Source organism: Mesorhizobium sp. M8A.F.Ca.ET.181.01.1.1, from assembly GCF_004792025.1.
Lineage (GTDB): Bacteria > Pseudomonadota > Alphaproteobacteria > Rhizobiales > Rhizobiaceae > Mesorhizobium.
The window spans coordinates 162,849-220,519 of the sequence record NZ_SRTV01000005.1; the positions used below are offsets into that span (position 1 = coordinate 162,849).

Here is a 57,671-nt window from a genome sequence, read left to right on the forward strand (position 1 = left end):
GCACGACGCTCTTGCATTTCCTTCAGAAGCCGTAACCTCGAAGACTGAACCCAGTTCACGCGGTCAGACGCGACATCCATGCGACCGTCTCCTCGAAATCTGACGCGTCATCTTCGCTCTGGCGCAGAAACTCCCTCAGTTCGTCGATTGACGCGACGGCCCGGTCAGTCAGGGGATCTCCACCTGGCTTGTATTCGCCAACATTGATCAAGAACTCGGTCTCGGCATAGCGCGATAGGAGCTCGCGGAAAATGGATGCTGCCTTGCGATGTGTCCCCGAAACGACTGCATCCATGACGCGGCTGCGACTCTGCAGCACATCAATAGCGGGGAAATGCGATCGCGCCGCAATAGCGCGTGAGAGGATGACATGGCCATCGAGAATACCACGCGATTCCTCGGCGATTGGATCACCCGTGCCATCACCCTCTACAAGCACCGTATAGAAGGCCGTGATTGAGCCCCGCTCACCCATGCCGGCGCGCTCGAGCAGGCCTGGCAGCATGCCAAAAACGGAAGGAGGAAAGCCCCGTCGCGTCGGCGGCTCACCCGCAGCAAGGCCTATTTCGCGCATAGCGCGGCAGAAGCGCGTCAGCGAATCCAGCATGAGAGCAACGCGTAGGCCCTGATCGCGAAAATATTCCGCGAGCGCAGTCGCCATTGGAGCGCATTGCGCACGCTCCACCGCCGAGCGGTCGGAGGTTTCAACCACGACGACCGTACGGAGAAGGCCCTCTTCACCAAGATTCCTTTCGATGAATTCACGAACTTCCCGTCCACGTTCGCCTATGAGCGCCACTATGACGACGTCAGCGGCGGCACCCTTTACGATCTGTGACAACAGCGTCGACTTGCCACCACCTGGCTCGCCATAAATCCCGATCCGCTGGCCCTCGCCGCACGTCAGCAGACCATCGAGGACACGGACCCCAAGCGGGAATGGCCGCTCAATCATGCGCCTCGTCATCGGATTGGGGGCTCTGCCATGCAGGGGCCGAGTTTCGACGGTCTTGATTTCGCCTTTGCCGTCCAATGGGCGGCAACGACTGTCGATCACGCGACCGAGCAAATCGCCGCCGACGGGCACCTCACGCATTCGGCCAGTGGCCACGACCTCTGCGCGGCTGGATAGGCCCACCAAGTCCCCGATCGGTGTCAGCAATACACCATCACCCGACAGGCCGATCACCTCGGCCTCGAGCGACAGCCCGGTTCGCGGGTCCTCTAGGAGGCAAAGTTCCCCAATACGAGTATCTGGCAAGACGGCATGAACCAGTGTGCCGATAGCCCGCGTGATCCGACCGCGCACCGCACGCGTGTCAATTCGCTTGGCCGCAGCCCTCAAAGACGAGATTGCTGGAACGAGAGCTCGAGTGTCGGCGTCAGCGTTATGTTCTGGGACGGGCTTTCTCATAGCTCGCCTTTTTCACATAGCGTCCCGAAACCAAGGCGCAGCGCGCGCATCTGGGCGTCAAGTCCCAGGTCGACATTGCCGTACTCGCTCCACAGCACGCACCGTTGCGGCGACAACGTCGGGTCGGGCTCGATCCGCACCCTTGGTCGACCATCCTGGCCGTCGCATCGAGCAAACTCTCGTGCAAGCATGTCGACTTGCATGGGAGAAACATGAAGGCAAACTTCGGCGCCGCTGTATTGACACTCTATGGCGTGACGAACAGCCCTCACCAGTAGCTCGCCCGGATCGAAAGCGCCGATAAGATCGCTCAATATTTCCATCACGAGCTGCGGCAATTCCTGCTCCAGAGCCGCCTTTCGTCGCGCGATTTCGGAGATTGTCTCCGCAATCAACCCTGCCATCTCCTCGGTGCCTGCATTCGAGCCCTCCATGTGGCCGCGCGCCCACGCCCGCTGGTAAACCGCGCGTGCCCAGTTTCGAACGCGCTGCCGATGCCGTTCTGCCGCGGCAAGGGCTTGCGCGGCGCTGTGCCAGGTTTCGAGCTCGCTCGCGGGTATCAGTGGTCCGACTGGACGCATCTGCGGCGCTATTGGCCCCTCGGAAAGTTCGACTGTCATTTCACCGGGGTCTCTGTCTCAAAATGAGCTACTACAAGTGAAAGCAATTGGCCGGCGGCGGTCCAATGCTCATGTGCTGGAGTCTCCGCGGCAGTCCCCTCGGGCAATCGAAGAAGCACGCGGTTACGCTCGGTCGCTGAACTGTCCTGGAGCCAAGCTCCAAGACATGCGTGTCCATCGTATTCGATTTGCTGAGCGAGTTTTTCTGGGTCCGAGATCAGTCTTTTGTCAACAGCATGCAGCAGGTGTCGGATTCCGAATGCGTGTGCATCCACGCCGATGCGTTTAACAAGGATGGCAAGCTCAGGCTGAGAGACAAACGCGACCAGCGAACGGGCATGCCAGATACTACCAGCAAGAAGGGCCGCTCGATATGGATCATGCCCGCGTAGAAGGTCCGGCCTGCAGCCGATGTGGTTCAGATCCACGTCATCGTTGCCCAGCAATTCTGCCAGCCTTGGATGCAGTCTGGAACACTTCTGCAACTTCACTAACGTTTCGGCCGATAACGCTGGATCAAGACGCGCCGCAAGACGGGTTGGATGGGCCGAAGCCGCAAGCTCGCTCGCGCCCGGAAAGTGCGGACCATCAGGTCGGGCGGTCTGTATAGGCATTGGCAATGAGATGTCACCCACGTCCAATTGCAGGCATTCTTTTGCGAATGGCCTCGACAGCAGAAGCATCCCGGCGCCCCTCGACCTTGGAAACGCCGGTTGATTGCTTGCGCCGACGCGTAACAACGCCGATCAAGAGATAACAGGCCACGGCGAATACGGCTGCGGCAAAACCTGTTACGGTCGCCAGAAGTGGCGCAGGAAGAGGTAGTGATGCTTGTGGCAAAACAGCAGTCGGATCGGGCCGTTGCTCGTGTGCGGACCGTTCTACCGGCACCAAAACCACTTCCACCTTATCGTAGGACAGGCCTTCGATGCTGTCGGCTACAAGCATCTTTATCTTTGGCAGCAGAGCCGCGACATTTGTTTTTGCGTCGTGCCTGATAAACACCGAGGCCGAGGATGGCGTGGCACCGGCTCGCACAAGGTCGTTATGCGGCAGCACGACGTGAACACGTACAGAAAAAACGCCATCGATATCGCTGATCGTCCGCGACAACTCTTCGCTCAGGGCATACACGTAACGGGCACGCTCTTCGGTCGGCGAGGCAATCAGGCCTGATCCTTGGAATATCTCACCGAGGTTCTTGAAGGATTGGCGCGGCAGCCCCTTGGCGTTCAGAAGGTTGATTGAGAAGGCGAGCAGCTTTTCGTCAACCTGGATCGTGCTGGTTCCATCCTTGGCGACCACCCGGATCGCGGCGACCCCGTTGTCTTCAAGAAGTGCGAGCATTTCATTTGCCTCACGCTCTTGCAATTGCGTGTAGAGGTCGGCTTTGCAAGCAGTGAGGGCGACGAGAACTGGCAGCATGACAAGTCTAACCGACCGCCACCCTGACAGGCCACGCATGATTTCGCCCTCGGCCAAGCCAATCATGCGCGCGGTTCAGCCTTCCTTCAAAAGTTTATTCACGGATGATGTGACGCCGCTGACGCCTTTGGAGATAAGCGCCACCTGGGTGACGCCGTTGTAAACATCCCGAAGACCAGCCATCATCGTTTCGAAGTCTTGCCCTTGTTGGGGAATGCCCGAGATTCCGGTTCCCGCCTCACCTGGAACGGGAAGCTTCTGCGCCGGTCCCGGTAGAGCGCCCTTCGAAAGGGCTATGTCATGGTCGAGCGCGGGGAAGGAAACAGTGTTGTGTGGATATAGGGAGGAAATCGTCTGCAACACGCGATCGCCCATGCCGCTCGTCGGCGCAGCCGCGCGCTGAACATCCATCGCCGCAGCAACTGGCGCCGCACTCGCTGGCCCCGCGGCGGCATCGTTTTTCAGCGAGTCGGCTGCATGCCCTAAGGCGCGCTCAAACTGGGCCTGCTCGACAATCGACGGTGATCCGACCCTGGGGAGGCCAGCCGTTAGAGTGGCAGAGATCGACGTGACAGGCATCATCATGTAAGGACTCGGTTGCTCTCTCTGACCGGGCGAGCCCCGCCCATTCATCACCCGGTGTCGGCGCAACACTCCTAGGGGGGCAAGCTGACAACAAGCTGACTAACGGCGGCGTCATTTCGACAATCTAAAATCTCTTCGGCAATTTAGTCACTTGTGATGATTTCAGCGTTTGGTTTATCAGTGCGACATGCCGAGAACGCTTATCCAACCCGTCACCCTGCATGTTTTGAGACTTCTTTGTGCCGGGTTTTTTCTGTCCACCGGGATTCACCCGGCGCATGCAGTCCCGCTGTCCCTTCCGGCGACACCCTATAGATACACGGTTCTGGATCAGGAGCTCGCTGCAGCGTTGCAGGAATTCGGCAACAACCTGAATATCAGGGTCAACATCAGTCCTGCGGTGAAGGGGCGAATTCGCGGACGTATGCCTGATTTGCCACCGCGCGCGTTCCTCGACCGCTTGACGAACCTTTACGGTCTACAATGGTACTATGACGGCCTTGTGCTCTATGTGTCTGCTGCACAAGAATCGCAAACTCGAATGCTTTTGATGACGTCGATTCGCTTCGATGCGTTCAAGGGGGCTCTCGACAAGCTTGATATCTCCGACGAGCGCTATGTGGTCAAACCCGTGCCAGGCAATGGCCTCGTCTTCGTTTCCGGTCCACCGCGCTTCGTCGCACTCGTGGAGCAGACCTTTAACGGCTTGGTGGCGCAGGCGCAGGCGCAGACTCACATAGCGGCAACGCCAAAGGAATCAGTGCTGATCTTGTTTCGCGGCTCCTCCACTACGGTCGTTCGCGACGGACGACCGGATGCTTCTTATTCTTCTGACATCCCACAACAGGATAGCGTTGGCGGGAAGCCTGAGCTGGGCAAGAAATGAACATTGAGGATTTCCCGCAGCTCTGAAGAACATGACTGCGGCTACCCCTTTGTGAACTCTTCGCAAACTCGTCAGTTTCTCGAAAGCTAATCCGCTCATGATGAGTCCCGGCAGCTCTCGCGGTGACTCCGGCCATTGTGTTGGACCGAACCTTGGAGCCGGCCCGGAACACAGCAATTGAAGGCAGGGCAGGCGCATTCGTGACCTGCCGACGCTTGGAATTGTCGAATTTTGTGAAACGCAAGGGATCTTCTGTCGGGGTCTCTTGTGGGGATTTCAACGTCACGTCTGAGGATGCATAATGTCGGCCAGTAATCTTTCAACTTTCTACCGCTCAAATTCGCTACAGTCCGCAAGGGGTTGGCCGGGCCTGAAAGTTTCCCATTTTGCGACCCAGCATCAGCAAAGTGCATCGTGCTTCGAAGCGATGCTGTCCACTTGTGTGCTGGCAGACAAGCCCGGCTCTTTCGCGCAAGGGGATCTGCCAGCGTCGAATCTTGATTCGACAATGGATAAATTGCGGCAGGACCCTTTGGGCCATCTGGCACCGGATGTCTTGACATTGAATGGCTTGGAGCAACACCCACTGGATCTGCTGCCGCCAAATATGAGGGCGGCTCTCAAGGAGGACCAATCGCAACGCTCCAAGGCGACTGAAGCCCAACATCTGCTCGGCGTCACTCCGAAGATCGAGCCGGCTCCCAGGCCGAGCCCCGGAATCACGTGGAACGGTGGGTCGCTGACCACGGCTGAGTTGCAGATTGTTGCGGTACTCAACCGTCACAAGGACCAATGCCCGCTTACTTGGAAGTCGTTGACCGACAAAGCCAATGATCCCTCTACGCCACCGGATCTGAAAGCGGCGATCCAGGGACTGCAGCAGGATTCGGGACTTTTTTATGCGATTGGCTCGCAGGGCGACGGCCGCTGTGGAGGCAAGATCAACGCCAAGGACTTGGCCGGATTTTCAAACCACCACCCACAAGTTGCTGCATTTCAGGAAGCCCAAGCGCGAAGCTACGAGCAGAACTACATACCATCCGACGGCAGCGGAGGTTTGCAGCCTTCGGTCATGACCTTGAGCGATGCCTTGCGGGAGTTTTACCGGTACTCCGAAAATCTGTCCAAGGACCTGAGTCTGGATGAGTTCAAGAAAATGGTCGGCGGCGAATCGAAAAACGGCAAATTTCCGCCCCAGGTCATTGCGGCGGCGCAATATTTCCTCGATCACCCCGATGCTTGGAACCAGTTGTGCGGTGGCTCGAAAGGGAAGATGCACAAAGAGGATTTCCTGCAAGTCGCCTCATCGTCGATGAGCCTCACGCAAACTGAGCTGAATACGGTCGAGATGATCAAGGACCATCAGGACACGTTCTTTGGAAGCGGTGTTCTGACTCGCGACAAACTGGCGAAAATGAAAGACGACAAGAGCCTTGATCCGAAAGTGCGGGAAGCAGCCTCTCAGCTCCTTTCAGATCCTCTTCTGTTTGGCCTCCTGAACAATTCGATCACGGGCTATAAGACCCATCATAAATTCTTCGACTTTGGCGGCGGGCATACGGTTGATTCCGGCAATATCAGCAAAAAAGACTTTGCCCATTTTTGCACAAACATGTCGTCTGCGAACCGCAACGTTCAGCAGCCAATCACCCACGGCGCCCAAACCGCAGAAGAGCAGAATGCCGTCGCGGACATGAAGATGGGCCTGATGGACCAGCCTGACATTAAGTCAGCCAAAAAGAACGGCGGGGCCGTCATGCACGTCGTCGACTCCGTGCTCAAAATCGAGACGAAAGTGCTCGACTTGGCGGCAACGGCGGTGGGACTGCTCAGCTTCATTCCGGGCCTCGGACAAGTAGCCGATCTTGCCTCGATGGTTCTCGAGGCTGAGTCGCAAGCAGCCAATCTCCTGCGTACGGCCATTAACGGAGGCGATATGAAGCGAGCGCTGGAGGAAGCTGGCCTCAATATGGCCGCGCAGGCGATCGGCCTTATCGCAGGCCCCGAGGTCAAGCTGGCCATTCGAAATGGGCTCGTAAAGCACCTGATGGAAGAGGCCTTGGCGGCAGGCATTGATCTTTCGGTCTCGACGGCGCAGGACTACGCAGAAGGCTATGTGAATAACCTCAAAGCGCGCCTTGCAGGCGGCCCTGAGCAAAGCCTAGGCCTTCCGAGCATGCCATCATTCCAGAGTGTGGCAAGCAATGTGCCCTTCGTCGGCATTGCCTTATCCTAGCCGTCGCCTTGCGCGGAAGCTTTGGCTCGCGCGCTGACATAAGGGTCATTGTGGCACAAGCAGGGGTTCATCCGCATCAACGCAGCGGTGTTCCTGACGCCATCTGGATCGGACTGTGAGGGGATGTCCGAAGTCTGTGAAGGCTTCGGTATATGACGACTTCAGAGTTACGCTGAGCCCAGCCATCTCGAGCCGGTGCGCCGGGTCGAGGTTTTCACGGGCGCCGGCCGGCAGCGGGAATGGTCTCCGGAAGGCACGGCGCGGATGGTGGCGGAGCGGCGCAGCCGAAGGAACGGCTGTCGCGCGCCCAGGGCGGCCTCCCGAACAGCAGACGATGATCTCCTGCCTTGGGCCTATATCCTTGTGCCCACGCTCAAGGCAGTCGGCTGAAAACAGCGCTGATTTAAAACAGCATTATCCTGCACTGCACCCTCGATCCTTGCGCTCACCGATCGCTCGTCGACACGCACGCGGTCAAGTCGTTATCGGCGCTATGCCGATGGGCTTCGAGAGCAAGGTGGACGCTGAGCGGTGCGTCAGCCTCAGGGCGCGGCTGGCCAGCTTTGGGTCTCACGCTCTATGACGGCAACACCCGGCTGATCAACTTGGCCTGTTCGCGGGCTCCCGGCAGCGGCGCGGAAGCCACGGTCCGCCTTCCTCGGCTTCAGGCCAAAGATACCGCAGCATGCTCCAGAGCTATGTCTGCCGCCTCCGCCCCATCGTCGCTGGTCATGTGGAAAGGACAAGCAGGCTACGCACCCCATAATCCCGTCGGGCAGGATTCGACAGTCGACGGCGAGACATTCGCCAAACCTCACCCTTGATTCTCAGCAACGTTAAAAAAAATTCACATAATGTTCGTGAGTGTAGTCTCCTGTCAGGTGGTACATTAGCCCCAATATCTGGCGTCTTAGTCGTAGAAAGGACTGTGATCCATCTTCCATTAGCATCCATACCAGCGGATTTACAGCAAATGACGAGAGAGGTCTCATGCGGATTGATGGGGATAGAAGGGCTAGCGGCTTGCTGCATCCCGTCCGGGTTGATGCCAACCAATGTTGACACTGGTAAATCGCCTAAGGACGGCAGCGCATCTTGATCGCCTTCGAATCCTGGGCCTTTGCGCGCATGCGGATCTAACCGTCGGCGAGCTGGCCGATATTACCAGTCTGCCTCGCGAGCAGGTTCGACGCCACGTTCGGCGGCTGGGCAGAGCCAACTTTCTTTGCTGCAACGAACAACGTCCGCAGTCTTCGTACCATATGCAAGCAGGAGGCAAGGATGGCGGGCTGGCTCAATTGGTGGTCGATCTCCTGCCCCACGATGATGGCCATCATAAAAGAGACCTACAACGCCTGGAAGCAATACAAGACGCGCGGTTGAAGGGACCGCCTGCTTGATCGTGAAATAGATCAGTCCAAATGGAGCGCGACTACCATGGATAACTCCGCCGGCGGCGCCATCGCGCAGCCCGACACTTACGGGCGGCCTCACTTAGCCGCCGTCGACTCCCGCGTTCACGAACTGCTTCTAAGACAGGAGCGTCAGGAGCGGACAACTCTCAAACTGATCGCCTCCGAGAACTTTGCCTCCTCGGCGGTGTTGGAAGCGACCGGGTCGATTTTCACCAACAAGTATGCCGAGGGATACCCCGGTGCGCGCTACTACGCCGGAAACGAGATCGTCGATGAGCTTGAGACCCTCGCGATCGAGCGCCTGAAAGCGCTATTTGGCAGTGAACACGCCAACGTCCAGCCTTATTCAGGCTCGCCAGCCAACCAGGCTGTCTATCGCGCGCTTTTGAGCCCCCGTGACAAAGTCATGGGCTTGCCTTTACCCGAAGGCGGCCATCTGACTCACGGTTGGTCCGTCAATTTTTCCGGCAGCGATTATCAGCGCGTCCCGTACAGGCTGCACGAAAAGACACAGCAAATTGACTATGACCACTTGCGCGAGACCGCCAAGCGGGAACGCCCGAAGCTAATTTGGGTCGGCGGAACTGCTTATCCGCGTATTTTTGACTACGCGGCAATGGCCGAAATTGCTTCGGAGGTGAACTCGTATCTGGTGGCTGACATCGCCCACATCTGCGGCCTGGTTGTCGCAGGAGTGCATCCGAACCCCGTGTCCCATTGCGATGTGGTCACCAGCACCTCTCACAAGTCGATCCGCGGTCCCCGGGGTGGCTTCATTTTATCAAGGAATGAAGACCGTTATCAGCCCCTCCATCATCCGAAGAGCAAACACAATCTGCGCCGTGTTCCCTCTTCTGCAAGGCGGACCGCATATGAATACTATCGCCGCGCTTGCCGTCGCTTTGCAGGAAGCAGCGAACTCGTCCTTTCGTGTCTACGGTCAGCAGATCGTCCACAACGCCAAGGCTCTGGCCCAGGCGCTTCTGGAGCGAGGTTATGAACTCGTCACTGGGGGCACTGACAATCACATGCTGATCCTTGATCTTCGGGACCGGCCGCTGTCAGGCAAAGCCTATGCGGAGCGCTTATCGCGTGCAGGCATCATTGCGAATTTCAATATGGTCCCGGGCGACCGGCGGCATCCGGCGCTGACAAGCGGCATCCGCTTAGGGACACCAGCGGTGACGTCCATGGGCATGCGCGAAACGGAGATGGTGCAGATCGCCGCTTTCATCGACTCGGTCTGCCGCCAGCCCGATGACCAGGAAGTTCATGCGAGCGTACGAAGAGACGTTGCCGACTTCTGCACTGCGTTCGATGTTCCCGGCATCCGCGACCGATAAGCCACCCCAATCCAGAAACTCCTCACTAACTCCAGCACTTGAAGCGAGGGCATTTTTATGACCAGGCAGTTCGTGTTCTCTTCCGAATCCGTCGGCGCGGGACACCCCGACAAGATGGCAGACAACATCTCCGATGCCATTCTCGATGCGGTCCTGCGCACCGATCCGAAGGCGCGCGTCGCCTGTGAAGTGTTGGTGAAGACGGGGATGGTCGTTGTGGCTGGCGAGATCACCAGCCATGCCCACATCGATTACAGCCAAGTCGCCCGCGATACGATACTCGATATTGGCTACGACGATGATGCGATTGGCTTTGATGGTCGACGTTGCGCCGTCGTTCTGGCCCTCACCGAGCAGTCGCCCGACATAAGCCAGGGCGTTGATGAAGGACGAGGGCAGGATCTCGGGCAAGGGGCAGGGGATCAGGGCATCATGTTTGGATTCGCATGCAACGAGACGGATACATTGATGCCCCTGCCGATCCAACTCGCTCACCATTTGACGAAAAGACAGGCCGAGGTCCGGAAAGCGGGACAGCTTGGCTGGCTGCGTCCGGACGTGAAATCTCAAGTGTCGGTACGCTACGAAGGGCTCCGCCCGGTGGCGCTGGATACCATAGTCCTGTCAACGCAGCATGACGAAGCGGTCTCACAAGCCACGGTCCGCGAAGGCGTCATTGAGGAGATCATAAAACCGGTCCTGCCGGCCCACCTGGATACTTCGGGGATCAGATTTCTGGTCAACCCAACAGGGCGGTTCGTGGTCGGTGGGCCTGCCGGCGACTGCGGCCTCACAGGACGGAAGATCATCGTCGATTCCTACGGTGGGACCGGGCGTCACGGCGGCGGTGCCTTTTCGGGCAAGGACCCATCCAAGGTTGACCGCTCGGCGGCCTATGCCGCCCGGTATGTCGCGAAGAACATCGTTGCCAGCGGCCTTGCAGAGGTCTGCGAGGTTCAGCTTGCCTACGCGATCGGCGTGGCCAGTCCGGTTTCTGTCATGGTCAATACCTTCGGAACCGCAAGGATCGAGGAAAAAAGGATCGAGCGCCTTGTTCTCGAGGTTTTCAATCTCCGACCGAAAGGCATCATCAAGATGCTTGATCTCTTACGGCCGATATACCGCAAGACGGCGACATACGGACACTTCGGGCGTGAAGAGCCTGAGTTCACTTGGGAGAAGACGGACAAAGCTGACGATTTGCTGCGTGAAGCCGGACCGGCAGCTGCGTGAGGGCGGCTGGATCAAGCGCATGCGGCAACCCATTTCAACTCGCGAGACCACGCCCGGCCGGCGTGGCAAGAAGCCGGCTCGGGTTTTGGCGGAGATTTTGATGCCGGATTATGACGTGCTTTGCATCGGCAATGCCATTGTCGACATCATCGCCCAGTGCGACGAGGAATTCCTCGAGACCAACGGCATCATCAAGGGCGCGATGAACCTCATCGACACACAACGCGCCGAACTGCTCTACAGCCGCATGGGTCCGGCGATCGAAGCGTCCGGCGGCAGCGCCGGCAACACGGCGGCCGGCGTCGCCAGCTTTGGCGGCCGCGCGGCCTTCTTCGGCAAGGTCTCCAACGATGCGCTGGGCGAAATCTACGCCCACGACATCCATGCGCAGGGCGTCGCCTTCGGCACCACGCCGCTCAAGGGTGAGCCGCCGACGGCGCGCTCGATGATCTTCGTCACGCCCGACGGCGAGCGCTCGATGAACACCTATCTCGGCGCCTGCGTCGAGCTTGGCCCTGAGGATGTCGAAGCCGACAAGGCGTCCGGCGCCAAGGTCACCTATTTCGAAGGCTATCTGTGGGACCCGCCGCGCGCCAAGGAGGCAATCCGCCAGACGGCGAAGCTGGCGCACGCGGCAGGCCGAGAAGTGTCGATGACGCTATCGGATTCGTTCTGCGTCGACCGCTACCGCGACGAATTCCTCGACCTGATGCGCTCGGGCACGGTCGACATCGTCTTTGCCAACAGCCACGAGATCAAGTCGCTCTACCAGACATCGTCGTTCGACGAGGCGCTGGCCCAGATCCGCAAGGATTGCCGGATCGCCGCCGTCACCCGCTCGGAAAAAGGCTCGGTGATCGTGCGCGGCGACGAGACCGTGGTGATCAAGGCGACCGCCATCAAGGAACTGGTCGACACGACGGGCGCCGGCGATCTCTATGCCGCCGGCTTCCTGCATGGCTACACGCAAGGCCGCGACCTGCAGACTTGCGGCGACCTTGGCTCACTGGCAGCCGGATTGGTGATCCAGCAGATCGGCCCCAGGCCCCGTCAGAATTTGCGCCGCGAGGCCGAGCAGGCGGGGCTGACCATTCCGGACGTTCAAACGAGTTAGTGGCCTACCTTCCCGTTGTGCAGGCTATCTCGCCAGAAGCGCAATCACGGAATAGGGAAATCCTGATGTCGAACATGATGAAGGCGCTTGTGAAGGCCAAGGCCGAACCGGGCATCTGGATGGAAGAGGTGCCGGTGCCGGAAATCGGCCCCAACGACGTGCTGATCAAGATCAAGAAGACGGCGATCTGCGGCACCGACGTGCACATCTACAATTGGGACCAGTGGGCGCAGAAGACGGTGCCGGTGCCGATGGTGACGGGCCATGAATTCGTCGGCACCGTTGCCGATTTCGGCGCAGCGGTCACCGAATACAAGGTCGGCCAGCGTGTATTGGGCGAAGGCCACATCGTCTGCGGCCATTGCCGCAACTGTCGCGCCGGGCGAGGGCATCTGTGCCGCAACACACTCGGCGTCGGCGTCAACCGTCCAGGCGCCTTCGGCGAGTATCTGGCGATCCCGCAGCACAATGTCGTGCCGATCCCCGACGATGTGCCCGATGAGATTGCCGCGATCTTCGATCCCTTGGGCAATGCCGTCCACACCGCATTGTCCTTCGATCTGGTCGGCGAGGACGTGCTGGTGACTGGCGCCGGGCCGATCGGCATCATGGGCGCGCTCGTCGCCCAATGCGTCGGCGCGCGCAAAGTGGTCATCACTGACATCAACCCGGTGCGGCTGGCGCTAGCCAAGAAACTCGGCGTCCAGCATGTCGTCGACGCCTCGAAGGAGAAGCTGCGCGACGTCATGCCGGTGCTCGGCATGACCGAGGGGTTCGACGTCGGGCTCGAAATGTCAGGCGCCGCCCCCGCTTTCCGCGACATGATCGACACCATGAACAATGGCGGCAAGATCGCCATTCTGGGCATCGCGCCGACCGGCTTCGAGATCGACTGGAACAAGGTCATCTTCAAGATGCTGCATCTCAAAGGCATCTACGGCCGCGAGATGTTCGAAACCTGGTACAAGATGATCGCGCTTGTGCAGGGTCCGCTGGATGTCTCCGGCCTGATCACCCACCGCATCGGCATCGACGATTTTCAGATCGGTTTCGATGCGATGAAGAGCGGCAGTTCCGGCAAGGTGGTGATGGACTGGTAGGGATTGCCTTGGCCGCTATTCAGGAAAAGCTGACGACAGCACCTCTGGTCCGCCGGACATTTTCCAACTAGGGGAACATGGCTGGGTGGAGAGCTATGGCTCCGCTACGTGCGCTCGCTAATCATACACGGCGACGTATCGCGGCCCACCCGGTGACGGTCGATGGGGCAATTCGCTTCAGTCGATGACGGAAACCCGGTGAACCGATGCTGAGGCCCCGACGCGATCGTCTATTTCCTATGATCTGCGATTGAGGTCGAGGTGTTGCCGCTTTCAGCGGGTAAAATGCGATAGACGACTTCCGGTACCCTTCCGGTCAGCGAAAAGGAAGGCAACGAGCCGCATTGCCTCAAGCAAAATGTTACCAATAGTGTCCTGTTCCAAAGGGGATGGACAGGTCGTGCCATTCCGGTTCGGGGGAAGGATGGCGCGGCTCAGCATGGCGACACGGTGAAGCGGCGATCGTGGAGCTTTATTGCGGCGTTGACAAGCGGCGCATTCTGGATGAGTTCGAGGCGGTAACCGGCTATTATTCGCAAGCGCGCGATCCGTCTTATGAACCGTCGTGAGCAGAGGCCGTCTGCGGGCAAGAGCCGCAGCCGCTGTTACGGCAGCGATGTCCGCGACGCGCTCATCGTGTTGTGGGAGGATTCGGAGCGGCTGGGTCCGCATCGACGCTCGCGGCGGCCAGCGCCGCCGGGCAGGAATGAGTTCGCAGTTCGCCGCTCGGTGCCAGCCCGCACCTTCGGCGATTGGAAAGATCCGCCGCCCGGCTTTGTTGAGCGCATTCGGGCACGTCTTCGTCAGGGAGCTTCGTGCAGACGATGGTGCTGACCGGATTGCCGCCGGCTGGACCGATTGCATTCCGCTCCGCACGCGCGACAGCGGCAATGTGATCATGGCGATCAAGCAGGCCCGCTCCCGGTTTCGCTGACCCTGTGCTGCTGTTTGCCGGCATCCGCCCGCACAGGAAGAGCTTGTAAAAGCGGTCGGTGCGGAAATCGAGGAGCCGTTGGTCGTCGATCTTCAGCCTGAACGCGGTCGTTTGCTGGTGCCGCAAATCGGCTGTTGCATGTACATCCCTGTCAGACGTCAGTTTTCCTCGCCTATTTTGGTGTCGAGCGCGAAGTGCTCCAACCAGATTGCAAGGCTTTTTGGAAATGAGAGCGGCTTTGCGCAGGGCGCTCCGTTGTTGAGCATTCAAGCTACCAAGCCAATGACGCGCAGGTTCCACCAGGCTCGCCAGCCTTGAAGGACAGCGAAAAAAGCAGAGCACGACAGACACAACAGTGCATCAGGACGCCGCAGTCGTTGAAGATGGTGCGCTGCATCCATACCGTGGATGCATTCGATCCAAATAATCGATTTGTTCAATCAGTTTCTCGAAAGCTAACCCTACCCTCTGTGGGAATCGGGCTCTGAGCCGCGACGCTGCCTTGCGAGCGCAGGGGCTGCACGTAGGAGAGATGATGCAACGAGAAATCGCACGCGGGTTGCTGGCCTCGTGGGTTCGCCGACCGGCGTATTTGAGCCCGTCAGTTGGTCCTCACCCGCGCCTATTGCCACCGAGCGACTTGCATGTCCCTCCGACTCGGACCAGTTCCGAGAGCTGCGACGAGTTGCGCGCCGTGTGCTCCGATCAGATGGCCGCCGGTGACGCGTTCGATGGGCCGTCCCTCTTCGAGAGGAGATGAAATGCGAACGCTGCTCGTGGATCATCATGCGGATCTTGCGCGCGCCATGCGACTTGCGCTCGGGGATGGCGGCTTCGTCGTTGATGTCGTTGGTACTCTGGAACTGGCTTCGAGTGCATTTTCTTGCGCCAGCTATGAAATTCTCCTGCTGGAATTGGCTCTGCCAGATGGCGATGGCTTGGGTTGGCTGAGGCAGTTGAGGACCCACGGGCATTCAGTTCCTGCCGTCATTATGAGCAGCCTTAACGATCTCGATAAGCGAATTGCGATCTTCAACGGTGGTGCGGACGACTTTCTGCTCAAACCCATCTCTACCGATGAGCTTATTGCCAGAATGAGAGCCATTCTGCGCCGGGCGACACAGATGACCGACCTGAGGCTCGTATTTGGCAATCTCGACTTTGATCCGGTCGCCCGCCAGGTTTTCGTTGATGGGCACCCAATGATGATCGCACGTCGCGAACTCTGTATTCTAGAGCACCTGCTTAACCGGGCAGGCCGCATCGTGCCCCGTGCGCAATTGGAAGATCACCTCTATTCATTCAACGACGACGTGTCTGCCAACGCGCTTGAAGTCGGAATTTATCGTTTACGGGGACATCTGACCAGATCAGGTGCAACGCCACGGATCAAGACCATCCGAGGCATTGGTTACATCCTAGAATTGACTGACGCCTCGTCCGCATAGTTTGTCGAATCGAAAGAAGATCTATTTTGCTGATCCTTCAACATCCTTGCCATGCGCTCAATTGGCGGGCGATCGCCAACAAGGTTACAAGACCTGCAGTTCCCCGTTACCTGGGCCATCTCCTCTGCGCGCTTATTGTGACTTTCCCACTTGGTGTCGCGGCGCAAAACAAGCAGGACAAAGGCCCGCCGCATGCGGCTTCGAATAGCATCAACGCCACGCTGACCCTTTCCTCTTCGCTCGGGGAGACCGTTCATCTGCCCGCGCCAGCCACGACCATCTTTGTTGCTGACCCCACGATCGCGGATTTTCAGGCGCCATCGAGCAAAACAATCTTCGTCTTTGGCAAGAAATCGGGGCGGACCAGCCTATTCGCCTTGGATGGCAATGGCGAGCCTCTCGCCGAATTGCGTATCGTTGTCACGCAACCGATCGGGGATTTACGCGCCATGTTGCGGGAGCAGGTCGGCGACTATCCCATCCGCGTCAACTATACGCCGCGCGGCGCAATCCTTAGCGGGACGGCGCCCGACGCAGAGGTCGCCGACACCGCAAAAAGAGTCACTGAGCAATATCTGGGCGACGGAGCGCAAGTCGTCAACAACATCAAGGTCGCTGGATCCCTGCAAGTTAACCTCAGCGTGCGCGTAGCCGAAGTCTCACGCAGCGCCATGAAGTCACTCGGCGTCAACTTGTCCGCCTTCGGTCAAATCGGCAATTTCAAAGTGGGCGTTCTAAGCGGAAGCGCTGCAAGCGCTGGGTCTGGTTCAACCCAGGGTGGCGGTACAGCAGAAATCGGATTCGACAACGGTGCCGTCAACGTCAGCGCGGTTCTCGACGCGCTCGCCAAGGAGCATATAGCTTCCGTCCTGGCTGAGCCGAACCTCACCGCTATGTCGGGTGAAAAGGCCAGCTTTCTCGCGGGCGGCGAATTTCCCATTCCTGTCCTGCAGGAAAACAGGCAGGTATCGGTTGAATTCCGTCACTTCGGCGTCAGTCTGGAATTTGTGCCGACAGTTCTCAGCAACAATCAAATCAACATTCACGTAACGCCCGAAGTCAGTGAACTGTCGACGCAAGGTGCCGTGCAAATCAACGGAATTTCCGTGCCGGCAGTTTCCACGCGCCGAGCCGATACGGTCGTCGAACTCGCCAGCGGCCAGAGCTTCGCAATCGGCGGTCTAATCAGGCGGAACGTCAACAATGATGTCAGGGCCTTTCCCTGGCTCGGAGAACTGCCGATCCTGGGACCGCTTTTTCGCTCGACCTCGTTTCAAAAAGAGGAGTCAGAACTGGTCATTCTAGTTACGCCTTACATTGTAAGACCAGGCTCCAACCCAAACCAGATGAGCGCACCGACCGAGCGGGCGGCACCGGCTTTGAACGGAGGGGGCGCTCCGACGAATTCCGTGACAAGTCCCCCGCGAGACCGCGCTGCTATCCGTGCGGGCGCGCCAAGCGCCCAGGGCGGTCTCGGCTTCATCATCGAATAGTGTCATCCAAAGATGTTGCGTTTTATAATCCTCTTTGTCGCTCTGGCACCAAGCGTAAGTGGCTGCACAAGCACTACGCCAGTTGATGTCGAACCATCGGCACCAATGCTTGTCCGAGAGGAGACCACCGTCCTGACGTTGCAAAGCCTGCGCGCTTCCGAACGGCAGCGTTTGCGTGTTTTCCTAGACAAGGCCAGTCGCGGCCGGTTCGATGCCATCCACCTCCTCATCAGCGGTTCGCCCCAGCTCAGCGCAGGGGTAGCCCATCAGGCCAGGCAGTTGGCAATCGAAGAAGACAACATTCAATTGCGCGATCAACACGACGCCGGCTCAGTGCGAATTGAGGCGATTGTCTATCACGCCCGTCCGCCGGTCTGTCCCTCATATGGTGCCTTACCCAATGAAGAATCCTTCAAACAGCCGCTTGGTTGTTCGACAGGACATAACCTGGCCGTGATGGTCAACGATCCGCGCGATCTGCTCGACAATCAGGCCGTCAAGGCCGGCGATGGCGATCGTGCTTCTGTACCAGTTGCAACTTACAGAACATTCGGGACGGATAAAGGTGGCTGATACCGCCCTTATCTCGGCAGCACTCCTACCGGAGATTGAAAGCTTCCAATCGCGTCCTGATCTAAAATAAAAGGAACCGCTGGATGCAATATAGGCGCTATATCGAGGGCCTTAGGGCCGTTGCTGTACTTCCGGTCGTACTCTTTCATTTCGGAATTTCGGCGATCCCGGGTGGCTTTAGCGGGGTCGATATCTTCTTCGTCATCTCCGGCTACCTAACCAGCGGAAGCCTCCTGGATGACCTTGAACGCGGCCAATTTTCCATCGTCAACTTCTACTGGCGCCGTGCCCGGCGCATTCTGCCGGCGCTCGTCTTTGTGATGCTTCTCACCTGCATTGCAGCATTGTTCATTCTTCTGCCACCGGATCTGCGCGGATTCAGTCTTAGCATCATAGCTACCTCGACCTTCTGGTCGAACGTTTTCTTCTGGAAAACGTCAAGTTACTTCTCTATCGATGCCGCGCTTCTACCACTGTTGCACACTTGGCCGCTTTCCGTAGCGGAGCAGTACTACATCTTCGCACCAATCCTGATGTTCCTAATCTATCGCTACATCGGGAAGCGCTGGCTGACGACACTTCTTCCGATAATTCTCTGCAGCTTCGTAGTGGCGGTGATGGCGACATCGCTGGCACCCACCGCCGGATTCTATCTGCTGCCGACCCGAATCTGGGAACTCATGTTGGGCGCCCTGCTCATGCTCAAATGCCCCTCGCCGCTGGGCAACCGATTCCTGATGGAGTCGGTGGGGGTGGCCGGATTTGGCCTTCTCGCCATCGGGTTCTTCGCGATTTCGGCGAGTGATCCGTTCCCAGGCTACAACGCCTTGTATCCATGCATCGGAACGGCCCTTCTGATCTATGTTGGCCAAAATACCCCCTCGACGGTCGCCACCCGCATGCTCGAAGTCCGGCCGCTGGTCTGGATTGGGCTCATCTCGTATTCGTTGTATCTTGTTCACTGGCCTCTCAATGCGTTCGCGCACTATCTTTCGTTCCAAAAACTCGATCCGTTGATGACCGGTGCGATGTTGGTGGCAAGCCTCGCATTGGCTGCATTCTCCTGGAAGTTTGTAGAGCAGCCGTTTCGACAGAAGAGGGCCTTCACCTCCCCGGGGCCTATCTTCGCCTTTTCAGCGCTCGCGATCGTTGTCCTTTGTGCCGGCGGAGCGGCGGGGGCGCTCGGCAATGGCTTTCCGCAACGGTTTCCGGACTATGTCCAGCGGCGCATTTCCGTCGGGGACTGGAGGAATGGCATCTGTTTCAACGAGGGCACCAGCCGGATCGAAAGCTGGAATATGGAGGATTGCACGCGCACCAGCGGTTTTCCAACAACGGTTTTTTTGTGGGGCGACTCCTTCGCCGCGCACTATGTTTCCGGCTTGGGTGCTAACATAAATCGATTGCAGGCGAACATCGTTGAATATACGTACGCCAGCTGCGCGCCGATACTCTATTACTACCCTTACGATCGTCTTGATTGTGTCCGGTTCAATCGCAAGGCCTTGGACGTCATCTTGGAAGCGGACATCAAGACGGTTATCCTCAGCGGTAGATGGAGTGACTATGAGGTCAGAGGTTTCGACGGTCTTCAGCAAACAATCGCTACGCTTCGTGCCCTGGGCGTGCGCGTGTTTGTCATCGGCCAGTCTCCGCAGTTCCCAACTGACGTCCGGAAAATTGCGTTCTTCGCCAAGCGCCAAAATCTGGACGATACGTCCTGGCCGATCGCGATGGACCCCGACATCAACGAACGTGTGCGCTCATTTACCAAAGGCGCCACATTCATCGATCCGCTGAAATTCCTGTGCAGCGCAGGACGCTGCGCCTATTCCGATAGAGGAGAGTTTTTATATTTCGACTATGGTCATTTCTCTTCAGCCGGCGCCACACTGGCAATCTCGAAATACTGGCCGGCTTTTGGCAAGGACAATGCTCTTCCTAAGACGAAGTAGCGGCTCAGCGGCTGACAAGCACCAGTACGGGTCCCAGTGATAGCTCCTGCTTCCGCAGCAGCCGCGACGATGGAGCTGTTCAGGTTTAAGGCCCCCCGATAGTGACCTAGGATGGGTGCTGCCACGCGGCTCGGACTCAGCGTGCATTATCACGTAAATGTTGAGAGAATGAATGGCGCCGCGAAGGGCAATTCCAGCCGTCCAAAGCGACAGGCGTGTCGCGGCCTCGACATTGCAGTGGCGCTTACCTAACACGGCCTCACACTGCCCTCTAAGCGGCCCCGAATTTGAACTGACGGCCCCTGGCCGGTTCATCGGGCAGGTCAAGGGCTAGGTGTAGTACACAGGGCTCATAACTTTCAGTTTCTAGTTGGTACGATGGGCCGTGGACGGTCGATGCAGACTTCAAGATGGCGAACGAAGCTCTCCATGCGTGCGTTGTCGAGGCAAGTGCCTTTGCCATGCTCGCGACTGGAGAGATTTCAAAATGAGCCTTGTAAGCGGAGAATGCCGCCGACGCTGTTCGGCTTGCTCGTGCCCTTGACGGCGGTAGGCTCGGCAGGGCCGAGGCCAGAGTTGCCGTAGTGGTCGTAATCGACCTCGGCTGTGACCGTGAAGCCGGGAACGACCATGTAGGCGACGTTTGCAGCCACACCAGCATCCTTGAGCTGATCACCCGAGACCTGAAGGTTGAACGAAGTTTTCTCGTCAAACTCGTAGGTGGCGCCCGCCCAGAAAGCCCACTGGCCGTTCCAGATTTTGTACGAGCCGCGCCCATGATTGGCAATTGCGCCGTTTGAGTCCTCGTTGAGACTGGCATTGGAACCGTAGCCGAAGAGTCCAAACAGCGACAGCTGGTTTGTGACAGCGACGTCGACGCGGATCTTGCCGGCAAAAGCTTCGTAATTGCTGTCATAAGCCGCGACGCCGGTGATCGAGCCCCAGCCTTGCGTGTATTTCAAGCCGGCGACAACGTGCGGAATATAGCTGTCGATAGTACCGGCTGAGCCCGATCCTTGTTCGAGCGAAATCACAGTCGAAATGCCGTTGCCGGCGTCGAAGTGGTACTGAGCCACGTTGGTGTCGAAGCCGGCCGACGGAACGAGCATACTATCGAGAACGTCGCCAGCGTAGCTTACAAACGTATCGAAGGCCGACCCCTCCTTGCCAACTCGCAGGCCTCCCAGCTCGACCCAGGCAGAAGCCAGTGCGAGGCCGCTGTTGAAATCATAGTTCTGAGGACTGTCATGCGAGTTAGCGCTGTTGCCAAAATTCACGTGGGTTTCGGTATAGGTCGTCAACGCGCCGAGCTCGGTCTGCTGGCCGGTCCAAGTTTTGAACGTGAAGCGTGTGCTGTTTCGCCAAGTGCCTTGGTCCTCGCCAGTTCTCACGTCCGAGGTTCTTGCGCTGTCATACGATCGGACGTCACCCAGGCCGATATCGTAACGGACATAGCCGCCGATGCGCAGGCAGGTCTCGGTGTTGGGAATATAGGAATATCCCGAGCCGAGGACGTCGCAGATCTTGATGTACTCGGCCGGTTCCCGCTCGGCGCCAGCTGCTCGACCGACGGAAACGGTCATCAGAGCAGTTAAGCCGAGAAGAGGACTCTTGATGTACATGTCTAGATCTCCATGAAGGAATAAAAAGGATAGAGGCGAAAGAGCAAGCTTTTCCTCTAAATTTTGTGCGTGTTGTCTCCAATATGTGGACGCCAAAGCGCTTGACACGAGAGGTGAGCCAGCGTAAAAGCCACATGTACTTATAATAGTGTTTTCTGTTAGGAGATTCATTATCGTTTACATGTGAAACACTCCGGTCGGACCGCTGCAGCTCTCCGAAATAGAGCAGCAAGCGACATGCCAACCTGAAGCGTAAATGCGGCCGACACCAAAATCGGGCCGACGCGCCTTCGTCTCGCTGGAATCACTTTTTTTGAGGGTCACTGCGAAAAGCAATGTGCGACACGGTTCGCCATGTTCGATATGTGACAGTCTCGTTTAACAGCGACGGCTTCCCGTCTGACCGCAACGGAGGCCGCGCCATGCGCTACCGAGAAGGATCACTGCGCGTACGCTCCGCAAGGGCTGCGCCAGGAACAGAGGGCGTGCGCGTCCGAGGCGTCGCATGGTGGCCGCAGCACCTTTTCGCCGCTGTAAGTTCGCCGTGCAGGTACATTGCGCGGCCGGAAGCGAGAGGGAGCGCACCCTGAAACGGCTGCCTACGGCTCGCCTCGAGTAATTGGCGATGAACAGCATTCTCGAGAACTTAGTCTCGACGGAAAGAGCAACGAAAGGAAGCCGCTTGGACGAGCACGATCCGAAGGAAGAACCGATCGAGACCATTTTCCGCAACGGCACAATCACTGCCGTGGGTATCCTGCTTGCCTTTTCGCTCGGCTTCCTCACTCATTGGGCCGCGAACCCCTTGCCATGGCAACTCTACGATCTGTTCGCCGTAGTGCCGATCCTGCTCGGCATCGCACTGCAGATGAGAGCGCTGTCCATGCTGCTCGACATGAGTTCCTTGCGGCGCCCCATCTACGAACGCGCCAATCGCATTTTCATGGTCGGCCTCATCCAGACCGCGTGTGGCGTCGGCATGGCCATCTTGGTCGATCTTTTCGGGATATCGGTAGGGGGCACGCTGCCCGGCGCTTGACGACAAGCCACACCGCCGCTCTTCGCTCGAAGCGACGTCAAGCCGGGGAACCTTGTGCACCCCCTAGCGGCGTCCTCCTTTCATCAAATGAGCCGACGTCAGCTTTAGAGCGTCTCGGTGGCTAAAGCCGGTATGGTTTTTCGGCCGGCAGGGAAGGCCGCTGGCTGGACCTGGATGGCGTCTGAACGAGGCTTGACAGGTCCGTTGCGTCGGACATGAATTTCGCATTGCAAAGTTCTTCCGCAGACGCCTCAAGCACACTGCACTGGCGTCACGTACTACTCAGACGTTGAATGCGGCACCGCACCATCACCTCAGGCGCAACCATGGCACGCGCGCTCCCCGGCGTGGTTGACCCCATCCTGTCCAAACGAGACTGCGACATAAGCGGGACGCACTGACTTAGGTCAGAGACCAGGACGAGCGCGCAACGAAAGAATGATGGATCAGCGACGTGGGATGACAGCTCCTTGCACACCTCAATCCTGACAAAGTACCGGGACCCCCGGCCGCCTTGGTATACCATCTATCCGACTGTGCCAGACTTCTCTGCGGCAGTTGGTGCTGACGATTATGAGGAATGGCTGGGGGGCCTCCCGGCCGACGAATCGGTGTCGCTCTATTTCCACATTCCGTTTTGCCGATCCATGTGCTGGTATTGCGGCTTCCCTACCGCGGTCATCCGTCGCAACGGCCCGATCCTTAATTATTTAGCGGTGCTGCGTCAGGAGATCAGTTTGGTGTCGGAGCAAGTGCGGCAAGGGCTGCCGGTGAGCGATGTGCATTTCGGCGCGGAACGCCTCACCTTATCGGGCCAGCCGAGCACTTGGCGCTGATGGAATTTCTACGCCGCCACTTCGCTTTCAGCAAAACTGCTGCGATCACCGTGGAGATCGATCCCCGAACGTTCACACCGGAAATGGCCGAAGCCTTGGCAGCTAACGGTGTCAACCGCGCGAGCATCGGCGTGCAGAGCTTTGATCCCGATGTGCAAAGGCGATCAATCGGATCCAGAGTAAGGTGCAGACGGCCGCTGCAGTCCAAAATCTCCGCCGGCATGGCGTTGGCCATATCAACTTCGACCTCATCTTCGGTCTACCGAAACAGACTGTGCAGTCCTGCATCCAGACCGCGATGGCTGCGGTCGCCATGCGCCCCAACCGGCTTGCGGTGTTCGGATACGCGCATATTCCTTCCGTGATAAAGAACCAGCGCCTATCGAGCAGGCAGGTCTACCGGACGGCGATCTTCGCGCCGAACAGGCTGCAGCTGTCGCCGAGACACTGGTTGGCGCTGGCTACCGGGAGATCGGGCTCGATCATTTCGCTCCGCCGGACGACGAACTCGCGCTAGCGCAGAAGACCGGGCGCGCCTACGGCGTAATTCGCTGGGATACTCGGCCGATACTTGCAAAACGTGATCGGCTTAGGCGCGTCGGCTATTGGCCGAGTCCGCGAGGGGTATGTTCAGAACGAAGTAACACGGGATTCTTACGCCCGGCACATCGCAAGTGGACGTCTGGCGACATCAAAGGGTCACCGTCTGACCGACGATGACCGGGTGCGCGCAGCGATCATCGAGCGACTGATGTGCGATTTGGAGGCCGACGTGCCGACCATCTGTGCCGCCCACGAAATCGAACCAGCTCGTTTTCTCGATTCAGTTGAGAGTTTGGTGACGCTGGCTGAGGAGGGGATCCTGGACGTCGAAAACGGCTTCATCCGCGTGCGGCCGGAGCACCGCTTTGTTGTTCGCGCCGTTGCTGCTGCATTCGATGCTTTTCTCGCGAATCGATGAGTTGAGGCCACGACGCCGAAAGGCATCAAACCTTGTTTGGCGCTCGTCGGCATGGGCTCTCGCAGAAGACTCCGCAAGCGTATGCAGGGGACTTCCACTTGACGCCGCGTTCACCATCATCTCGCCTGGGTGCGCGCGAAAGCGCACAACCCGGAGCACGCTGCTCTCGGTGTGAGGCTGTGCTCTGCAAAGCACCGGTGATCCACCCTGTCCCTGGACAGCAGCTTGATGGCGTCATCTTGGAGGACGAGAAAAGATTGTCGAGGTACGGGTACGAATTGCCTCGGTCGTCCGTTCAATCGAAAGCACTGTCTGCGGAGGCACCTCTCCTTCATGCAGTGACAGGAGATGCTGGGCGACTTCCTTATCTGCTGCGGTGAGTCGATGATTTAGGCGGAGAAAGTCCATCCAGGTGGGGGTGCGGAATGTCTCCGTCCAAAGTGACGGTGTTTGCAGATTTCGCTGGAGCGTCCAGTTTCGTGCACCGGCACGGCTCTGGACGTGTCGCCGCGTGCGCATGGAGCCCAGAAAGGCCTCGATATTTTCCTCCGATATCAAATACTCGACCTTGGCCACGATAGGGCCACTTCTGGGTTTCAGATCGAGAGCCACGTCCGGCGGATGAAAAACTGAACTTTCTTGATCGGTTTCTTCCCAGGGACGGACCGGCAACACGATCCCCGCTGCTGCAACCAGCAACAGAGCGCCTGCGGCGCCCTCCAATGCTAAGGTCAAGGAATAGTTTTGCGCGACAGAACCCCAGATCCAGCTGCCAGCAGCCATACCGCCTGCGCTCAAGGCGTAGTAAATGGAGAGCGTGCGGCCTACAACCCACCTTGGGCTTGCCAACTGCACCGACACGTCAATGCCCGTCCAGGTGATAAGCCAACCCGCTCCGCCGAGCGCCAGCGAAATGGCCGCCACAGGAATCGACGATGTAAGGGCAAGGGAGAGGCAACAGACTGCACAAGCCACAGAGGCGAAGGCCACCAGCCTGTTTTGAGACGTGACCTTCCTCAAGAAGCCGTTGCCCATGCCCGCGATGAAAGCACCCATGCCGAAGCCGGCCAATAAGATACCGTAGACAATTGGCCCACTCTTCAACTGATCCCGGACGACGAGGGGGAGCAACGCCAGAATGGAGATGCTTGCCAATCCGAAAAGAGCGGCTCGGGCGGTCGCTGCCCTGATCTCCAAAGACATCGCAGTAAAGCGCACTCCGTCATGAATTGCCGTCGTCATTCTCTCACGAGGGAGAGGCGAAGAGCGGACCTCCCATTTGGTGCGCCATATCGCGCTTATGGGCGCCAGATCACTCACCGCAGCCAAGGCGAAAGCGGCCAGCGGCCCAAAGACGGCCAGGATCACGCCCCCCAAGGCCGGACCAACGCTGCGCACAATGTTGTATCCGACGGACATAAGCGTCACTGCGGCCGGAATGTCGCGTTTGTGAAGGATATCGCCGACCGAAGCGTGCCAAGCCGGATCATTCAAGGCAAAGCCGCAGCCGGCCAGGAAACCTAACCCGAGAATCAGCCAAGGACTGACAAATCCCAGACCCACAGAAATCATCAGCGTCGTCGACGCCGATGCTATCAGGCAGTGTCCCGCAAACATCACCCACCGGCGGCTGAAGTTGTCGGCAATGGCTCCGGCGAAAACTGAGAGGAAGAACACCGGCAATGTGGATGCGGCCTGGACGAGTGCCACCATGAGGTCGGACGCTGAAATCGTTGCCATAAGCCAACTGATGGCGACCGTTTGCACTAGCCAACCGAGGCTGGAAATCTGGGTGGCCGCCCAAATTGAGCGAAACACCTTGTTTCGAAATGGGGCGAGCGTCTTTGAAACGGGCGGTTGAGGATTTTCGCTCTGCATGAGGTATTGCTGGCCTTCGATGAGCGCTGCGATTTGAGCAAGCGGGTCGATACTTAGACATCGCGGAGCACCGCACGGAACCCAGCTCTATGGAGCTTGCCGGCGACTATTTACGTATTGAGCCATTCTCATAGTCTCATTCATGAGCAGTCCTGTGCGCAAGCATTGCTTTGCTAAATTCCCACCACAAGCGCGCCGCCGCTGAGACCCGCACCCGCTGCCGCCAAGAGGACTTTCTCGCCAGGCCGAAACGGCTGCGCCCGATGGGCCAGCGACAATGAGAGCGGGATCGTCGCGGCGGAAGAGTTGCCATATTCGGCGATCGTCTTGACGATCGAGTGATCAGCGATGCCGAGGTTCCTGCCGACCGCGTCGAAAATGCGCGCATTGGCCTGATGCGGCACGAAACGATCGAGGTCTTGCGGCCTCAGTCGGGCAGCAGTGAGCGCATCTCTCGAGCAGGCGGTCATCATCTCCACGGCCTTGCTGAATACTTCACGGCCGTCAGTGATCGTCATCCGTGTCTGCGCGAGGTCGAGGTCGGCATGGAACGGAGTGTTGCTTCCCCCGGCGGGAATCTGGATTAGCCCGTAGCGCGAGCCGTCGGAATCCACCGAAGCGCCGAGAATGCCTCGATCCGGGTCATCGCAAGGACTGATCACCATGGCGCCGGCGGCATCGGCAAACAGCACGGCGCTGGCGCGCTCGGCCAAATTGATGCGGTGGCTGAGGATGTTGGCGGCGATGACAAGGCTCGCTTTGCCGTGCAGGCGGGTGAACCCGTCGGCGAACATCAGCGCATAGATGAAGCCGGCGCAGGCGCCGGTCAGGTCGATCGCTCCGGCGCGGCCTAGCCCCAGCCGATGTGCGACCAGCGGCGCGCTTGGCGGCAGAAGGTGATCGGGCGTCGACGTGGCGAGCAAGAGTAGACCGACGTCGCCGCGGTCGATACCGGCATTGGTCAGCGCCATGTCGCCGGCAGAGGCGGCAAGGCCCGACAGCGTGTCTTCGTCTGTTGCCCAGAAGCGCGAGCGAATTCCGGTGCGCCGCTCGATCCAGCCGGGCTCAAGCCCGAGCCGGTCTTCGATTTCCGGGTTCTCGACCTTGCGCGCCGGCGCATGATGGCCGAAGCCGAGAACGCGCGACGATAGGTTCATGGCCGCGAGCCGAAGCGTTCGCCGGCCTCCTCTATCGCGTCATAGAGCCCGCCCAATTCGTCGCTGGTGATGCAATAGGGCGGTAGAAGATAGAGGACATTGCCGAGCGGGCGCACAAGTAGCCCCCGCTCAAGGAAAAAAGCGCGCAGTTTTGGCCCGATCTCGGCCAGATAACCGGCTGAGCCGGTGCGTAGGTCGAGTGCCGCGATGGTGCCGGTTGTCCGGCAGTCGGTGAAATATGGATTGACCCGGAAGCGTTGCAGCCCGGCGGCCTGCCTCGCGCTCAAGACCGCGATCCGCTCGGCCACCGGCTCGTCACGCCAGATCTCGACATTGGCAAGTGCTGCCGCGCAGGCGATCGGATTGGCGGTGTAGGAGCTCGAATGGAAAAACGTCTTCTTGCGATCCTCCGAAAAGTGAGCGTGGAAGATGGCATCGGTGGCGATCGTGGCGGCCAGCGGGATGGTACCACCGGTCAGACCTTTCGAGGTGCACAAGATGTCGGGCGAGACGGACGCCTGTTCGCAGGCAAACATGGTTCCGGTGCGCCCCCAGCCGGTCATCACTTCATCGGCGATCAGCAGCGTGCCGGAGGCTTCGGCGATCCTCTTCAATTCGGCAAGAACCCAGGCCGGATACATCAGCATGCCGCCGGCGCCAAGCACCAGCGGCTCGACGATCAGCGCGGCTGCGCGCCGGTCGCGGCTAACGGCCTCGAACCGATCCAGCGTTTCCTGCTCGCGCCCGGCGGCCGGGAAGGGGATGGCGTCGACCTCGAACAGCAAAGGATCATAGGCGGCGTTGAAGACGCCGCGGGCGCCGACGCTCATCGCCCCGATCGTGTCGCCATGATAGCTGTGCTCCATGACGGCGATGCGCGAACGCGGCGCGCCGATGTTGCGGAAATAGCCGAGCGCCATCTTCAGCGCGACTTCGACTGAGGTGGAGCCACTGTCGGAATAGAACACCCGGTCGAGGCCGGCGGGTGCGATGCCGATAAGCGCCTCGGCCAGCCGTTCGGCCGGCTCGTGGGTGAAGCCCGCGAAGATGATCTGGTCGAGGCTCGACGCGGTCGTCTCGATGGCCTTCATGATGCGGGGGTGGCGATGGCCATGGGTGACGACCCACCAGGAAGAAATCGCATCGAGGATGCGGAAGCCGTCGGCCTTGTGGAGATAGGCGCCTTCAGTCAGCACGATTTCAGGGACCGAGGGCTCTAGCGCGTGCTGCGTGAACGGATGCCAGACTCGAGACTCCGCCATCAGTCGCCTCCGGCAATCATGGCCAGGTCGAAGCCGGAAATCATTGCATCTCTCAACGTTTCACCCGTCAGCGGACCGAGGTGCGGCAGCCTGCCCAGCTGCGGCACGCCGCCGAATTCCACGATTGTCCTTTGTGTATCGGCCACCTCTTCGCCAATGAAGGCAATGCCGATGAGCGGGATGGAGCGGGCTCTCAGGGCCTCGATCGACAACAGCGTATGATTGATGGTGCCAAGCGCGGTGCGGGCGCACAGTATGACCGGCAGCCGCCATTGTTCGAATATGTCAATGAACCTTGTCTGTCGATTGAGCGGCACCATCAGCCCGCCGGCGCCTTCGATGACGAGCGGTGTCGGCAGGACCGGAAATGAAAGATCGTCGGCCTCGATCGCGACGCCGTCGATTTCGGCTGATCGATGCGGCGACAGCGGCATCGTCAGTCGATAGACTTCGGGCAGCACGCGTCCGTCGGGCAAGCCGGAAAGCCGGGCGACGACCTCGCTGTCGGTCTCCTCGTTGAGGCCCGATTGCACCGGCTTCCAGTAGAAGCCGTCGAGCAGCCCGGCAAGTCCGGCCGAAAACACTGTCTTGCCAATTCCAGTGTCTGTTCCGGTGACGACGATGCGTTTGGTCATGCTGTGGCCAACACTCCGACGAGAGCCTCGACCATGGCGGAAATGTCGGCTTCGTCGACGTTGAGAGTCAGCGAAATGCGCAGGCGCGACGTACCCTCAGGCACTGTCGGCGGGCGAATGCCGCGTATGTCGAAGCCGCGTGCCTGCAGTCCTGCCGCCACCGCCATGGTGCGGCTGTTATCGCCGATCACAAGCGGCTGGATCTGCGAACCGCTGGGCATCACGCCGCAGCGTTCGGCCAATTGCCGGCTCGCGAAAGCGACACGCTCGTGCAACTGAGCACGACGCATAGGCTCGTCAGACAGAATAGTCAGCGCCTCACGTGCCGCGACTGCCATCAGCGGCGATGGTGCGGTCGCATAGATGAATGGCCGGCACCGGTTGATAAGATAGTCGCACAGTGTTCGCGGTCCGGTAACGAGCGCGCCGGATGCGCCAAGCGCCTTGCCGCATGTGTGGAGCGTGACGATGTTGTCGCGGCCTTCATACGCGGCGGCCAGTCCCCGGCCGTCCGGTCCCCAGACGCCGGTGGCATGCGCTTCATCGACGACGATGAATGCCTGGTACCGATCAGCCAGCGCGACCAGGCTCTCCATCGGCGCACGGTCGCCATCCATGCTGTAAAGGCTTTCGAAGGCGATCCACACCCGCCCCATGCCGCCTTCGGCGCGCCAGCGGGTGATTGCGTCCTCGACAGCGTCGACGTCGTTGTGCGCGGCCAGCTTGAACTCAGCGCGCCCGGCCTGGGCACCCTCATGCATGCTGGCATGAGCGAGCTCGTCGAGGACCAGCAGGTCGCCTTTCTGCGGCAGGGCCGTCAGCAGAGCGAAGTTGGCGATATAGCCGCTGCCGAAGAACAGTGCACGCTCGGCTCCGAAAAATGCCGCTGCGTCCGCCTCCAGTTGCTCATGTTCCGGTGCATTGCCGCGCAACAGCCGCGATCCGGTGGCGCCCACTGGCGTGCCCCGCGCAATCGCCGTCGAAACCGCATCGCCCAGTCTTTTGGAGGCGGCAAGTCCGATATAGTCGTTCGACGAGAAGTCGAGCCCGGCGCGCGGTGCGAGCGTCCGCAACCGGTCCTTGCGCCCCAGTCCCCGCAAGGTTGCGTCATAGCGGGCAAGAATTGCCTCCTTCATTGCGTGGCGAGTTCCATAGGCTCAATGCCGAGGCGCCGGAACAGAAGGGTATCCTTGTCCTCGCCGGGATTTCCCGCCGTCAGCAGCGTGTCGCCGACAAAGATCGAATTGGCCCCGGCAAAGAAGCACAGCGCCTGCGTTTCGTCGCTCATCGCCGTCCTGCCGGCGGACAGCCTTACATAGGATTTCGGCATCATCACCCGCGCGAGCGCAACGATGCGGACGAAATCGATCGGATCGATGGCGTCGGCCGCGGCAAGCGGCGTGCCTTCGATGGGAATAAGCATGTTGATCGGCACGCTTTCCGGCGGCTCGGGCAGGTTCGCGAGCGTGACCAGCATGTCGATGCGATCGGTCTTTTCTTCTCCCATCCCGACAATGCCGCCGCAGCAGACTTTCATCCCAACCGCGCGCACGTGCCCAAGCGTTTCCAGCCGGTCGGCAAAAGTCCTGGTTGAAATAACCTCGCCATAGTAGCGCTCAGAGGTATCGATGTTGTGGTTATAGTAGTCGAGACCGGCCTGCTTCAGGCGAGCAGCTTGCTCAAGATCGAGCATGCCGAGCGTCATGCAGGTCTCCATGCCGAGGGCCTTGACGCCCTCAATCATGGCGACCACAACCTCCATGTCGCGCTCCTTGGGACTTCGCCACGCCGCGCCCATGCAATAGCGCGTTGCGCCGCCATCACGCGCCATGGCCGCTTCGTCGATGACATGCTTGACGTCCACCAGCTTCGACGCCTTCACACCGGTTTCGTAATGCGCAGACTGGCTGCAATAGCCGCAATCTTCGGGGCACCCGCCGGTCTTGATGCTAAGGAGCCGCGACAGCTGCACTCGGTTTCGATCGAAGTTCTGGCGGTGGATCGTCTGAGCTAGGAACAGCAGATCGTTGAATGGCATGCCGTAGATGGCCTCGGCCTCTTTGCGGTTCCATCGCGGAGGCGTTCCATCGACCGATTGCATGGTCTGGTTCACGTCGAACTCCGAGTTCATTCCAATCGTCATCGTCAAACCTTTGTTTGCTAGTCCGGTACGCCTTCTTGGCTTTGGGGCGCACTCGCTAAAGGCGAGCTGCGGCACGTCTTTCCAGCACCTCCTACGCCTGCCGAGCTGATGTTGCTCCTCACGCCGTAATCCTCAGTTCAAGTGCTTGCAGATGTTCTGGTGGTCCGGCATGTCCAGGCCGATGTCGAGGATCGGGGCGCTGTGCGTCAGCCAACCCATGGAGATGAGATCGACACCGGTCGCCGCAATCGCCGCCGCCGTTTTCGGCATCACCCGACCGGACGCCTCGGTGATCGTACGGCCATCCACTATAGAAACCGCGCGGGCAAGATCCTCGACCGACATATTGTCGAGCAGCACCGCGTCAACACCAATCGCGAGCGCTGCATCGAGCTGCTTCAGCGTGTCGACCTCGACCTCGACCTTCACCATATGCCCTGCTGCGGCGCGCGCCCGCTCTATTGCTGTGCGGATATCGCCGGCGATCGCGATGTGGTTGTCCTTTATGAGCACGCCGTCATCGAGGCCGAACCGGTGATTGGCACCGCCGCCGACGCGCACGGCGTATTTCTCCAATGCCCGCAGCCCGGGCGTCGTCTTTCGCGTCGATACAATCCTCGCCTTGTGACCGCGCACGGCCTCAACCATGGCCGCTGTGGCAGTGGCAATGCCGCTCAGCCGGCATAAGAAATTGAGGGCCGTGCGTTCGGCCGTGAGCAGGCCTCGTGCGGGTCCGGACAATCTTGCAATGGTTTCCCCGGCCCCAACCTCGCTGCCATCAGGGCGCCAGATCTGGATGTTGATCGCCGGTTCCACGAGAAGGAAGGCATACGAGACCAGATCGAGCCCGGCAACGACGCCCGCCTGCCTCGCTTTGAGCACCAACGTGGCAGTGCAATCATACGGGATAACCGCATCGGTGGTCAGGTCGCCGGATCTGCCCAGGTCTTCGAGGAGCGCAACGCGCACAATCGGTTCGATCAGGGTCGCGGGGAGGGGGGAGAATGAAGTCATATCAAGTGCTCCGTATGGTAGCCCGGCAATCGAGTGCGGCCGCGGCCCGCATTGCGCTGTGCAGTGTCAGCCGTGATGGGCGCACGTTGGCATCGTGGAGCGGGAAATCGGACCGACAGTGCGCGCCTCGACTCTCTTCCCGCCTCAGGGCCGCCGCGGCGATCATCAGTGAGACCAAAGCCGGACCAGAGGCAGCGACACTATTGGCTGCGATCGGCAGCAGGGTCGCCACCGCTTCGCGCATTGCCTCGCCGTCGCGGATGATACCCAGGGCGGCGGAGACAATCGGGCGGACCACGGAAGCGTCTGGTCGTGGAGGGACGAATGTGGAGCATCTGCGCGGTCGCCGGGTATACGACGTGCCGGCAACGCTTTCGGCAACCCAGCTCGCGGTGACCGCCGCTTCGGTGAGCGAGTTGCTGGCCAGGCGGTTGGCGCCGTGCAGGCCGGTACAGGCCACCTCACCGCAGGCCCACAATCCCTCGATGGAGCTGCGGCCGGCGCTGTCTACGGCGACGCCGCCCATGTGATAATGTGCCGCCGGGCGCACCGGGATCAGGTCGGTCGCGGGGTCGATTCCTGCGCTCCGGCACAATTCGGCGATGCCTGGAAAACGCTTGCCAAATCTCGGGCCGAGACTTTGCCGTGCGTCCAGGAATACGCGGCGTCCAACGGCAAGCTGGTGCCAAATGGCGCGCGCTACGACGTCGCGAGGCGCAAGTTCACCGCCAGGTGTGTCGGCGAGGAAGCGCTCTCCTCGCTCATCGATGAGCACCGCGCCTTCGCCACGCACGGCTTCGCTCACCAGCGGCATCGGCCGGCGCGGACCGTCGAGCGCAGTTGGATGGAACTGTATGAATTCCAAGTCGGCGAGTTCCGCCCCCGCCCATGCGGCGAGCGCCAGCCCGTGACCCCATGAGCCAGCGGGGTTTGTCGTGTCGCAAAACAGCCCGCCGACGCCGCCGGTCGCCAGCACCGCGCGACGCGTGGGCAGAGCGAGCGCGCCGGCTCGTCCTGCTGCGACCACGGCGATGACCGACCCGTCCTGCACGACCAGCCGGCGGACCTCCACATTTTCGATAATGGTGATCGAGGCTGTACGCCGAACCGCGGCGACGAGCGCGCGCACCAACTCGCGACCGGTGGCGTCGCCGGCTGCATGCACAATTCGCCGTCGCGAGTGTGCCGCCTCGAGCCCAAGTCGCAACGCGCGGTCAGGGTGCTGGTCGAAGTCGACGCCGAACCTTTGGATCGTCCTAATCGCTTCGGGTGCAGCTCGTACCACTCGCCGCACCGTGGCCTCATCGCAGAGTCCGTCGCCGGCAGCTATCGTGTCGCAAAGGTGAAAATCTGGGCCGTCGTCGCCCCCGAGACTTGCCGCAAGACCGCCCTGGGCAAGTTCACTGCAGGCTCCGGTTCCAAGCGGCGCGTTGGTCAAAAGCACGACCGGTTCCGGCGCCAGATGAAGCGCCGTCATCAGGCCGGCAATGCCGCCGCCGATGACGACCGGCGCCCCGGCGATGTCGCGAACCTCCAGACTCATAGGGAAAGCATGCGCTCGACCGCGCGGCGGGCGGGGCCGGCAATTTCGGGATCAATCCGGACCTCATGCCGGTTCTGCTCGAGTGCGGCGCGAATGTTGGCCAGGTTGATGCGCTTCATGTGCGGGCACAGATTGCATGGGCGAACGAACTCGACGTCGGGATGCGCGACCGCGACGTTGTCGCTCATCGAACATTCGGTCAGAAGGACGACACGCGTCGGTTTCTCACGCTCGACATAATCCGACATCGCCGCGGTCGAGCCGGAGAACTCCGCCTCCGCGACAACGTCTGGTGGGCATTCTGGATGGGCCAGCACGATGACGCCTGGATGGGCATCGCGCAGTTCCCGGATGTCTGCTGCGGTGAAGCGCTCATGCACCTCGCAATGGCCTTTCCAGGCGATGATCTCGACGTCTGTATCGGCTGCCACGTTCCTCGCCAGATATTCGTCCGGGAGCATCAGCACACGCGCCACGCCAAGCGATTCCACCACCGCCTTGGCGTTGCCGGACGTGCAGCAGATGTCGGACTCCGCTTTTACGGCGGCGGAAGTGTTGACGTAAGTAACAACGGGGACCCCCGGATACCGCAGCCGCATTAGCCGCACGTCGTTTGCCGTGATCGATTCGGCCAGCGAGCAGCCGGCGCGGAGATCCGGGATGAGCACGGTCTTGTTCGGATTGAGCAGTTTTGCCGTCTCGGCCATGAAATGAACGCCGGCAACCACGATGATGTCGGCGTCGACCGTCACCGCCTTGTGGGCCAACGCCAGGCTGTCGCCGACGATGTCTGCCACGCAATGAAAAATTTCGGGCGTCTGGTAATTGTGCGCCAGCACCACCGCATTGCGCTCACGCTTCAGCGCTAAGATGGCTTCAATATCGCCGGCGAACGCGAGCCATTCAACGGGTGGGATCACCCGCCGGACACGCTCATACAGGGACGCAGCCATAGGTAACGCCCCAGTCATTGGCGCCTCGATTATATTCGGTTTGACAATAAGGGAATATATCTACCTTGACTATAAGTATGTCAAGCCCGCGCCAGCGGTAATTTTGTCCCGGCGATAGCCCTGTCGTCGAGGACGGCATGCCGGAAGCGATAAAGCTTCGCCGGTCGGCCGCCCGTGTCGAGGGAGGTCTCCCCGGTCTCCTCAACAAGTTCCTGCTGCTCGACCAATCTCCGGAAGTTCGGCTTGTTGATCAGCCTGCCAGCCAAAGCTTCCACGGTTCGCTGCAGTTGCAGCAGCGTGAAGGAAGGCCGCATAAGCTCGAACACGACCGGCCGGTATTTGATCTTCGAACGCAGCCGCGCGATCCCGGTTGCCAGAATACGACGGTGGTCAGCGACCATTGGTTTGCCAGCCGCGGCCGCAATCGCGTCCCTGCCGCCACCGGCCTCCTCAATCAGACCAGCTTCATAGAGCAACTCGTAGCGTTGGAGCGTGAGTTCCTCGTTCCAATGGCGGTCGTCGAAGCCGAAGGCTATCGCAGCGCGCTGCCGGCGCTCGCGTTGAGTGGTCGGCTCGCTGGCGCCGCCGGCCCACTCAATCAGGCGGGGCCGCAATCTATCGAGCAGCACAGGCGGCGTGCCGAAGCGGTGGTCCTCCCAGGGAAAATATTCGTACCAACTTTGCCAGCCGCACGCGGCCGAGTTCGTTGCCTGTTCCTTCCTGGTCAATGCGAGATAGCTGATTGAGATGACGCGCTGGTGGCGCTCAGTGCCGATGCGATCGCGATCGGCGAAGGTGTAGAGTTGCTCGATGTATCCAAGTGCATGGCCGGTCTGCTGCTCCACCCACCCCCTCAAACCCGACTGCAGTGATCGATGCTCAAGGGCAAAAGGTCCAGAAGGGAGGGTGTCCGCATGACCGACTGTGAGGACACAGGGCTCACTGTCGTTTACGGCGACCACGACGGCAGTCAGGTCCACTTTGGCTTCGTCAGCTTTGACGGCGGCTTTGCCTTTCTTGGTTCTTCTTGTCTGAGGATCCATGTTTGCGAAAGCGGGTTGGCCCAACGGAGCGCCTTAATCGATTGAATGTAACCTTGGAAGCCAGCACGTCAACACCAGAGTACTCAAGCGCTGTTTTTAGCTCTTCGCAGTCGCACAAAAATATGCCAAACGCGACACCCGCTGTTGGTAACGTAAGGGAAGGGGCCTCGGTTGAGCGCGGCTGGTGAGATAAAAGGGATGACTCCTCCAGATATTCGATCGCGAAAAGGCCAGACGCCACTTGTATGCTTGACGGCCTACACCACGCCGGTCGCGAGGCTGCTCGATCGCCACTGCGACATCGTTCTTGTCGGCGACAGCGTCGGCATGGTGCTGCACGGCCTGTCGTCGACGCTGGGGGTCACGCTCGACATGATGATCATGCACGGACAGGCCGTTCGCCGCGGCCTTGAACACGCGCTGATGGTCGTCGACCTGCCCTTCGGTTCCTACGAGGAAAGCCCAGAGCACGCTTTCGGCAACGCTGCGCGCGTGATGGGTGAGACCGGTTGTTCAGCGGTAAAGATCGAGGGCGGCGAGACCATCTCGGAAACCATCCGCTTCCTTACCGCGCGCGGCGTACCTGTCATGGCCCATGTGGGCCTGACGCCGCAGGCGGTAAACACGTTTGGAGGCTATCGTGTGCAGGGCCGGGGAGCCGATGCAGAGCGGATCAGGCGCGACGCCAGGGCGGTAACCGAAGCGGGCGCCTTCTCCTTGGTGCTGGAAAAGATACCGGAGCAGCTTGCACGGCAGATAACCGCCGATATCGACATACCCACAATCGGCATCGGTGCCTCGCCAGCTTGCGACGGCCAGATTCTGGTGAGCCACGATATGCTCGGGCTCTTCACCTCATTTCGGCCGAAGTTCGTCAAACGCTATGCCGAGCTCGGTGAGCAGGCTGAGGCGGCAATCGCCGCTTACGCCACCGATGTGCGGAACCGGCACTTTCCGGCGGTCGAACATCTCTATGTCAACGCCTTGAAGGCCGGTGACTTCACATGAGCGTGCCGATCGCTCGAACCGTGAGCGAGCTGCGCGGCGTCGTTGCGCAATGGCGTCGCTCGGGTGCCACGATCGGTATTGTGCCGACCATGGGAGCCTTGCACGACGGGCATCTGAGCCTCGTGCGGAAGGCGCTCGAAAGGGCCGAGCGGGTGATCGTGACGCTGTTCGTAAACCCCAAGCAGTTCAACAGCCCCGCCGACCTGATTGCCTACCCTCGGACGGAAAGCGACGATGCTGCCAAGCTCGCTCTGCTGGGCACGCATCTGCTCTATGTGCCGGACACAGAGGAAATGTACCAGGTGGGCTTCGCCACGGCCGTTTCAGTGTCCGGCATCAGCGAATGCCTTTGCGGCGCATTCCGGCCCGGCCATTTCAATGGCGTGGCGACGGTCGTGGCCAAGCTCTTCCTGCAGGCCGGCGCTGACTTCGCCTTTTTTGGCGAAAAGGATTTTCAGCAACTTCAGCTTGTCAGGCGCTTGGTCCGGGATCTCGACATTCCGATCACTATTGTGCCCTGTCCGACAGTCCGCGAAGCCGATGGTCTTGCGCTATCGTCGCGTAACGTGCGGCTCTCCCCAGCCCAACGCGCCATTGCCCCAAAACTAGCATCGGTCCTGCTCGATACGGCCGAGCGGCTTGCACGCGGCTCCCCCATCCTGCCTACGCTTGATGAAGCGCGTGCAGCAATTCTGGCTGCCGGCTATCGCGAGCTCGAATACCTGGAGCTGCGCGGAGAAACAGACCTGCAATCGTTAGCAAGCCTTGACCGACCGGCACGCTTGCTTGCTGCGGCTTGGCTTGGCGACACGCGGCTCATCGATAACGTCGCAATATCACCCATCGGTAGTTGGTCAGGTGGGCGGAGCTCTCTCCAATCGGAAGCAGCACAGCAATTGCGGTGATGACGGCGGCGCGTCGTATGCCCTGCAGGGACAGGCCATCATTTAGAACCACGTCTCCGTCGGCTTCCAGCAACCTCCGCGAGGTACGCTAAGCGCAGATGCATCGCGTATTTGAAACCTTGGTCGAGCAACTCTCTGCAAGCGTCGATGCCGTCGATCTCCATGAGGCAATGGCGTCCGCCGCAGCCGGGTTCGACTTTCCGCTCTTCGCTTATTTCACCTACCCATCCGCTTCCGGCGACAGGCCGCGATTGATCTCGAATTATCCATCATCATGGACATCACATTACCTGCAACAGCGCTACCACAGCGTGGATCCCGTGATCCTGCGGGGACTGCGGGGCTGGGATACCTTCGACTGGGGTGTGGACCGCGATCACCGTTATTTGCCGACCTCTCAGCAGGAAGTCCTGGAAAAAGCAGCTGAGTTCGGCATTCGCGGCGGACTGACCATGTCGATGCATGATCATCGCGGCCGGTTCGCCGCACTGACCTTCGCCTCCAACGAGGCGCATCCGCCATTTCTGAGGTCGCTGACGCGCTACGAAAAAGCAATGCAACTGGTTGCGATCAACGTTCATATCCATGCCCGGCGCAGGCTCGCCGAAGATTGCGTGGTAGATGGCATAACGCTCACCCGGCGGGAGTTCGAGTGCCTGAAATGGGCGGCGTGCGGCAAGTCGGCCTGGGATATCAGCCAGATTCTCGGTGTCTCGAAACGCACCGTGACCTTCCATCAGGAAAACGCCAAGGCGAAGCTTGGCGTGCGAACCATCAACCAGGCCGTAGTGCGGATGGCTGCTCGGGCGAGATCCTGATCCTCTCCAAGTCTAGCTGTAAAGGTCTACAGGCTGCATTCATGACGGCTTTGCCCTTCGATTGCGTGGACACATCCCGCACGGAGACGACAATGATGCAGCTGATAACACCCGACTGCTACGCCGAGTTTGCGAGCGAACTCAAGGAAATGCACGGACTTAGGTATCGGGTTTTCAAGAAGCGGCTCGATTGGGAAGTGCAGACCGAAGGCGAAATGGAAACGGACCCGTTTGACAGCCTGAACCCCGTCTACCTGCTTCTCAAGGGGTCCGATTGGCGAACTTGCGGCTGCGTCCGCCTTTTGCCGACCACCGGACCGACAATGTTGCGCGATACGTTTCCGACGCTGCTGGATGAGATGGTGGTCCCTGCGAGTGCCGATATCTGGGAGAGTAGTCGTTTCGCGCTCGATCTCCCTGCGACAGCGCCGAAGGCAGCTGGCGGCCTGGCCCAAGCAACCTACGAGCTCTTCGCGGGGATCATCGAATTCGGCTTGGCCAACAATCTCTCCGGGATCGTAACGGTGACAGATACGCGCATCGAAAGGATCCTTCGTCTCGCCACCTGGCCGTTGTCACGTATCGGACAGCCCAAGCAGGTCGGCAACACCGAGGCAGTCGCCGGCTTCCTCGATATTTCCTACGCCAGTCTCTTGCGCATCCGCTGGAGGGGACGCCTCAACGGGCCGGTGTTGTGGCAACCAGTTCTCATCCAATCGGCATAGCGCCTGCGGATGCTCAGCCGTGACTTGAGTTAAGTCTGCTCACGGCCGCCACCGCCGCCGTGAGGGTGAGCGGACCCGCCCCCACGAGCTTTCGACTGTTCCGGTCGATTGGCTCGCGCGGCCGGACTTTGGATTTCCGTAGGCGCAACCCGCAGTCCAGCGTGAGCACGCCAAAATGGCGCCCCTCCGCTTCGTCCAAAGAAGCCAACGTGGCTTCTGAGGTCGTCTTAGAATATTGGACCGGCCGCCGTGAGCGATCGCAACCTCAAACCTTTGCCGGTATGCCGGTTTGGCCGGACCGTCGGCCAGTCGGAGCAGTCCCCTGATAAGGACCCGAGCTGACGCGCGGTCCAACAGCGCCCGAGCCTATGCTTTGTGCATTACCGTTCGGTTGGCCATGTCGTCCAAGACCGCATGAAGAAGGCTTCCAACCTCCTGCGCAGCGAGCTCTGGCGCAATTCCTACATCGGACAATTGAATGAGCATTTTCTTGGCAGCACAGCGCCAGAACGCACTCGCCGCCTCGCCGTTCTTGGTCTCGAGGGCCTGGGCGATACTTTCGACCAATATACGTCGCCGATGCAGCGGAAATACGCAAATGTTTGATTCATGCATCAATCACCTCACAGATTCAGTTCCACAAAGAAAAACACCGGCGTCTTCAAAAGAGCCCCGCTAGCGCGGTGACGGTTCGCGGCGACATGACGAGTTCCACTTCCCCATCGACAAGCTATTGGGAGATGAGCCGCCGGACCGCATATCCGGGACCGCACATAAGGTGAACCACCATTGCTCATCCGGCTGCATTTTCCTGGGCCGTTCGACGAGGCGTTCCAGCCGAATTGACGTCCAATGACTTGATCTCTGAAAGGGCAGGGCGGTACGAATCACCCGATTGTTCCGCTGCTTACATTCCTGCGAGCTTGTGTATGAACGATTAAAGCGTGCCCGAGCCGTTCTTGGTGGCCGCCGCAGAAGGGAATCATGTCATCCGCTGCCTATCGTAGGCGGCGCGACTTCTAGCATGACTGCACTGCCCCGACAGGGCTTTGCAATCGCGCGTTTCGAAGCCTATGCTTTGGCATCGGCCGGCATTTACTTCGGTGCAGCCGACAGTAAGACGTACGCGCTCTTGCCCCGTTGGAAGAGAGCCTTGCCCGATCCCTCTTTCGCGACCAGGTGCTGAAGCCCTCACCCCGCAGGACTTCGCGCTTTTGCGACCATCGCTGCATCACGTCGAACCGGGCATCAAGGACCAGTTGGAGGTCGCGCATCAGCCGATCAAGAACGTATATTTTCCCGAGAGGGGCATCGCGTCGGTGGTCGCCACCATGACCGGCGGGCGGCAAGGTGAAGTCGGCATTGTCGGCTATGACGGGATGAAAGGAATTGCCGTCATTCTCGGAAAGGAAAGCACTACCTGGCGCCTGCCGGTTGAAAACCTTCGCCCTGCGATTAGCCCGTCGCTTCGCACCTCAGTGCTGGATTATGCCCACGCGTTCCTCGTCCAATCATGCCGGACGGCACTGGTCAATGGCCACTCCAAGATCGAAGAACGGCTGGCCCGCTGGCAGCTGATGGTCCACGACCGTGCGGAAGGAGATAAGATCCTCCCGACGCATGAATTTCTGGCGACCATGCTCGCGCCCACCGCCCGGGGTCACCACGGCCCTGCAAATGCTTGAGTATCGAGGACTGGTGCACGCCAAGCGCGGCGAGATCACGATCATCGACCGTGCCGGATTGATAAAGCTCACACATGGCGCTTATGACAAGGAGGAGCAGCGTTATTTCGGCCTGGCCGCTGCCTGAAGCATGTCGGTTGAAACGGGTTCAGCCGACGTCTCCTTGCCCCTCACCAGGTCGCCCAAAAGCATCAGCGGTTTTGAACGAATCGCAGCTATTGTCCGCAATCGGACATAGGCTTGAAGGCGGTCGAATTCGTGCCATAAGTCGGGTTGGTCAGGGTTCAGGGAGGAATTCGTCATGACCAATTCGTTTCACACCGTCACCGTCGAAAAAGCCGCAGAAGCCTATGTCCTTTCCAGGGGAAGGGTCCGCTTTCTCTCCATGGCGCAGGCGATCCGCGCCATCCGAACACTAATGCCGGCATGCAAGGCCACCGACCGCGAGTTGGAGGAACTGTTGGCGGCCGCTTCCTTCGTTCATGGCGTGCCCGTCGCCTTCGACACAAAAACAGCCGATGGTGTAGAACCACGGCTGCATTCCTAAGAGGGCATGCCGCGCCATGCAGACTGTCAGAGGGCATTCGTCAGATGGTAGTCCGCTAACTTAACTGCAGAGTCTAAAGGACGTGTTCCAGCATTGCGAACTCACCGATCGCTTTGTTGCCAAAGCTGCCAGCAAGCGATCGCCTCATCCAGCCGTTTGCACCATCTCATCACAGACATCATCGCGATGCTACCTGTCCAGCATATGTCCAGCATTTCGCAAGGCGGCCAGAAGGAGCCTCGCATAGCCTGTGACATCGATCTGGGCCTGCATCGAAAGGGGCATGCTGGTCCAGTTCTCCAACGGTGCAATGAAAGGTGAGAAGGTGCCATTGACTAGGCAACAACAGCTAACAAGGCCCTCTCGGTCCAATGCCACCACACCGATCTTGTCGCCTGGATATCCAATGGCTGCGACTCGCTGGACCTCCAGGTCACCGTCCACCCGCACGTCAAAAAGAAGGCTACCACGGCTCCTCGTGGCTATCTCAGCCGCCTTCTCATCAAAGCTTGAAGAGAGCAAGCGGACGCTTTCCACCGCCATCTGGAAAATCACCAAATCCAGTTCATTCACGGCCATATGGGCATTTCCGCGCAACGGGTGGTGATTGCAATGACACATACTGCTTGTTCACAGATGTCGGTCACGAACGATCATTCGTCGGGTTCCGGTTCCGACCAACGGTGTCGCCACCTGATCGTGCTGCGGTTCGAACCTTCCGAACGCGAGCCGAGCGCGCTATGAGGTTGGAGTCTAGGTCTCGGACCCTGCCTCGCGGCCTTCTCATCTTTGGCAGACCCGTTGCAACGCCGCCGCGATGGCGCAAACGCCAGATGACGCTGATCCATCGCTTGATCGTGAACTGAGCTTCTGAACACCATTGGGACAGCAGGGTGGAAGGGCTTGACCAACGCTGCCCCCGTTTTCCAAGAGGACCCGTCCTCGATTGAATCTTTCGAGCCCCGTGCGGCGCGCAGCCAAATGATGACGATCTGGACTCAGCTCGCAGACCGCAAGGCAAAGAGGGAACCTTCCAGGCAGCCAAGCTGCTCGACGCAAAGAGCGGCCTTTGGAGTTCCCAAGAATCGACCCTTCCATAGTTGCGACAGGCAACCACTGCACGAGTGTGGGAGAGCGAATCGCAAGCATTGCGTGAGGTCCTGCGCGTTTTCCCCTCTTTGCTATTTGGCACATCGTTTGCGCCGAAGTGGGCGCAGCGTTCGACCGGAGCACTGCATGGGAGAGGGAGGAGCCCCACCCCGATCCGGTCAAGGAGAGAGACGGTGTTGGTTCCAAGAGTTCCCCGCGCGATCGCAGCGCCCCGCAAGCGCCATTTTGCCCGGACCTACGTGCAGGTACTTGCCGCCATAATCCTGGGTGCCGCAATCGGCTATTTCCATTTGGAGACCGGCCACAGCCTGAAGCCGCTCGGCGATGCCTTCGTCGATGTCGTCAAGATAATCACCGTACCTGTCATCTTCCTGACAATGGCGACCGGCATTGCCGGCATGAGCGATCTGCAGAAGGTCGGCCGAGTTGCCGCCAAGGCGATGGTCTATTTTCTCACCTTTTCGACGCTCGCTTTTGTTGTCGGGCTGATTGTCGCGAATATCGTTCAGCCTGGCGCCGGCCTCAACATCGATCCGGCCTCGCTCGATGTCCAAGCCGTTAAGGGCTATGTGGCCACGGCTCACGAGCAGTCCGTGACCAGCTTCCTGATGAACATCATCCCGTCAACGATTGCCAATGCCTTCGCGGAAGGCGACATCCTGCAAGTCTTGTTCCTCTCGGTCCTGTTCGGCGCGGTCTGCCGCTACAACGGCCGCTCGCTCTTCTCTCTCGTCCGATACATCAAGGACGAGCTGCTGCTCGCAATGTCCTCCTCAGAGGCCGCGCTGGCCTCGCTCATGGAGAAGATGGAAAGGGCCGGCGCCACGCATTCGGTCGTGGGTCTCATTCCATTCAATCTGGACGGCACGAATATGATGCTCGCCGCCCTTTTCATCGCCCAAGCGACGAAAACTGATCTCCCGATCGGCTGCCGGATCCTCATGCTGTTTGTCGCATTGTTCCCTTCGAACGGAACAACCCGCATTACCGGTGCAGGCCTCGTCACAATGGCTGCAACGCTCTTTCTTGTTCCGGCCGCACCGGTCACCTCCGTGGGGCTTATTCTTGGCGTCGATCAGCTTATGTCCGAATGCCACGCGCTGACGGTTTTTCTCCGCAGCGTAGCGGCAACGCTGGCTGTCACCCGGTCCGGGGCGAGCGGGATAAACGACGATTCGGGGAGCGCCTCACTAGCGGACCGTTCAGCGCTCCGGCGGTGGACGGTCAAGTCGCCCGGCGTGGTGAACACAATTCCCCGTGCGAACGACGCTCAGCTATTGGGGTGGACCCGATGGCGCAAAGCCGTATTTGAGAAACCGCCAGATCGCACCGGCACCTGTGCGCCTGTAGCAACTGCGGGGCACGATCAAAACTGACCCATTTTACACCAAAAAGGCGGCCGTTGCTGCCACGCCGTCCATGGATTGGAGACTCATGTCTAAGCCGACTGCCATCACTGTCGCAGCTCTTCTTTTACTCCTCGCCTTGCTGGCGAGCCAATATAGCGCGAACCTGCACCGGCAGGCGTGGTCGACCGACAGGCAAAAGTGGAGCGGCGCATTCGACAACGATCTCCTTCGCCAATCGCCGGCAACCCGCAAGGCGATGCCGTTCTGGTCATATTCAATGACTACCACAACTGTCCGCATTGCAGACTGGCTGATATCAACTACCAAAAAGCCTTCAAGCATGAACCCAATCTGAAGCTTGTGATCAAACAGTTCCCGGTCCTGGGACCGGATTCCCAATTCCCAGCCTTCGCCGCACTCGCCTCGAGAAAACAGGGAAAGTTCGACGAATTCCACCGCGCCCTTATGATTTCCCCCAGTTGAAGGGTCACTCTCAAGATCGCAGCGCGTGTAGGCCTTGACGTTGAGCAGCTCAAGCGGGAATGCAAGATCCGGCCATCGCAGATGAAATGCGCGGTCCGCGCACTCGCGAAAGGTCTGCACTTAGACGGTACGCCCGCGTTGGTGGTCGGCGATATAGTGGTCGCCGACCTTGTGGACATGGCCAGCTTGCAACGCTTGCATCGCCGATGCGCGCTCAAAGCGTGCTGGCTCTCGTGCGGGGCAGCATCTGTAGACCGGCCACGCTGTTGTTGCCGGAGCGTGCCGTTTGTGGCAGCTGGCTTTGCTGTCGCTCCTCGTAATCTTGTTGCGGTCATCCAGCTGCCGTGGGCGCCAACAACAATCCTGAGCGCCCGCGCCTGAAGTCGCTGGCCGGGTGCTCGTGAACCGAGCCCGCTTTTCTTCGGCAAGCTCAGGCGGTCTTGGCCCTGCGGCATCGCCCCCTGGCGCGGGGCAGCCTTCGGCTGCTGACGGTCGCCGGCCTGTCGGCCGGCGTCTTTCTATTGTGGCCTTCCCCCTGGCGCAGGGTGGGCAGCACTCCCTTCTAGGCCCGCCGCGGCGTCCCGCAACCCTTCGCTTGTCGCTTTCGGGTCCTCCACTCCGTTCCGGTCCTGCTGATGCAGTCCGCCTCCGACGGCGGGCCTTTCCGGTCGCTTTTGCCGCCCACCCCGCTTCCGGGGAGGGCGCGCGATTGTAGAGCGGAGGACATCACGATGCGTGCAAACAACAAACGTTGCGGCAGCCGACAGGCTGGCGCAGACAGTGGCGGGCGCACCGGCGCCAGCCTTTATCAGGAAATCACCGACCGCATCATTGCCGAACTGGAGCGCGGCACCGTGCCATGGGTCAAGCCGTGGGGCAGGGCAAGGACAGGCCTCGGCCTGCCGCGGAATGCGGCCACCCAGCGCCGATATTCCGGCATCAATATCCTGATCCTGTGGGGCGCGGTCATCGAGCGCGGTTTCCCCAGCCAGAACTGGCTCACCTTCCGGCAGGCGCTTTCGCTTGGCGGCAATGTCAGGAAGGGCGAGCACGGCACCACCATCGTTCACGCTGACCGCTTTGTTCCCAAGAACGAAAAGCAACGCGCCGACACCGATGGCGACGAACCGCAGGCGGTGCCCTTCCTGAAGCGCTTCACCGTCTTCGATGTCGCGCAGTGCGATAATCTGCCCGAACATCTTTACGCCGCCGGCGAGCCTCTGCCTGAGCGCGAGATGGTCCCGCAGGCCGAGGCGCTCATTCATGCAACCGGCGCTGATTTTCGCATCGGCGGCGAGCGCGCCTTCTACATGCCCGGCAGCGACACCATACAGGTGCCGCCGCAGCCGGCTTTCTTCCACCAGATCGACTATTACCGGACCTGCTTTCACGAGCTTGGACACTGGACCGGCCACCCGAGGCGACTCGCGCGCGACCTGTCCGGCTCCTTCGGGTCCAACACCTATGCGCGCGAGGAACTGGTCGCCGAAATCGCATCAGCCTTCATCTGCAGCAGTCTCGGCATCGAGCCGAGCGTGCGCCATGCCGACTACATCGGCTCATGGCTGACGGTTTTGCGCGAGGACAACCGCGCCATCTTCCGCGCCGCAAGCCATGCCTCGAAAGCCGCCGATTTCCTGCTTGGCCGCAATGTCGATGTCGAAGGCGAGGCACATGCCGAAACCGCCTATGGGAGCGCGCAATCCTCACACGCGACCGCCTTGCGCCTCTGATGACGCAAAGCCGCGCGCAACCAACTCGACAGTTCTTTTGAGGTTGCCCTAACGCCGATGGCCGGCGTTGGCGTCGATCGTTCATCGGACCGAGGTTCGCAAAAAAAGAGGGCGGCATTGATGCCGCCCTCTCGTTGCGAAAGCTGCCAGAGCTGGATTAGAAATCCATGCCGCCCATGCCGCCCATGCCGCCGCCGCCCATGCCGCCAGGCATGCCGCCGCCAGCCGACTCCTTCTTCGGAGCCTCCGCGATCATGGCTTCGGTGGTGACCAGCAGGCCGGCGACCGAGGCCGCGTCCTGAAGAGCCGTACGGACAACCTTGACCGGATCGACGATACCCATGGCGATCATGTCGCCATACTCGCCGGTCTGGGCGTTGTAGCCGAAGGTCGCGCCCTTGTTCTCAAGGATCTTGCCGGCAACGATCGATGCTTCCGCACCGGCGTTGGCCGCGATCTGGCGGGCCGGAGCCTGAAGCGCACGACGCACGATGTTGATGCCGGCGGCCTGGTCGGCATTGACGCCGGTGGCCTTGATGTTGGCCGAAGCGCGCAGCAGCGCGACGCCACCACCAGCAACGATGCCTTCTTCGACGGCCGCGCGGGTCGCGTTGAGGGCGTCATCGACGCGGTCCTTCTTTTCCTTGACTTCGACTTCCGTCGCACCGCCGACGCGGATCACCGCAACGCCGCCGGCGAGCTTCGCCAGACGTTCCTGCAGCTTCTCCTTGTCGTAGTCCGAAGTGGTCTCTTCGATCTGCTGCTTGATCTGGGCAACGCGGCCCTGGATCTCGGCCTTCTTGCCGGCGCCGTCGACGATGGTGGTGTTCTCCTTGGAGATCGACACCTTCTTGGCGCGGCCGAGCATGTTGAGGCCGACGTTCTCGAGCTTGATGCCGAGGTCTTCCGAGATGACCTGGCCACCGGTGAGGATGGCGATGTCTTCCAGCATGGCCTTGCGGCGATCACCGAAGCCCGGCGCCTTGACGGCGGCGATCTTCAGGCCGCCACGCAGCTTGTTGACGACCAGCGTGGCCAGAGCCTCGCCTTCGACGTCTTCCGAGATGATGAGCAGCGGCTTCGAGGTCTGCACGACGGCTTCGAGAACCGGCAGCATGGCCTGGAGGTTGGACAGCTTCTTCTCGTGCAGGAGGATGTAGACGTCCTCGAGCTCGGCAACCATCTTGTCGGCGTTGGTGACGAAGTAGGGCGAGAGGTAGCCGCGGTCGAACTGCATGCCTTCGACGACTTCGAGTTCGGTCTCGGCGGTCTTGGCTTCCTCAACCGTGATGACGCCTTCGTTGCCGACCTTCTGCATCGCTTCGGCGATCATCTTGCCGACCGAAGCATCGCCGTTGCCGGCGATGGTGCCGACCTGGGCAACCTCTTCGGAGGTCTTGATCTTCTTGGCGTTCTTGATCAGGGTCGCAACGACGTCGGTTACCGTGAGGTCGATGCCGCGCTTCAGGTCCATCGGGTTCATGCCGGCGGCAACGGCCTTGTGGCCTTCCTGGACGATCGACTGCGCCAGAACGGTCGCGGTCGTGGTGCCGTCGCCAGCGATGTCGTTGGTCTTCGAAGCAACTTCGCGGACCATCTGCGCGCCCATGTTTTCGAACTTGTCCTCAAGCTCGATTTCCTTGGCGACGGTGACGCCGTCCTTGGTGATGCGCGGGGCGCCGAACGACTTGTCGATGACCACGTTGCGGCCCTTGGGGCCGAGCGTGACCTTCACCGCGTCAGCGAGGATGTTGACACCGCGCAGCATGCGCTCGCGGGCATCGCGGGAGAATTTTACGTCTTTGGCAGCCATTTTTAGCTCCTGGCAGGGGCTTCAATCGAGCCCGGGAATTCAGTTGACGAAAGGGCCTGATATGAGCCGATGATGCCCATGATGTCGGATTCCTTCATGATCAGAAGGTCTTCGCCATTGAGCTTGACTTCCGTGCCCGACCACTTGCTGAACAGGATGCGGTCGCCGGCCTTGACGTCCAGCGGGACCAGCTTGCCAGCTTCGTCACGAGCGCCGAAGCCGACAGCGATGATCTCGCCTTCCTGCGGCTTTTCCTTTGCCGTGTCGGGGATGATGATCCCGCCAGCGGTCTTGGATTCGGATTCGACCCGGCGAACGACCACGCGGTCATGCAGCGGGCGGAACTTCGACTTTGCCATTTTCGGATTTTTCCCTGGTGCGCTGTTGAGGGGTTTTTGTTAGCACTCGCGATGGACGAGTGCTAACGCGATAGTGAGGTAGGCTGTAAGCGGGCACTCGTCAAGACGGACGAGGGCAGGCGAGGAGCTCTGGCCCCCTCCCCGGTGGAACCCAACGCATACGCGGCATCCGCGTTGATGGCTGCGAGCCCCACATTTCCATTGAATTCGGCGTCATGACGCCAACTTGCTCGCGCCGCTTCCAAGTCGTCAGTCGTGCTGCCGTCAGCACGAACATAGGGCTGCGCTTCACTTCCCGTCGAAGCCGCGGCAAGCAGCGTCGCCGTCAGCACGCTCCTTTGCAGATGCTTGCCAAAGGTGGACAGTGAGCGCACCTGCGCCGGGCTGTTGGTGCGAACGTAAGACGTCATTGACAACTCCTTTTTGCAAGTCGAGCCCCTTCTCCACCTTCGGCCGCCGTCGACGCGAAGAAGTCCGCATCGCGTTGAAGACGAGCTGCGAAAAAGAGAAAGATGTGTTTGATGGCTGCGGCCCCAACGGTGCCTTCAGATTTGAGATCACTTCCGCCGCGAGCGGCTGAAGCTCCTCGCAACGTCAAATCGAATCTGCTGCCAAGCCTCCAGGAAAGGAGAGCATTGCTCATCTCGCGCTTGTGCATGCAGTCAACCTTCGATCCGTGTTGCCACATCAAGAGCAAATGCCGTGCCAAAGCTCACTGGGAAGTGAACGCATGGCTCTCCCTGAAAACCTCACAAATCCAGCATGGTCAATTGTGCGGAACCCGACATGCGTCTTCTGCCACTGTCAGCTTTCGGACAGGCATGACGCGTTTCGCGCCGACCACCGGTCGATCGGTTTTGGGGCCGGTCTGTTCGCCTCATAAGAGCGCGTTACATTGCGTAGCGGTTTCCCGAGCGCCGCCACATGACACTGGACCTGCAGGTAGCACCGGCTTCTCATCCAGCCTTACTTTGGCCCCCTCGCGTATCAAATTCCCGCTGGCGAGCCCTGCTTTCATAGATCGCACCATGCCGGATGTCTGCTCTGGCGCCCGACCCGCTGGCACGATCTCGATCCGGCATAAGGGCGCAGCATCTTTGCAGGCCGTTTCATCCCGGCGTCCTGCTTGGCTGACAGACCGCACTTGGCGAGCGGTCTCCATGCTCTCTCCAAGGACCATCCCTGCGGCTGGCTTGTCGACCTATGGGCGGGTCCGGCCGCCCGAAACCCTCGCGCCATCAGCTTTTTTCCCCGCCGCCTGCGGCGGCTTCCTCGCGCCGCTTCGCTCACAAAAAAGCTGCCCGCTCGGGTCCTTCACTGTCGCTGCGGCCCTGTCGGATTCAGGCGGTCCTGACGCGCCCATTACGGTGCGCCATCGCAGGGGATGGTCCCCGGCGAAACCACAAAAGGAGACTTCGAAATGACCGCGATCGGTTACGTCAACAAGCAGGAAAACGGCGCCTACAAGGGCCAGTTCAAGACGCTCAGCGTCCGCGCCGACATCGATATCGTCCCCAACCAGGCCAAGAGCGCCGATAACCATCCCGACTTCCGGGTGCTTACGCAAGGGGTCGAAGTCGGCGCTGGCTGGATCCGCACCGGCGAGACTTCCGGCAAGGATTATGTGAGCCTGTCGATTGCAGCGCCGGAGTTCGGACCGCGCAAGCTCTACGCCAATCTCGGCCGAGCCGCCGGCCAGGACGATCACGACACCTACGCCATCATCTGGAACCCGGCCGACTGACCGGCCGAGATAAGAGCCTCGCGCCGCAGCCCCGGCGCGGGGCTCATTCCCAGGAGTTCCACCCAAACCCCGTCCGCCCTAAAGGGCGGCGAAAACTCTCCCCCGACTCTTCGCCCGTCCCCGAGACGATCTCCCTCGCCCATCCTCGCCCTCGCTTGTCCGAAGCGAAACGAGGATCATCATGGACGACGAAAACGAACGCGCGGCCCGCGCGAAAAAGGGCAGCCCGTTTCTCAGCACAGCCCAAGCCGCCTTCTATATCGGGCTCTCCCAGCGCACGCTCGAAAAGATGCGGCTCAAGGGCGGCGGCCCGAAATTCCGCAAGCACGGCCGCTATGTCCGCTATCACATCGACGAACTCGACCATTGGTCGAAAGGACACCCGCAGCACTCCATCGCCGGCGATGGCAAGGCCGGTTCCGGCCAGGGCGGCACGGGAGGCCGTTCATGAGGCGGCGCCCTTCCATCCATCTGATCGGCAGCCGCCTGAGGCGTGTTCGAGCCCGTAAGACGGTCGCCTTGGCCGCGGCCGGTCTCGGTCTTTTGGGCTTCACGGCGCTGGGAAAGCCCGCCCCTTGGCTGGTCTGGAACGCCTCGGCCAGCGCGCCGATCGGCCTTTACCGCATCGCTGCGGGAGCGCTGGCGCGTGGCGATCTCGTGCTCGTGCGCCCGCCTGAATACGCGGCGTATCTCGCCGCCGAGCGCAGCTATCTGCCTCGCAATGTGCCGCTGGCAAAACGTCTTGCAGCGCTGCCGGACGATAATGTCTGCGCCTTCAATGACGCCATCATCATCGGCGGCGACATCGTCGCGCGCCGGCTCAAAATCGACGCCGAAGGCCGACCTTTGCCATGGTGGAACGGCTGCCGAGCGCTCGGGGATAACGAGGTTTTCCTGCTCGGCAGCGACAAAAACCGCTCCTTCGACAGCCGCTATTTCGGGCCTGTTCCCACTCAAAATGTCATCGGGAGGCTCGTACCACTATGGACCGAGTGACCCTCCTCTTGTTGGGCATGATCGCCATTGCGCCATGCGCCTGTTCCGCCTCGACCGGCGCTGAGCCGGTCGCCATCTCCCAAAGTCCGCAGCTGCGAAAGTGGCAGACGTTGGTATCGGAAGCAAGCCGGCGCTTCCATATTCCCCAAGCCTGGATCTATGCCGTCATGGCTGCCGAAAGCGGCGGCAAGACAATGCGCGGCGGCCGCCCCATCACCTCCCCCGCTGGCGCCATGGGCCTCATGCAGGTGATGCCCGGCACCTATGAAGAGATGCGGGTCGAACACGGCCTTGGGCCTAACCCCCACGATCCGCGCGACAATATCCTGGCCGGCACGGCCTATCTCAGTGCCATGTATGACCGCTTCGGATTTCCTGGCCTGTTTGGCGCCTACAATGCCGGTCCCGAGCGCTACGACGAGCATTTGAAGCGTGGCAAACCGCTGCCAGAAGAGACCGTCGAGTACCTCGACCAACTCAAGGCGGCCGGAGTTTCGGCGGCCGACATCGAGGCGTTCGAAAGCCAATCTGTCGCTCCAAAGGCGCAAATCGCTCCTCTCGGACGGTCGCTGTTCTTCATTCATGACGGTGTTCACTCAGGCGTGCGAAACGGCGATCTCTTCGTGCCGCTCGGCAAGGACGGCGCGCAGCCGAAGGAGCCGGTGCGTTAGCCATGGCGGACGGGGGCGCGTCTGGCGGGGCTGGGCGCGGAAGGCAAGATAAAGGTACCGCCTCCAGGAGGCGGTTAAATCTTTGTCTGCACATCGTTTTTCCGGGAGGCTGCCGCCGGTGCCAAGAGGGTTTGACGTGTAAGTGTCTGATTTTGCTTGATATGTCTGGGAGGCTCGCATTAAGGATGACGAGTTCAGGCCGAAGCTCGGCAAAATCGGGTCGCGCGGCTCGAAGGCCGGCAAACGCTATGCCGGCCAGGTTCGTGCGGCGATCAACCGGGCTGGCGGCCGGCCGCAACGCGGTGGTCGCTTCACAGGAAGCCGGACAGGGCGCGGCGGGGCGGCCGCCGCACTGCTGAAATCGCGCGACCGGTATGCCGCCTTCCGCCAGCGCCGGGTGATCGTCAAGGCGCGGGTCGTCAAGCTCGCCGGCAAGGGCGCGGACGGGGCGCGTGCCCATCTACGCTATCTTCAGCGCGACGGGGTCACCCGCGAAGGTGAACCTGGCGAGCTCTACGGCGCCGACAGCGGCCGCGTCGACGGCAAGGCGTTCATCGATCGCGCGGACGGCGACCGCCATCAGTTCCGCTTCATCGTCGCTGCCGAAGACGGCATCGAGTACGACGACCTCAAGGCGCTGACGCGGCGGCTCATGGCGCAGATGCAGGAAGACCTCGGCACGAAGCTCGACTGGGTCGCGGTCGATCATTTCAACACCGGCCACCCGCACAGCCACATCATCGTCCGTGGCAGGGACGACCGTGGCGAGAACCTGGTCATCGCGCGCGAATATATCTCATCTGGCATCCGCGAGCGGGCGGCCGAGCTGGTCAGCCTCGATCTCGGTCCGCGAACCGACCGCGAGATTGAGCTTCGCCTGCGCCGGGAAATGGAGCAGGAACGCTTCACCAGCATCGACCGTCGGCTGCTCAGCATGCGTGATGATGACGGCCTGGTCTCGCCGGGCGGTCCCGACGCCATTCGCCAGACGCTGCACCAGGGACGGCTGCGCAAGCTCGAGCGGATGGGTCTGGCCGCGGAGGTCGGCGCTGGCTCCTGGCGCCTCGACGATGAGCTCGAAGCCACGCTGCGCCGCACCGGCGAACGCGGCGACATCATCAAGACCATGCACCGCGAACTGACCGGCAAGGGGCTTGCCCGCAGGGCCGCCGACTGGGTGATCCACGATCGATCCGGCGAGCCCGTCCAGTCTCTCGTCGGTCGCGTTGTCGCGCGTGGACTGGCCGACGAGATCAATGACCGCCATTACATGATCGTCGACGCCGTCGACGGTAAGAGCCATTGGATCAACATCGGTAGAGGCGAGGCGATGGAAACGATGCCTAATGGCTGCATCGTGCGTGTCGCGCCAAGGAACACCGAGCCGAGGCAGGTCGATCGTACCATCGCCGAAATCGCCGCCGCGCATGGCGGCCGTTACGACGTCGATATGCACCTGAAGCATGACCCATCCGCCACCGAGAGCTTTGCGCGAACGCATGTGCGGCGGCTGGAGGCGATCCGCCGCGCGACCGGCGGCGTCGAGCGAGAGCCGAACGGCACCTGGCTCATCGCGCCGGACCATCTCGATCGCGTCGCGAATTATGAGGGCCAGCGGGCCAGGGCCGAGCCTGTCGTTGCCGACAAGCTCTCCTCAATGGCGCTGGAGCGACAGGTCAGCTTCAACGGCGCCACCTGGCTCGACCGGGAGCTGGTTGCCGATAGACCCGAGCCTTTGCACGGATCCGGCTTCGGCCGCGACGTGAGAGAGGCGCAAGCTCGCCGGCGGCAGTGGCTGATCGCGCAAGGCCTCGCGCATAAAGAACAGGATGGGATCGTCTATCGAGCCAACATGCTTTCGATCCTGCGCCAGCGAGAACTGAACCGTGTTGCTGGCCAACTGTCGGAGGAACTTGGCCTGCCCTATGCCGAAGCGCGATCCGGAGGACGAGTAGAGGGTACGCTCCGCCGCTCCGTCGAGCTTGCCAGCGGAAAATATGCCGTCGTTGAAAAGTCGCGCGAGTTCACGCTGGTGCCATGGCGGCCGGTGCTTGAGCGCCATGTGGGCAAGGAGGTCTCCGGTGTCGTAAGTGGGGAGGGGATTTCATGGACCGTCGGCCGGCAAAGGAGCGGACCTGGTGTTTCGTGAGATGGTGTACAGCTTTTTAGCCAGCGGCGCGGGCAGCCATGCGAGCCCGCGTAGACCTTATGGCCGCACGCCCGCAATCGGTCGCATGGACCTGCCAGGCGGGGCGGCTTTGGAGCGTTCGGACCCGACACGCTGCGTGAGTGGCCAGACTTCGAGCGCTCGAAGATGCGGACTGTTGTCTGCTGGCCGGCGTTATTCCGGCTGGCCTATGACCGCGGCGCAACAGTTCACCGCTGAAGTTGCCACGGGCGAACATCGACAAGAGAAAAAACACCATTGCGCGATACAAATCGCCGTTGAAAGCGTTTAGGTTGCATGCGCTTCGCCAAGTAAACGGATACCCCAGAAGAGAGCCATGACCACGGCCCGCCATATCGTGACGCTGCTTAAAAGCCACATTGCCGGCGACGAGGATCGTTTCCTCTCTATCGCGATGCAGCTTGCTGCGCATGAGGCACGTCAAGGCCATGGTAAGCTTGCTCAGGAGCTCAAGGATCTGGTCGACGCAGCCAAGAGCAGGGACGCCCGGATTGTCAAGAGCAGTCGGCCGGTTCCCCTTTTTCAGCCAAAGGGCGAGCTCGCAGGGCTCCTGCATGTGCGCTATCCGGACCTGCGACTGACCGACATGATTTTGCCGGACAGTCTGCGCTCGCGCCTGCACCGCGTGCTGGGAGAGCAGCGCCAACAAGCAAGCTTGCGCGAGCACGGGCTTGTTCCCCGTCGCAAACTGCTTCTGGTCGGCCCGCCAGGATCAGGCAAGACGATGACCGCATCGGCATTGGCCGGGGAGCTTCATCTGCCCCTTTTCACGATCGTCCTCGATGGTTTGATCACCAAGTTCATGGGAGAGACTGCCGGAAAGCTGCGGCTTGTTTTTGATGCAATGCAGGCGACGCGGGGCGTCTACTTCTTTGACGAATTCGATGCCATCGGCGCGCGTCGAGGCGAACGCCAGGATGTTGGCGAGATTCGGCGCGTGCTGAATTCGTTTCTGCAGTTTCTCGAGCAAGACGACAGCCACAGCCTGATTATTGCGGCAACAAATCATCCCGAGCTGCTCGACAGAGCTTTGTTCCGCCGTTTCGACGATGTCATCGAATACGCCGTGCCCGATCGGCCGATTATAGAGGCGCTGCTTCGGGCTCGACTCGACCGCTTCGACACCAGAGGGCTTGCCTGGAACGAGGCGATCTCTCAGGCAGAGAGACTGTCGCAGGCCGAGATCACGCGCGCGGCCGACGACGCTGCAAAAACCATCATATTGCGGGGGGGGAAGCGGATCACCTCGGAAGCGCTCATCGACGCTCTGAAGGAACGCCGGCAGGCGTCGCTGTTTGAGTAGCGACAGCACAGATCATAATGGCAGACGATTTTCCGCGCGACCGCGCCCATATCCACCTTCGCAACAACGGCATTCGGGAAGCCTATCGGCGGCCCAACCAACTTATACATGCACCGCCGCTGCCGGCGCGTGATCGGGCGTCGCATGCTGCGGCCTTGACGCAATCCATCGAACAAGCGGTCGAAAGTGCACGCCAGCAGATTGCGGCGCGTGACCCCCAGCTGTCGGTCGGCACGCCTGGCTTTTACCTCGCGATCGATCTGCCCATGTCCGGACGGGCGGCCCTCGACCAGTTGGCCGATCGTCGCCAGCACATGGAGCTGGTCGCCGTCCATGAGCCAACTCAACCCGGTGCTCCCATCACAGCGTCGGTGTTCCTGCCGCAAAGCGCGCAAGCCTATTATTTGCGGAAAGTCGAGGCGTATCGAGACGTTGATACTGACCGCGGCAGACCGCGCAACGAGCCGCTCGTCTCCCGCATGGAGACAGTCAGGCTGGCGACTGCACGATCGTTGTTTACCGACCACGACGACCTCTTCCCCCAGGCCGCTGACGAGCAGGTGTGGTGGGAAGTCTGGCTGCGCGACGGTCGCCGCGAGAACTTCGAGCACATTGCCGAAGCCCTGAACATCACTTTGCGCACGCATGCGGTTAGGTTTCCGGAGCGGGTGGTCATGCTGGCCCTCGCCAGCACGGCAATGCTCGACCGCATGATTGCGCACAGCGATGTCGTCGCCGAGCTGCGGCGCGCGAAGGATACGCCGTCCTTCTTCCTGGGCCTTGGCGGCGCGGAGCAAAGGGACTGGAGCGACGAGCTTCTCGGGCGCGTCAGACCGCCTCAATCCGATATTGCGGTCTGCATTCTCGACAGCGGCGTGCGTCGCACCCACCCGTTGATCGAACCCGCACTTGCCGTTTAAGACTGGCACACCGTCAAACCGGCATGGGGCAGCGACGACACACCTGCGTGGAGCGGCCACGGGACGCGAATGGCAGGTGTCGGCCTGTACGGTGATCTGGTCCCGCTCCTGGTCGGAGGCGATCCAGTTCCATTGCCCTTTCGGCTGGAGAGTGTTCGTATCCTTCCGCCAGAAGACGAGGCAAACGATCCAGAACTCTATGGCGCGATCACCGCGGAAGCGATCGCCCGCGCCGAGGTGCAGGCGCCGGAGCGCCGCCGCGCGATCGCAATGGCTGTGACAAGCGCCAGTCCGGCGCGTGGAAGGCCCACATCGTGGTCTGCCGCTATCGACCAACTCTGTTTCGAAGAGGAACAGCGACGCTTGATCGTTCTCTCTGCCGGCAACATCGGCGATGACCTCATGCCGGCCGAGCATTTGACGCGCAACGATCTGGAAGCAGTCGATGATCCTTCTCAGGCCTGGAATGCGCTGACGGTCGGCGCTTTCACAGAAAAGGTCGATATCATTGACACCGACTTTTCGGGCTACGCTCCGATCGCGCCGGTCGGCGAGCTCTCGCCGCGCAGTCGCACTTCGGTCGTTTGGGACAGGCAGTGGCCGGTGAAGCCCGAGGTCGTCTTCGAAGGCGGCAATCTCGCCCATGACGGTGTGTTGCCCGGCGAGCCGATCGACGATCTGCAGATATTGACCACTTTCTGTCGACCCGAACTGCGCCACTTCACCACCCTCGGAGATACGAGCGCGGCAACGGCCCATGCCGCACGGATGGCGGGACTAATTCTATCAGCGCGCCCCGAGCTGTGGCCTGAATCGGTTCGCGCCCTGATCGTCCACTCGGCCGAATGGACTCCGGCGATGCGCGCACGCATCGATGCGTGCAACGGAGCGAAGGGCGAGATCCAGGCGCTCGTGCGGCGCTATGGTTACGGCGTGCCAGATCTTGGGCGCGCGCTTCTGTCAACGGTGAACGACCTCACGCTTATCGTTGAAGATGAGCTTCAGCCTTTCCAGCGCGAGGGCGGCGCGGCTGCCAAAACGCGTGACATGAAGCTGCATCGCCTGCCTTGGCCGAAGGAGCAGCTCGCGGCGCTCGGCGCTGCCCAGGTCGAGCTCCGCGTCACGCTGTCCTATTTCATCGAACCCAACCCCGGTGAACGCGGATGGACCCGCCGGCATCGTTACGCGTCCCATGGTCTTCGGTTCAGAGTAAAGTCAGCGACCGAGACAGTCGACGAATTCCGAGCCCGCATCAATCAGGCCGCTCGGGACGAGGAGGAAGGGGCGCCTGCTGGAGGCGGAGAAGAGTGGCTGCTCGGCACCTTCCGCGATCGCGGCTCGTTGCACGCCGATTTCTGGTCGGGCAGCGCCGCCGATCTCGCCGAGCGTGACGCGATCGGCGTGTTCCCGGTCGGGGGCTGGTGGAAGGAGAAGCCTTACCTGGAACGCGTCGA

48 protein-coding genes and 5 pseudogenes (2 of these 53 cut by a window edge) are annotated in these 57,671 nt (G+C 60.4%); 29 read left to right on the plus strand and 24 right to left on the minus strand.

Features of this window, described 5'->3' with window-relative positions; translation table 11 throughout:
* The 6 genes in view from EN824_RS19270 to EN824_RS19295 are tightly spaced (at most 36 nt apart) and all read right to left on the minus strand, a layout consistent with a single transcriptional unit that may run on beyond the window.
* On the minus strand, positions 1 to 80 hold the beginning of the coding sequence (locus EN824_RS19270) for a hypothetical protein (protein ID WP_095486055.1). The gene continues 433 nt to the left of window position 1, outside the view; the window shows 80 of its 513 coding nt (coding positions 1-80); the start codon lies at positions 78 to 80; its stop codon lies off the left edge, out of view.
* Positions 56 to 1,414 (minus strand): type III secretion system ATPase SctN, encoded by a 1,359-nt coding sequence (gene sctN, locus EN824_RS19275; protein WP_024505372.1) that lies wholly within the window; start codon positions 1,412 to 1,414, stop codon positions 56 to 58. The genes EN824_RS19270 and sctN overlap by 25 nt, the downstream gene beginning before the upstream one ends.
* The gene (gene sctL / locus EN824_RS19280; RefSeq protein WP_135932615.1) at positions 1,411 to 2,034 is read right to left on the minus strand and encodes a type III secretion system stator protein SctL; all 624 of its coding nucleotides are present in this window, start codon (positions 2,032 to 2,034) and stop codon (positions 1,411 to 1,413) included. The genes sctN and sctL overlap by 4 nt, the downstream gene beginning before the upstream one ends.
* Positions 2,031 to 2,717: a nodulation protein NolU gene (locus tag EN824_RS19285; protein WP_269470858.1), complete on the minus strand. Its 687-nt coding sequence runs from the start codon at positions 2,715 to 2,717 to the stop codon at positions 2,031 to 2,033. Before EN824_RS19285 ends, sctL begins: the two co-directional genes overlap by 4 nt.
* A complete protein-coding gene (gene sctJ, locus EN824_RS19290) occupies positions 2,662 to 3,498 on the minus strand; it encodes a type III secretion inner membrane ring lipoprotein SctJ (RefSeq protein WP_272483026.1) in 837 nt (278 codons plus the stop codon). Before sctJ ends, EN824_RS19285 begins: the two co-directional genes overlap by 56 nt.
* 36 nt (positions 3,499 to 3,534) lie before the next feature.
* Entirely contained in the window at positions 3,535 to 4,044 is a 510-nt protein-coding gene (locus tag EN824_RS19295) for a nodulation protein NolB (protein WP_024505368.1), read from the minus strand.
* A 187-nt stretch (positions 4,045 to 4,231) separates the two neighbouring features.
* Between EN824_RS19295 and EN824_RS19300 the strand changes: the two genes are divergently transcribed.
* Both EN824_RS19300 and EN824_RS19305 read left to right on the plus strand, forming a co-directional pair.
* A complete protein-coding gene (locus tag EN824_RS19300; protein WP_024505367.1) occupies positions 4,232 to 4,930 on the plus strand; it encodes a secretin N-terminal domain-containing protein in 699 nt (232 codons plus the stop codon).
* Positions 4,931 to 5,231: 301 nt separating this feature from the next.
* Entirely contained in the window at positions 5,232 to 7,166 is a 1,935-nt protein-coding gene (locus EN824_RS19305; RefSeq protein ID WP_024505366.1) for an HrpF/NolX family T3SS translocon protein, read from the plus strand.
* A gap of 1,136 nt (positions 7,167 to 8,302) precedes the next feature.
* On the opposite strand, the gene EN824_RS35290 is transcribed toward EN824_RS19305, so the two are convergent.
* Positions 8,303 to 8,503 (minus strand): hypothetical protein, encoded by a 201-nt coding sequence (locus EN824_RS35290; protein ID WP_024505365.1) that lies wholly within the window; start codon positions 8,501 to 8,503, stop codon positions 8,303 to 8,305.
* A gap of 100 nt (positions 8,504 to 8,603) precedes the next feature.
* Between EN824_RS35290 and glyA the strand changes: the two are divergent.
* From glyA to EN824_RS19360, 9 genes and pseudogenes are all read left to right on the plus strand, one after another.
* Positions 8,604 to 9,924: pseudogene (gene glyA, locus EN824_RS19320) on the plus strand (serine hydroxymethyltransferase).
* Between the two features lie 57 nt (positions 9,925 to 9,981).
* Positions 9,982 to 11,157, plus strand: a complete 1,176-nt coding sequence (metK, locus tag EN824_RS19325) for a methionine adenosyltransferase (protein ID WP_063169265.1) — start codon at positions 9,982 to 9,984, stop codon at positions 11,155 to 11,157.
* Positions 11,158 to 11,257: 100 nt separating this feature from the next.
* Positions 11,258 to 12,271: an adenosine kinase gene (locus EN824_RS19330; RefSeq protein WP_126063919.1), complete on the plus strand. Its 1,014-nt coding sequence runs from the start codon at positions 11,258 to 11,260 to the stop codon at positions 12,269 to 12,271.
* A 65-nt stretch (positions 12,272 to 12,336) separates the two neighbouring features.
* The gene (tdh, locus tag EN824_RS19335; RefSeq protein ID WP_126063920.1) at positions 12,337 to 13,371 is read left to right on the plus strand and encodes an L-threonine 3-dehydrogenase; all 1,035 of its coding nucleotides are present in this window, start codon (positions 12,337 to 12,339) and stop codon (positions 13,369 to 13,371) included.
* A gap of 714 nt (positions 13,372 to 14,085) precedes the next feature.
* Positions 14,086 to 14,254: pseudogene (locus EN824_RS36070) on the plus strand (transposase); the annotation flags it as partial.
* 812 nt (positions 14,255 to 15,066) lie between these two features.
* A complete protein-coding gene (locus EN824_RS19345) occupies positions 15,067 to 15,753 on the plus strand; it encodes a response regulator transcription factor (RefSeq protein WP_024505585.1) in 687 nt (228 codons plus the stop codon).
* Positions 15,754 to 15,824: 71 nt separating this feature from the next.
* Positions 15,825 to 17,246 (plus strand): type II and III secretion system protein family protein, encoded by a 1,422-nt coding sequence (locus tag EN824_RS19350; RefSeq protein WP_050580548.1) that lies wholly within the window; start codon positions 15,825 to 15,827, stop codon positions 17,244 to 17,246.
* A 12-nt stretch (positions 17,247 to 17,258) separates the two neighbouring features.
* Positions 17,259 to 17,819, plus strand: coding sequence for a CpaD family pilus assembly lipoprotein (locus tag EN824_RS19355; RefSeq protein WP_063169261.1), 561 nt, complete (start codon positions 17,259 to 17,261; stop codon positions 17,817 to 17,819).
* An 83-nt stretch (positions 17,820 to 17,902) separates the two neighbouring features.
* On the plus strand, positions 17,903 to 19,774 hold the full coding sequence (locus EN824_RS19360) for an acyltransferase family protein (RefSeq protein ID WP_126080682.1): 1,872 nt from the start codon (positions 17,903 to 17,905) through the stop codon (positions 19,772 to 19,774).
* A 482-nt stretch (positions 19,775 to 20,256) separates the two neighbouring features.
* On the opposite strand, the gene EN824_RS19365 is transcribed toward EN824_RS19360, so the two are convergent.
* Positions 20,257 to 21,396, minus strand: a complete 1,140-nt coding sequence (locus tag EN824_RS19365) for a porin (RefSeq protein ID WP_126063922.1) — start codon at positions 21,394 to 21,396, stop codon at positions 20,257 to 20,259.
* 682 nt (positions 21,397 to 22,078) lie between these two features.
* On the opposite strand from EN824_RS19365, the gene EN824_RS19370 reads away from it, so the two are divergent.
* Together EN824_RS19370 and hemN are read left to right on the plus strand one after the other, a co-directional pair.
* A complete protein-coding gene (locus EN824_RS19370; RefSeq protein ID WP_024505577.1) occupies positions 22,079 to 22,435 on the plus strand; it encodes a hypothetical protein in 357 nt (118 codons plus the stop codon).
* Positions 22,436 to 22,905: 470 nt separating this feature from the next.
* A pseudogene (hemN, locus tag EN824_RS19375) lies at positions 22,906 to 24,232 on the plus strand (oxygen-independent coproporphyrinogen III oxidase).
* A gap of 234 nt (positions 24,233 to 24,466) precedes the next feature.
* Here the strand turns inward: hemN and EN824_RS19380 are convergent.
* The 10 genes from EN824_RS19380 to EN824_RS19425 form a co-directional block, all read right to left on the minus strand.
* Entirely contained in the window at positions 24,467 to 26,110 is a 1,644-nt protein-coding gene (locus tag EN824_RS19380) for an MFS transporter (protein WP_126063923.1), read from the minus strand.
* Positions 26,111 to 26,283: 173 nt separating this feature from the next.
* Entirely contained in the window at positions 26,284 to 27,267 is a 984-nt protein-coding gene (locus EN824_RS19385) for a beta-ketoacyl-ACP synthase III (protein ID WP_126063924.1), read from the minus strand.
* Positions 27,264 to 28,529, minus strand: a complete 1,266-nt coding sequence (locus EN824_RS19390) for an adenosylmethionine--8-amino-7-oxononanoate transaminase (protein ID WP_126080683.1) — start codon at positions 28,527 to 28,529, stop codon at positions 27,264 to 27,266. The genes EN824_RS19385 and EN824_RS19390 overlap by 4 nt, the downstream gene beginning before the upstream one ends.
* Positions 28,529 to 29,164 carry a dethiobiotin synthase gene (bioD, locus tag EN824_RS19395; protein WP_063169254.1) on the minus strand — a complete coding sequence of 212 codons (636 nt, stop codon included), beginning with the start codon at positions 29,162 to 29,164 and terminating at the stop codon, positions 28,529 to 28,531. Before bioD ends, EN824_RS19390 begins: the two co-directional genes overlap by 1 nt.
* Complete coding sequence (locus EN824_RS19400; protein WP_024505572.1) at positions 29,161 to 30,300, minus strand: 8-amino-7-oxononanoate synthase; 1,140 nt, start codon at positions 30,298 to 30,300, stop codon at positions 29,161 to 29,163. Before EN824_RS19400 ends, bioD begins: the two co-directional genes overlap by 4 nt.
* Positions 30,297 to 31,265, minus strand: a complete 969-nt coding sequence (gene bioB / locus EN824_RS19405) for a biotin synthase BioB (RefSeq protein ID WP_245454882.1) — start codon at positions 31,263 to 31,265, stop codon at positions 30,297 to 30,299. The genes EN824_RS19400 and bioB overlap by 4 nt, the downstream gene beginning before the upstream one ends.
* 174 nt (positions 31,266 to 31,439) lie before the next feature.
* Complete coding sequence (nadC, locus tag EN824_RS19410; protein ID WP_024505570.1) at positions 31,440 to 32,321, minus strand: carboxylating nicotinate-nucleotide diphosphorylase; 882 nt, start codon at positions 32,319 to 32,321, stop codon at positions 31,440 to 31,442.
* A gap of 1 nt (position 32,322) precedes the next feature.
* Positions 32,323 to 33,864: an L-aspartate oxidase gene (locus EN824_RS19415; RefSeq protein ID WP_024505569.1), complete on the minus strand. Its 1,542-nt coding sequence runs from the start codon at positions 33,862 to 33,864 to the stop codon at positions 32,323 to 32,325.
* Positions 33,861 to 34,835, minus strand: coding sequence for a quinolinate synthase NadA (gene nadA, locus EN824_RS19420; protein ID WP_126063925.1), 975 nt, complete (start codon positions 34,833 to 34,835; stop codon positions 33,861 to 33,863). Before nadA ends, EN824_RS19415 begins: the two co-directional genes overlap by 4 nt.
* 62 nt (positions 34,836 to 34,897) lie before the next feature.
* A complete protein-coding gene (locus tag EN824_RS19425; RefSeq protein ID WP_126063926.1) occupies positions 34,898 to 35,860 on the minus strand; it encodes a hypothetical protein in 963 nt (320 codons plus the stop codon).
* A gap of 171 nt (positions 35,861 to 36,031) precedes the next feature.
* Between EN824_RS19425 and panB the strand changes: the two genes are divergently transcribed.
* The 4 genes from panB to EN824_RS19445 all read left to right on the plus strand — a co-directional run bounded on the left by panB (position 36,032) and on the right by EN824_RS19445 (position 39,316).
* Entirely contained in the window at positions 36,032 to 36,868 is an 837-nt protein-coding gene (gene panB, locus EN824_RS19430) for a 3-methyl-2-oxobutanoate hydroxymethyltransferase (RefSeq protein ID WP_126063927.1), read from the plus strand.
* On the plus strand, positions 36,865 to 37,773 hold the full coding sequence (panC, locus tag EN824_RS19435) for a pantoate--beta-alanine ligase (RefSeq protein ID WP_024505565.1): 909 nt from the start codon (positions 36,865 to 36,867) through the stop codon (positions 37,771 to 37,773). Before panB ends, panC begins: the two co-directional genes overlap by 4 nt.
* Positions 37,774 to 37,871: 98 nt before the next feature.
* Positions 37,872 to 38,591 carry a LuxR family transcriptional regulator gene (locus EN824_RS19440; protein WP_126057768.1) on the plus strand — a complete coding sequence of 240 codons (720 nt, stop codon included), beginning with the start codon at positions 37,872 to 37,874 and terminating at the stop codon, positions 38,589 to 38,591.
* 92 nt (positions 38,592 to 38,683) lie between these two features.
* Positions 38,684 to 39,316, plus strand: coding sequence for an acyl-homoserine-lactone synthase (locus EN824_RS19445; RefSeq protein ID WP_126057769.1), 633 nt, complete (start codon positions 38,684 to 38,686; stop codon positions 39,314 to 39,316).
* Between the two features lie 366 nt (positions 39,317 to 39,682).
* Here EN824_RS19445 and EN824_RS36075 read toward each other — a convergent pair whose 3' ends face one another.
* Positions 39,683 to 39,931 (minus strand): DUF6074 family protein, encoded by a 249-nt coding sequence (locus EN824_RS36075; RefSeq protein WP_063169245.1) that lies wholly within the window; start codon positions 39,929 to 39,931, stop codon positions 39,683 to 39,685.
* A 599-nt stretch (positions 39,932 to 40,530) separates the two neighbouring features.
* Here EN824_RS36075 and EN824_RS19455 point away from each other — a divergent pair.
* The 3 genes from EN824_RS19455 (at position 40,531) to EN824_RS19460 (ending at position 41,548) form a co-directional block, all read left to right on the plus strand.
* Positions 40,531 to 41,001 carry a hypothetical protein gene (locus EN824_RS19455; protein WP_245454734.1) on the plus strand — a complete coding sequence of 157 codons (471 nt, stop codon included), beginning with the start codon at positions 40,531 to 40,533 and terminating at the stop codon, positions 40,999 to 41,001.
* Positions 40,994 to 41,128 (plus strand): hypothetical protein, encoded by a 135-nt coding sequence (locus EN824_RS36565; RefSeq protein WP_256754986.1) that lies wholly within the window; start codon positions 40,994 to 40,996, stop codon positions 41,126 to 41,128. The genes EN824_RS19455 and EN824_RS36565 overlap by 8 nt, the downstream gene beginning before the upstream one ends.
* A 174-nt stretch (positions 41,129 to 41,302) precedes the next feature.
* Positions 41,303 to 41,548 (plus strand): hypothetical protein, encoded by a 246-nt coding sequence (locus tag EN824_RS19460; RefSeq protein ID WP_063169243.1) that lies wholly within the window; start codon positions 41,303 to 41,305, stop codon positions 41,546 to 41,548.
* A 189-nt stretch (positions 41,549 to 41,737) separates the two neighbouring features.
* On the opposite strand, the gene EN824_RS19465 is transcribed toward EN824_RS19460, so the two are convergent.
* Positions 41,738 to 42,127 (minus strand): hypothetical protein, encoded by a 390-nt coding sequence (locus tag EN824_RS19465; protein WP_024505560.1) that lies wholly within the window; start codon positions 42,125 to 42,127, stop codon positions 41,738 to 41,740.
* A gap of 707 nt (positions 42,128 to 42,834) precedes the next feature.
* On the opposite strand from EN824_RS19465, the gene EN824_RS19470 reads away from it, so the two are divergent.
* Positions 42,835 to 44,034, plus strand: coding sequence for a cation:dicarboxylase symporter family transporter (locus EN824_RS19470; RefSeq protein WP_306462679.1), 1,200 nt, complete (start codon positions 42,835 to 42,837; stop codon positions 44,032 to 44,034).
* A 6-nt stretch (positions 44,035 to 44,040) separates the two neighbouring features.
* Here EN824_RS19470 and EN824_RS36080 read toward each other — a convergent pair whose 3' ends face one another.
* Entirely contained in the window at positions 44,041 to 44,610 is a 570-nt protein-coding gene (locus tag EN824_RS36080) for a hypothetical protein (protein WP_245454735.1), read from the minus strand.
* 611 nt (positions 44,611 to 45,221) lie between these two features.
* Here EN824_RS36080 and EN824_RS19480 point away from each other — a divergent pair.
* A complete protein-coding gene (locus EN824_RS19480; protein WP_126059319.1) occupies positions 45,222 to 46,223 on the plus strand; it encodes a zincin-like metallopeptidase domain-containing protein in 1,002 nt (333 codons plus the stop codon).
* Between the two features lie 157 nt (positions 46,224 to 46,380).
* Here EN824_RS19480 and groL read toward each other — a convergent pair whose 3' ends face one another.
* From groL to EN824_RS19495, 3 genes and pseudogenes are all read right to left on the minus strand, one after another.
* Positions 46,381 to 48,036, minus strand: a complete 1,656-nt coding sequence (gene groL / locus EN824_RS19485) for a chaperonin GroEL (RefSeq protein WP_135882252.1) — start codon at positions 48,034 to 48,036, stop codon at positions 46,381 to 46,383.
* Positions 48,037 to 48,101: 65 nt separating this feature from the next.
* A pseudogene (gene groES / locus EN824_RS19490) lies at positions 48,102 to 48,395 on the minus strand (co-chaperone GroES); the annotation flags it as partial.
* Positions 48,396 to 48,457: 62 nt separating this feature from the next.
* Positions 48,458 to 48,805: a hypothetical protein gene (locus EN824_RS19495; protein WP_063169239.1), complete on the minus strand. Its 348-nt coding sequence runs from the start codon at positions 48,803 to 48,805 to the stop codon at positions 48,458 to 48,460.
* A gap of 1,010 nt (positions 48,806 to 49,815) precedes the next feature.
* Here EN824_RS19495 and EN824_RS19500 point away from each other — a divergent pair.
* The 7 genes and pseudogenes from EN824_RS19500 to EN824_RS19530 form a co-directional block, all read left to right on the plus strand.
* Positions 49,816 to 50,139 carry a DUF736 domain-containing protein gene (locus EN824_RS19500; RefSeq protein WP_024505644.1) on the plus strand — a complete coding sequence of 108 codons (324 nt, stop codon included), beginning with the start codon at positions 49,816 to 49,818 and terminating at the stop codon, positions 50,137 to 50,139.
* A gap of 181 nt (positions 50,140 to 50,320) precedes the next feature.
* Positions 50,321 to 50,590 (plus strand): helix-turn-helix domain-containing protein, encoded by a 270-nt coding sequence (locus tag EN824_RS19505; protein WP_024505645.1) that lies wholly within the window; start codon positions 50,321 to 50,323, stop codon positions 50,588 to 50,590.
* Positions 50,587 to 51,135 carry a S26 family signal peptidase gene (locus tag EN824_RS19510; protein WP_024505646.1) on the plus strand — a complete coding sequence of 183 codons (549 nt, stop codon included), beginning with the start codon at positions 50,587 to 50,589 and terminating at the stop codon, positions 51,133 to 51,135. The genes EN824_RS19505 and EN824_RS19510 overlap by 4 nt, the downstream gene beginning before the upstream one ends.
* Positions 51,123 to 51,806, plus strand: a complete 684-nt coding sequence (locus tag EN824_RS19515) for a lytic transglycosylase domain-containing protein (RefSeq protein ID WP_024505647.1) — start codon at positions 51,123 to 51,125, stop codon at positions 51,804 to 51,806. Before EN824_RS19510 ends, EN824_RS19515 begins: the two co-directional genes overlap by 13 nt.
* A 178-nt stretch (positions 51,807 to 51,984) precedes the next feature.
* Entirely contained in the window at positions 51,985 to 53,955 is a 1,971-nt protein-coding gene (gene rlxS / locus EN824_RS19520; RefSeq protein ID WP_024505648.1) for a relaxase/mobilization nuclease RlxS, read from the plus strand.
* A 355-nt stretch (positions 53,956 to 54,310) separates the two neighbouring features.
* On the plus strand, positions 54,311 to 55,297 hold the full coding sequence (locus EN824_RS19525; protein WP_126057775.1) for an ATP-binding protein: 987 nt from the start codon (positions 54,311 to 54,313) through the stop codon (positions 55,295 to 55,297).
* A gap of 17 nt (positions 55,298 to 55,314) precedes the next feature.
* Positions 55,315 to 57,671, plus strand: a pseudogene (locus EN824_RS19530) (S8 family peptidase); it runs 112 nt beyond the window's last position.

Bases quoted from the DNA above. Each gene is read 5' to 3' on its own strand.
- sctN (WP_024505372.1), bottom strand. From the start codon at position 1,414: ATGAGAAAGCCCGTCCCAGAACATAACGCTGACGCCGACACTCGAGCT.
- sctL (WP_135932615.1), bottom strand. From the start codon at position 2,034: ATGACAGTCGAACTTTCCGAGGGGCCAATAGCGCCGCAGATGCGTCCA.
- EN824_RS19285 (WP_269470858.1), bottom strand. From the start codon at position 2,717: ATGCTTCTGCTGTCGAGGCCATTCGCAAAAGAATGCCTGCAATTGGAC.
- sctJ (WP_272483026.1), bottom strand. From the start codon at position 3,498: ATGCGTGGCCTGTCAGGGTGGCGGTCGGTTAGACTTGTCATGCTGCCA.
- EN824_RS19295 (WP_024505368.1), bottom strand. From the start codon at position 4,044: ATGATGATGCCTGTCACGTCGATCTCTGCCACTCTAACGGCTGGCCTC.
- EN824_RS19300 (WP_024505367.1), top strand. From the start codon at position 4,232: ATGCCGAGAACGCTTATCCAACCCGTCACCCTGCATGTTTTGAGACTT.
- EN824_RS19305 (WP_024505366.1), top strand. From the start codon at position 5,232: ATGTCGGCCAGTAATCTTTCAACTTTCTACCGCTCAAATTCGCTACAG.
- EN824_RS35290 (WP_024505365.1), bottom strand. From the start codon at position 8,503: ATGATGGCCATCATCGTGGGGCAGGAGATCGACCACCAATTGAGCCAG.
- metK (WP_063169265.1), top strand. From the start codon at position 9,982: ATGACCAGGCAGTTCGTGTTCTCTTCCGAATCCGTCGGCGCGGGACAC.
- EN824_RS19330 (WP_126063919.1), top strand. From the start codon at position 11,258: ATGCCGGATTATGACGTGCTTTGCATCGGCAATGCCATTGTCGACATC.
- tdh (WP_126063920.1), top strand. From the start codon at position 12,337: ATGTCGAACATGATGAAGGCGCTTGTGAAGGCCAAGGCCGAACCGGGC.
- EN824_RS19345 (WP_024505585.1), top strand. From the start codon at position 15,067: ATGCGAACGCTGCTCGTGGATCATCATGCGGATCTTGCGCGCGCCATG.
- EN824_RS19355 (WP_063169261.1), top strand. From the start codon at position 17,259: ATGTTGCGTTTTATAATCCTCTTTGTCGCTCTGGCACCAAGCGTAAGT.
- EN824_RS19360 (WP_126080682.1), top strand. From the start codon at position 17,903: ATGCAATATAGGCGCTATATCGAGGGCCTTAGGGCCGTTGCTGTACTT.
- EN824_RS19365 (WP_126063922.1), bottom strand. From the start codon at position 21,396: ATGTACATCAAGAGTCCTCTTCTCGGCTTAACTGCTCTGATGACCGTT.
- EN824_RS19380 (WP_126063923.1), bottom strand. From the start codon at position 26,110: ATGCAGAGCGAAAATCCTCAACCGCCCGTTTCAAAGACGCTCGCCCCA.
- EN824_RS19385 (WP_126063924.1), bottom strand. From the start codon at position 27,267: ATGAACCTATCGTCGCGCGTTCTCGGCTTCGGCCATCATGCGCCGGCG.
- EN824_RS19390 (WP_126080683.1), bottom strand. From the start codon at position 28,529: ATGGCGGAGTCTCGAGTCTGGCATCCGTTCACGCAGCACGCGCTAGAG.
- bioD (WP_063169254.1), bottom strand. From the start codon at position 29,164: ATGACCAAACGCATCGTCGTCACCGGAACAGACACTGGAATTGGCAAG.
- EN824_RS19400 (WP_024505572.1), bottom strand. From the start codon at position 30,300: ATGAAGGAGGCAATTCTTGCCCGCTATGACGCAACCTTGCGGGGACTG.
- bioB (WP_245454882.1), bottom strand. From the start codon at position 31,265: ATGCAATCGGTCGATGGAACGCCTCCGCGATGGAACCGCAAAGAGGCC.
- nadC (WP_024505570.1), bottom strand. From the start codon at position 32,321: ATGACTTCATTCTCCCCCCTCCCCGCGACCCTGATCGAACCGATTGTG.
- EN824_RS19415 (WP_024505569.1), bottom strand. From the start codon at position 33,864: ATGAGTCTGGAGGTTCGCGACATCGCCGGGGCGCCGGTCGTCATCGGC.
- nadA (WP_126063925.1), bottom strand. From the start codon at position 34,835: ATGACTGGGGCGTTACCTATGGCTGCGTCCCTGTATGAGCGTGTCCGG.
- EN824_RS19425 (WP_126063926.1), bottom strand. From the start codon at position 35,860: ATGGATCCTCAGACAAGAAGAACCAAGAAAGGCAAAGCCGCCGTCAAA.
- panC (WP_024505565.1), top strand. From the start codon at position 36,865: ATGAGCGTGCCGATCGCTCGAACCGTGAGCGAGCTGCGCGGCGTCGTT.
- EN824_RS19440 (WP_126057768.1), top strand. From the start codon at position 37,872: ATGCATCGCGTATTTGAAACCTTGGTCGAGCAACTCTCTGCAAGCGTC.
- EN824_RS19445 (WP_126057769.1), top strand. From the start codon at position 38,684: ATGATGCAGCTGATAACACCCGACTGCTACGCCGAGTTTGCGAGCGAA.
- EN824_RS36075 (WP_063169245.1), bottom strand. From the start codon at position 39,931: ATGCATGAATCAAACATTTGCGTATTTCCGCTGCATCGGCGACGTATA.
- EN824_RS36565 (WP_256754986.1), top strand. From the start codon at position 40,994: ATGCTTGAGTATCGAGGACTGGTGCACGCCAAGCGCGGCGAGATCACG.
- EN824_RS19460 (WP_063169243.1), top strand. From the start codon at position 41,303: ATGACCAATTCGTTTCACACCGTCACCGTCGAAAAAGCCGCAGAAGCC.
- EN824_RS19465 (WP_024505560.1), bottom strand. From the start codon at position 42,127: ATGGCCGTGAATGAACTGGATTTGGTGATTTTCCAGATGGCGGTGGAA.
- EN824_RS19480 (WP_126059319.1), top strand. From the start codon at position 45,222: ATGCGTGCAAACAACAAACGTTGCGGCAGCCGACAGGCTGGCGCAGAC.
- groL (WP_135882252.1), bottom strand. From the start codon at position 48,036: ATGGCTGCCAAAGACGTAAAATTCTCCCGCGATGCCCGCGAGCGCATG.
- EN824_RS19495 (WP_063169239.1), bottom strand. From the start codon at position 48,805: ATGACGTCTTACGTTCGCACCAACAGCCCGGCGCAGGTGCGCTCACTG.
- EN824_RS19500 (WP_024505644.1), top strand. From the start codon at position 49,816: ATGACCGCGATCGGTTACGTCAACAAGCAGGAAAACGGCGCCTACAAG.
- EN824_RS19505 (WP_024505645.1), top strand. From the start codon at position 50,321: ATGGACGACGAAAACGAACGCGCGGCCCGCGCGAAAAAGGGCAGCCCG.
- EN824_RS19510 (WP_024505646.1), top strand. From the start codon at position 50,587: ATGAGGCGGCGCCCTTCCATCCATCTGATCGGCAGCCGCCTGAGGCGT.
- EN824_RS19515 (WP_024505647.1), top strand. From the start codon at position 51,123: ATGGACCGAGTGACCCTCCTCTTGTTGGGCATGATCGCCATTGCGCCA.
- EN824_RS19525 (WP_126057775.1), top strand. From the start codon at position 54,311: ATGACCACGGCCCGCCATATCGTGACGCTGCTTAAAAGCCACATTGCC.